This window comes from Vibrio sp. 1401, from assembly GCF_033340295.1.
The window spans coordinates 173,015-218,023 of sequence record NZ_JAWOWF010000003.1; the positions used below are offsets into that span (position 1 = coordinate 173,015).

39 protein-coding genes (1 of these 39 running past the window's edge) are annotated in these 45,009 nt (G+C 45.1%); 22 read left to right on the forward strand and 17 right to left on the reverse strand.

The features are described from left to right. Positions 1-118, forward strand: partial view of an ROK family protein gene (locus tag R7Z77_RS03075; RefSeq protein WP_005385828.1) — the end only. The gene continues 1,100 nt to the left of window position 1, outside the view; only the last 118 of its 1,218 coding nucleotides appear in the window; the start codon falls outside the window, past its left edge; it ends in the stop codon at positions 116-118. 363 nt (positions 119-481) lie between these two features. Beyond that, the gene (locus tag R7Z77_RS03080; RefSeq protein ID WP_005372976.1) at positions 482-1,435 is read left to right on the forward strand and encodes a chemotaxis protein CheV; all 954 of its coding nucleotides are present in this window, start codon (positions 482-484) and stop codon (positions 1,433-1,435) included. 72 nt (positions 1,436-1,507) lie between these two features. Here the strand turns inward: R7Z77_RS03080 and R7Z77_RS03085 are convergent, their stop codons facing one another. From R7Z77_RS03085 to R7Z77_RS03100, 4 genes are all read right to left on the reverse strand, one after another. Then, a complete protein-coding gene (locus tag R7Z77_RS03085; RefSeq protein ID WP_064354175.1) occupies positions 1,508-4,582 on the reverse strand; it encodes an error-prone DNA polymerase in 3,075 nt (1,024 codons plus the stop codon). Between the two features lie 27 nt (positions 4,583-4,609). Beyond that, positions 4,610-6,013, reverse strand: coding sequence for a Y-family DNA polymerase (locus R7Z77_RS03090; RefSeq protein WP_064354174.1), 1,404 nt, complete (start codon positions 6,011-6,013; stop codon positions 4,610-4,612). A gap of 4 nt (positions 6,014-6,017) precedes the next feature. After that, the gene (imuA, locus tag R7Z77_RS03095) at positions 6,018-6,710 is read right to left on the reverse strand and encodes a translesion DNA synthesis-associated protein ImuA (RefSeq protein WP_053306608.1); all 693 of its coding nucleotides are present in this window, start codon (positions 6,708-6,710) and stop codon (positions 6,018-6,020) included. Between the two features lie 129 nt (positions 6,711-6,839). Next, the gene (locus tag R7Z77_RS03100; RefSeq protein ID WP_005372980.1) at positions 6,840-7,586 is read right to left on the reverse strand and encodes a YciK family oxidoreductase; all 747 of its coding nucleotides are present in this window, start codon (positions 7,584-7,586) and stop codon (positions 6,840-6,842) included. A gap of 254 nt (positions 7,587-7,840) precedes the next feature. Here R7Z77_RS03100 and sohB point away from each other — a divergent pair, with 254 nt between their 5' ends. The 8 genes from sohB (at position 7,841) to R7Z77_RS03140 (ending at position 16,963) form a co-directional block, all read left to right on the forward strand. Beyond that, positions 7,841-8,902: a protease SohB gene (gene sohB / locus R7Z77_RS03105; protein WP_005385819.1), complete on the forward strand. Its 1,062-nt coding sequence runs from the start codon at positions 7,841-7,843 to the stop codon at positions 8,900-8,902. Between the two features lie 208 nt (positions 8,903-9,110). Further along, a complete protein-coding gene (cmk, locus tag R7Z77_RS03110) occupies positions 9,111-9,791 on the forward strand; it encodes a (d)CMP kinase (protein ID WP_021033981.1) in 681 nt (226 codons plus the stop codon). 110 nt (positions 9,792-9,901) lie between these two features. Then, positions 9,902-11,572, forward strand: a complete 1,671-nt coding sequence (gene rpsA, locus R7Z77_RS03115; RefSeq protein ID WP_005385817.1) for a 30S ribosomal protein S1 — start codon at positions 9,902-9,904, stop codon at positions 11,570-11,572. 213 nt (positions 11,573-11,785) lie between these two features. After that, complete coding sequence (gene ihfB, locus R7Z77_RS03120; protein WP_005385816.1) at positions 11,786-12,067, forward strand: integration host factor subunit beta; 282 nt, start codon at positions 11,786-11,788, stop codon at positions 12,065-12,067. Positions 12,068-12,348: 281 nt separating this feature from the next. Next, entirely contained in the window at positions 12,349-12,645 is a 297-nt protein-coding gene (locus tag R7Z77_RS03125; RefSeq protein ID WP_005376663.1) for a LapA family protein, read from the forward strand. Between the two features lie 18 nt (positions 12,646-12,663). Further along, complete coding sequence (gene lapB / locus R7Z77_RS03130; protein ID WP_005376665.1) at positions 12,664-13,839, forward strand: lipopolysaccharide assembly protein LapB; 1,176 nt, start codon at positions 12,664-12,666, stop codon at positions 13,837-13,839. 84 nt (positions 13,840-13,923) lie between these two features. Then, on the forward strand, positions 13,924-14,625 hold the full coding sequence (gene pyrF, locus R7Z77_RS03135; RefSeq protein WP_017821659.1) for an orotidine-5'-phosphate decarboxylase: 702 nt from the start codon (positions 13,924-13,926) through the stop codon (positions 14,623-14,625). A 499-nt stretch (positions 14,626-15,124) separates the two neighbouring features. After that, the gene (locus R7Z77_RS03140) at positions 15,125-16,963 is read left to right on the forward strand and encodes an extracellular solute-binding protein (RefSeq protein WP_005376669.1); all 1,839 of its coding nucleotides are present in this window, start codon (positions 15,125-15,127) and stop codon (positions 16,961-16,963) included. A 60-nt stretch (positions 16,964-17,023) separates the two neighbouring features. On the opposite strand, the gene R7Z77_RS03145 is transcribed toward R7Z77_RS03140, so the two are convergent. The 10 genes from R7Z77_RS03145 to dsrO all read right to left on the reverse strand — a co-directional run bounded on the left by R7Z77_RS03145 (position 17,024) and on the right by dsrO (position 29,039). Then, positions 17,024-17,263 (reverse strand): hypothetical protein, encoded by a 240-nt coding sequence (locus tag R7Z77_RS03145; RefSeq protein WP_005376679.1) that lies wholly within the window; start codon positions 17,261-17,263, stop codon positions 17,024-17,026. Between the two features lie 206 nt (positions 17,264-17,469). Continuing rightward, positions 17,470-18,243: a hypothetical protein gene (locus R7Z77_RS03150; protein WP_031778929.1), complete on the reverse strand. Its 774-nt coding sequence runs from the start codon at positions 18,241-18,243 to the stop codon at positions 17,470-17,472. Positions 18,244-18,345: 102 nt separating this feature from the next. Further along, positions 18,346-18,924 carry a membrane integrity-associated transporter subunit PqiC gene (locus R7Z77_RS03155; protein ID WP_158156711.1) on the reverse strand — a complete coding sequence of 193 codons (579 nt, stop codon included), beginning with the start codon at positions 18,922-18,924 and terminating at the stop codon, positions 18,346-18,348. Beyond that, positions 18,924-20,570 (reverse strand): intermembrane transport protein PqiB, encoded by a 1,647-nt coding sequence (gene pqiB / locus R7Z77_RS03160; protein ID WP_005376682.1) that lies wholly within the window; start codon positions 20,568-20,570, stop codon positions 18,924-18,926. The genes R7Z77_RS03155 and pqiB overlap by 1 nt, the downstream gene beginning before the upstream one ends. After that, a complete protein-coding gene (locus tag R7Z77_RS03165) occupies positions 20,563-21,894 on the reverse strand; it encodes a paraquat-inducible protein A (protein WP_005376683.1) in 1,332 nt (443 codons plus the stop codon). The genes pqiB and R7Z77_RS03165 overlap by 8 nt, the downstream gene beginning before the upstream one ends. Before the next feature lie 303 nt (positions 21,895-22,197). Then, on the reverse strand, positions 22,198-23,250 hold the full coding sequence (locus tag R7Z77_RS03170) for a c-type cytochrome (protein WP_213967574.1): 1,053 nt from the start codon (positions 23,248-23,250) through the stop codon (positions 22,198-22,200). A gap of 8 nt (positions 23,251-23,258) precedes the next feature. Next, positions 23,259-23,822, reverse strand: a complete 564-nt coding sequence (locus tag R7Z77_RS03175; protein WP_373921435.1) for a c-type cytochrome — start codon at positions 23,820-23,822, stop codon at positions 23,259-23,261. Between the two features lie 209 nt (positions 23,823-24,031). Beyond that, complete coding sequence (locus tag R7Z77_RS03180) at positions 24,032-27,127, reverse strand: tetrathionate reductase subunit A (protein WP_213967572.1); 3,096 nt, start codon at positions 27,125-27,127, stop codon at positions 24,032-24,034. A gap of 17 nt (positions 27,128-27,144) precedes the next feature. Beyond that, positions 27,145-28,275: an NrfD/PsrC family molybdoenzyme membrane anchor subunit gene (gene nrfD, locus R7Z77_RS03185; protein ID WP_104979539.1), complete on the reverse strand. Its 1,131-nt coding sequence runs from the start codon at positions 28,273-28,275 to the stop codon at positions 27,145-27,147. Beyond that, a complete protein-coding gene (dsrO, locus tag R7Z77_RS03190) occupies positions 28,272-29,039 on the reverse strand; it encodes a sulfate reduction electron transfer complex DsrMKJOP subunit DsrO (protein WP_064354168.1) in 768 nt (255 codons plus the stop codon). Before dsrO ends, nrfD begins: the two co-directional genes overlap by 4 nt. Before the next feature lie 178 nt (positions 29,040-29,217). On the opposite strand from dsrO, the gene R7Z77_RS03195 reads away from it, so the two are divergent. From R7Z77_RS03195 to R7Z77_RS03215, 5 genes are all read left to right on the forward strand, one after another. Beyond that, complete coding sequence (locus R7Z77_RS03195) at positions 29,218-31,050, forward strand: sensor histidine kinase (RefSeq protein WP_064354167.1); 1,833 nt, start codon at positions 29,218-29,220, stop codon at positions 31,048-31,050. A 25-nt stretch (positions 31,051-31,075) separates the two neighbouring features. Continuing rightward, positions 31,076-31,678 (forward strand): response regulator transcription factor, encoded by a 603-nt coding sequence (locus R7Z77_RS03200; RefSeq protein WP_064354166.1) that lies wholly within the window; start codon positions 31,076-31,078, stop codon positions 31,676-31,678. A 102-nt stretch (positions 31,679-31,780) separates the two neighbouring features. After that, positions 31,781-32,179, forward strand: coding sequence for a hypothetical protein (locus R7Z77_RS03205; RefSeq protein WP_005376702.1), 399 nt, complete (start codon positions 31,781-31,783; stop codon positions 32,177-32,179). 65 nt (positions 32,180-32,244) lie between these two features. Beyond that, a complete protein-coding gene (locus R7Z77_RS03210; protein WP_064354165.1) occupies positions 32,245-34,356 on the forward strand; it encodes a protein-disulfide reductase DsbD family protein in 2,112 nt (703 codons plus the stop codon). Then, positions 34,353-34,868: a protein disulfide oxidoreductase gene (locus tag R7Z77_RS03215; protein WP_064354164.1), complete on the forward strand. Its 516-nt coding sequence runs from the start codon at positions 34,353-34,355 to the stop codon at positions 34,866-34,868. The genes R7Z77_RS03210 and R7Z77_RS03215 overlap by 4 nt, the downstream gene beginning before the upstream one ends. Positions 34,869-34,917: 49 nt before the next feature. Here R7Z77_RS03215 and R7Z77_RS03220 read toward each other — a convergent pair whose 3' ends face one another. Beyond that, positions 34,918-35,139 (reverse strand): hypothetical protein, encoded by a 222-nt coding sequence (locus tag R7Z77_RS03220; RefSeq protein ID WP_064354163.1) that lies wholly within the window; start codon positions 35,137-35,139, stop codon positions 34,918-34,920. Between the two features lie 423 nt (positions 35,140-35,562). On the opposite strand from R7Z77_RS03220, the gene R7Z77_RS03225 reads away from it, so the two are divergent. The 7 genes from R7Z77_RS03225 to R7Z77_RS03255 all read left to right on the forward strand — a co-directional run bounded on the left by R7Z77_RS03225 (position 35,563) and on the right by R7Z77_RS03255 (position 42,648). Beyond that, entirely contained in the window at positions 35,563-36,375 is an 813-nt protein-coding gene (locus R7Z77_RS03225; RefSeq protein WP_064354162.1) for a TIGR02594 family protein, read from the forward strand. 2 nt (positions 36,376-36,377) lie between these two features. Beyond that, entirely contained in the window at positions 36,378-36,812 is a 435-nt protein-coding gene (locus R7Z77_RS03230) for a hypothetical protein (RefSeq protein ID WP_017821643.1), read from the forward strand. A gap of 217 nt (positions 36,813-37,029) precedes the next feature. Then, entirely contained in the window at positions 37,030-38,163 is a 1,134-nt protein-coding gene (locus R7Z77_RS03235) for an efflux RND transporter periplasmic adaptor subunit (RefSeq protein ID WP_064354161.1), read from the forward strand. After that, positions 38,156-39,427, forward strand: coding sequence for a TolC family protein (locus tag R7Z77_RS03240; protein ID WP_064354160.1), 1,272 nt, complete (start codon positions 38,156-38,158; stop codon positions 39,425-39,427). The genes R7Z77_RS03235 and R7Z77_RS03240 overlap by 8 nt, the downstream gene beginning before the upstream one ends. Then, positions 39,424-40,638 carry an ABC transporter permease gene (locus R7Z77_RS03245; protein WP_064354159.1) on the forward strand — a complete coding sequence of 405 codons (1,215 nt, stop codon included), beginning with the start codon at positions 39,424-39,426 and terminating at the stop codon, positions 40,636-40,638. The genes R7Z77_RS03240 and R7Z77_RS03245 overlap by 4 nt, the downstream gene beginning before the upstream one ends. A gap of 2 nt (positions 40,639-40,640) precedes the next feature. Beyond that, positions 40,641-41,924 carry an ABC transporter permease gene (locus R7Z77_RS03250; RefSeq protein WP_064354158.1) on the forward strand — a complete coding sequence of 428 codons (1,284 nt, stop codon included), beginning with the start codon at positions 40,641-40,643 and terminating at the stop codon, positions 41,922-41,924. Between the two features lie 22 nt (positions 41,925-41,946). Further along, positions 41,947-42,648, forward strand: coding sequence for an ABC transporter ATP-binding protein (locus R7Z77_RS03255; RefSeq protein WP_141135643.1), 702 nt, complete (start codon positions 41,947-41,949; stop codon positions 42,646-42,648). 65 nt (positions 42,649-42,713) lie between these two features. On the opposite strand, the gene R7Z77_RS03260 is transcribed toward R7Z77_RS03255, so the two are convergent. Together R7Z77_RS03260 and R7Z77_RS03265 are read right to left on the reverse strand one after the other, a co-directional pair. Next, positions 42,714-43,397 carry a hypothetical protein gene (locus tag R7Z77_RS03260; protein WP_064354156.1) on the reverse strand — a complete coding sequence of 228 codons (684 nt, stop codon included), beginning with the start codon at positions 43,395-43,397 and terminating at the stop codon, positions 42,714-42,716. A 75-nt stretch (positions 43,398-43,472) separates the two neighbouring features. Next, positions 43,473-44,390 carry a leukocidin family pore-forming toxin gene (locus tag R7Z77_RS03265; RefSeq protein WP_005376731.1) on the reverse strand — a complete coding sequence of 306 codons (918 nt, stop codon included), beginning with the start codon at positions 44,388-44,390 and terminating at the stop codon, positions 43,473-43,475. Positions 44,391-45,009 lie beyond the last annotated feature (619 nt).

Consider the following 45,009-nt stretch of genomic DNA (forward strand, 5'->3'; position numbering starts at 1 on the left):
CCAAGATCTTGAGCTGGTGGAGTCTCGTTTCTATAAGCAAGCCACAATGCCTGGTGCCGCGTTGATTAAGCAAGCGTTGTACGATGGTCAACTATTGATGAAGGTTGTGGAAGGTTAAGTACTTTTTAACATGATGATGTGCCTGGCTGTTGAGACTGCATTTGTAGGTGATTTAGGGTGAGACTTAACGGCTCACCCTTTTTGATCGCCTATTACTAGAAAGGGAATTTGAGTTATGTTGCATTGCTATATCTGCGCCATTCATGTAATTTCCTAAAAAGCTCAAGTAAATAAACAAAATGGCTTTCAATGTGCTGCGTGACTTTGCGTCTGATGCAAAGAGAAGTAATACGCTAAAACTGTTGTACTTTAAAGCTGTGCTCGAAAAGCCAAATATTTTAAGGTTATTTGGTTATATAACCTTGCTGTGTCTGTACTGATTTCGAGTAAAATAAGAATTATCCATAATTTAGGTAGTAGTATGTCCGGAGTGTTAAATACGGTTGACCAGCGTACAAACTTGGTTGGTGAAAATCGACTAGAGCTTCTGCTGTTCACTTTAAATAGTCGCCAATTATTTGCGATTAATGTGTTCAAAGTGAAAGAGGTCATCAAGCTTCCACCGTTAACCAAGCTCCCTGGATCGCACTACAATATTCGTGGGGTTGCTTCTCTACGAGGTGAAGCGGTACCAGTGATTGATTTACGAGGCGCAATTGGTTTTCCTGCTTTACGTGGTGAAGCGGAAGAAGAAAATTTGATCGTGACAGAGTACAACCGCACGGTGCAGGGCTTCTTAGTCGGTCCGGTTAAAAACATTATTAATACGGCATGGACTGAAATTCAGCCGCCTCCTTCCACGTCTGGTCGCTCGAATTACCTCACGGCTATCACGCAAATCAAAGAGGGGGATGCCTCTCAAATTGTCGAAATTATTGACGTTGAAAAAGTTTTAGCAGAGATCGTGCATTACGACGTGACTATTTCGGAGGACATTCTCGATCAAGAACTGGCCCAAGCAATGGTCGGGCGTAATGTTCTGATTGTGGATGATTCCTCTACAGCTCGTAATCAAGTTCGCGATACGCTTTCTCAATTGGGTATGAATATCATCGAGTGTCGTGACGGGCTAGAAGCGTTAACGGTTTTAAAACGTTGGTGTGATGAAGGTAAAGATGTAGAAAAAGAGCTGTTGATGATGATTACGGATGCTGAAATGCCTGAAATGGACGGTTATAAACTGACCCATGAAGTGCGCCAAGATCCACGTATGTCTAAGTTGTTTATCACATTGAACACTTCTCTGAGCGGTAGTTTTAATGAAGCCATGGTACAAAAAGTAGGCTGTGATCGCTTTATATCTAAATTCCAACCGGATCTGCTGGTAGAAGTTGCTCAAGACCGATTACGCCAGATGCTTTCTAAAAGTGCATGATTAGATCTAGTGAAATCAGAGGGAGCGCACCTCTCTCTGATTTTTAACATCTCTCTCCTTAATTCCTCTGTACTAATGGAAATCCCGAGATTTACTTTGTAGATTGTTCAAGTAGTGCGTGCAATCAATCAACTTGCCAGCAATAACGTGCGTGACTTCTCCCTCTCTTTCAAGAATGCCTTTCACCATTAATACTTTAGCGCCTAAATACGCTTGCTTTTGGGCTCGTGCTGTCGCTTGCCAAACGACCACATTAATGTTGCCCGTGTCATCTTCTAGCGTAAAAAATGTCACGCCAGCGGCGGTGCCTGGAGATTGTCTTCCTGTTACCACGCCTACCACTGTGACCAGTGACTTATGCGGCTTCTCTGCCAGTTGCATCATGCGAGTAAAGTGAGGGAGTTTGCCCGTTTCTTCTAATAATTTAATTGGATGGCGGCTAAGAGATAGTCCCGTGCTTGCGTAATCCTCAATTAAATTTTCATATTCAGAGGGTTGAGTCTGGTAGCTAACATTGGGTTCTTCGACCTTGTGAAACAATGGTAGGTCAGATAAGGAATCCATTGCTGCCCAGCGAGCGTTATAACGATTCCCCGATAAGGCCTGAAATGCATTGGCTGAAGCCAATAATTCAATGTCACTTCGGCTTCTTAATATCTGCTTTACTTCTTGAATCGTTCGGTAACCATTAAGTGGTTTGCGCTCAATAAGCCTTTGTGCGCTTTCTGCGTTAAAGCCTTTCACCAAGCGAAAACCAAGTTGCACGCCGAGCCTGCCATTCGGACGTGAGACGAGATGATGCTGATATTTTGAATGATTGACGCACACCGGCAATACTTCGATGCCATGTCGGCGAGCATCTTGTACTAATTGCGATGGGCTATAAAATCCCATTGGTTGGCTGTTCAATAATGCAGTGTAAAATTCGGCTGGGTAATAATATTTTAACCATGCAGAACAATATGCCAGCACTGCGAAAGACGCTGAATGACTTTCAGGGAAGCCGTACTCACCAAAGCCGCAAATCTGATCGAAAATGCGCTCAGCAAACGCTAAGTCATAACCTCTCTCTTGCATACCATTGATCAGTTTTGGTCTGAATTTAGCGAGATCGCCATTCTTTTTCCATGATGCCATCGCTCGACGGAGTTGATCGGCCTCGCCGCCGCTAAACCCTGCGGCTACCATGGCTAGCTTGATGACTTGCTCTTGGAAAATAGGGACGCCCATAGTCCGCTCCAGAACGCTTTTTACTTCTTCCGATGGATAACTGACAGGCTCTTTGTGATCTCGTCGTTTTAAAAAAGGATGCACCATATCACCCTGAATAGGGCCTGGACGAACAATTGCAATTTGAATCACTAAGTCGTAATAACAAGCAGGCTTTAGGCGAGGAAGCATGCTCATTTGTGCACGAGATTCAATTTGGAATACGCCTATCGTGTCAGCTTTTTGGATCATGCGGTACACGTGTGGATCATCTTGTCGGCGAGTGATCTCGGAAATCGAGAGGGATCGCTGGTGATGTTTCTCGACCAGTTGAAAGCACTTTTTGATGGCGTTTAACATGCCGAGTGCGAGTACATCGACTTTTAGTAGCTTCAAGCTTTCTAAATCGTCTTTATCCCATTGAATGATAGTGCGATCTTCCATCGAGGCATTTTCAACAGGTACCAACTCATATAAAGGGCCAGATGAAATTACAAAGCCACCTACGTGCTGAGATAAATGGCGTGGGAAGCCAATGATCTCGTTGACCAATTGGATAAACTGCTGCCCTTTGAGAGATTCTGGTTGTAAGCCAAGTTCAATAATTTGAGCTTGCCAGCCTTGGCTGCGATCTCGGCGATTAACGTTCTTAATGAAAAAATCTAATTGGGTCTCTTCAATCCCTAGTGCTTTACCGACTTCACGCACGGCACTTTTAAAGCGATAGCTGATCACTGTTGCAGCAAGTGCTGCACGCTCACGACCATATTTTTTGTAAATATACTGGATAACTTCTTCACGGCGCTCGTGTTCAAAGTCCACATCAATATCCGGCGGTTCCTTACGTTCTTTACTGATAAATCGTTCGAATAAGACAGCGATTTGTCGAGGATCGACGGCGGTAATTTCCAGGCAATAACACACTACAGAGTTTGCAGCGGAACCTCGCCCTTGGTAAAGAATACCTTGCTGTTTCGCAAACATTACGATGTCGTGAATAGTAAGGAAGTAGTAGTGGTATTTAAGCTCTTGAATAAGCGCCAGTTCATTCTCGATGGTTTGATTGACTTCTGCTGGCACGCCTTCAGGAAAACGCAGCTTTTTACCACGTTCGACCAACATACGTAAGTAAGAGTCGGGTGTATAACCATCTGGGATCAGCTCGGTAGGATATTCGTATTTTAAATCGGAGAGCTTAAACTCGCATAAATCGGCGATGTAAGTACTTTCTTCCAGCCATTCTGGTTTGTAAATCCGAATCAACTTTTTAAAAGGACGAAGCGCTCGCTCAGTATTCGAAATACGGTCAAAACCGAGTTTATCGACGCTACACCCATGTTTTATAGCAGTAAGTACATGCTGTAATGGCAAGCGTTCAACGTCATGCATGAGAACGCCTCCGCAGGCAGTTATAGGTAATTGAAATTCATGTGCTAACTGCTCGCAGTGCGCAATGTACTCAGTATCGTTGTTACTCAAATGGCGCTGAATCGCTACCCACAAACGATTAGCGTGGTGTTGATTGAGCCAGCGCCCCCAATAGTGATCACTCTCTTGATGTGTGGGCAGCCACAATACCAAACAATGTCGAACCGACATCAAATCCCATTCGAACAGTTGATAGTTGCCTTTTTCACTGCGTCTTCTTGCGTTTGTGATGATACGACACAACTCGGCATAAGCCTTGCGACAAGGGCAAAGCAGTACGATTTGGCATTCATCATTTAACCAAAACATACTTCCAACGATTTGTTTGATATCGAGTTTATGTTGTTCGATGGTCGCATGGGCTTTGACAACGCCCGCGACTGAACATTCATCCGTTATAGCTAGAGCTTGATAGCGATAGAAAGCAGCTTGGAGTACCAGCTCTTCTGCATGAGAAGCTCCAGTCAAAAAAGAGAAGTTAGACTGACAAAATAGTTCCGCGTAACTCATAATGACCCAACAAAAATAACTGTCGATTTAACAAAAATAGCCATGAAGAAACCAGTGCTTGTGCTGATCACGAAATATCCATAACCAGCGGCCTTGCTTGGTGTGTGCAATGTAGTAATCACGCATGATCTCATCACCATCCCACCACCCAGAAACTATTCGCTCAGGTCCGTGGACCAAAGAAACTTGCTCTTGCAATACAATGGGAGTCGGTAATTGCATTGCTGGGCGTAGTATGGATGGTATGGCGTGCCCCTTTTCATCCGTAGCATCAGCAGGGCGATACTGACTGGCCTTTTCTGGTCTAGGATCGCAAGCAATATTGGGTTTTAAAACGGCACTTTTTCCCAATTTAGCTTGCAGTAAAGAAAGCAACTCTAAAGCATTCATGTTTCCTTTCTGCCCAGCAAAGAGATCGCGTGATGCACTAAGAGGCTCACCTTGACGGATGACTTTTAACGTTAGCCCTGTGACTGGGCCATTAAGCGAGAGTGACTCTAAGCTCAAACTCGCTAACTGTTGCCAACGCTGACATAGGTAATCACCTTGCGCAGAAGTGAGTTGAAGGTGTTGCTCTTGTTTCTCACGCTGGTGGAGTGTTAAACACAGTTCAAAAGCGACCTTATCTCTTAATTTAAGAAAGATTTCGAGTTGACGAAGTAATTTGGCCAACGGCTTTTCAATCCACTGAACGTTTTCGATCTCAAACAACAGCTCTAAATAAACTTGGAAGGATTCGGTAGGGTGATAAAAGTCGACAGGGTGTTTAAACTGCCCAGTCAGTCGACCAACGTAGTTCACCAAATCGATATCAAAGCGTCGTGCGATGTCTTGCAATGGCAGTTCAAGCAGGTTTTGCAATGTGGTGACACCTACACGTTGTAACTTCTCTACGGTAGCGTTTGATAAATCTGTCAGTGTTAACGGTATTGGTGATAAGGCTTTTTGTATGGCAGATTTGTCTTCGCTGATGACGTTCGCTCCTGATAATGCCATCAATTTGGCAGCAAAAGGCGAAAAACCACATCCGAATTGAAAACTCAGTTTCAGCTCCGATAAGTGAGCTCTGACTTTGTTCCAATAGTTTTCAAACCCTTCATACAGAGCGAGCATTGGAGTAGCACGCAGCAAAATACCTTGGTTTGGCATCAACACAACGTCAGATGTGATCAAATACAGCCATTGAGCAATTTCTTGTAACTTGCTCCATTCGGTGTGCGGATGATAAGGATGCACTTGTAAATCTCGACACAAGGACGCAGCACTGCCTAGTCCCATACCTGGCTTAATGCCTTGTTGTTCGGCAATCTCGTTGTATTGAAGAATCTGGCAACGTTGGCTTTCGACAATCACCACGGGTTGTTCTTGGTTATCACCAAAGAGTGCGTCTAGCTGTAGGCGAGGGAAGTGCAAGTAAATCCACAGAGCCATATCACTAACCTTGGTTCGCCAGTGGGAAATTGACCACAGTCGAGTGCACAGTTTCAGATGATGGTTTCACCAGTTGCGGGTAATGGTGTTGGAAGCCGATACTAACGCTACCTCTATTCCAGCCTCCTTTCCTTTTCAGCACTTCAACATGAATCCCTTGCTCGTCGCCTTTCAGTTTTAAACTGAGTGACACAGGTAAAGACAAGCGGTTGATAGTATCTGTTTTAAGCATAAAGAGAGGGCAAGTACCTTGTTCACTCGCTACCTGTAAGCGTTTCACTTGATGTATTTCAAGCTCTTCTTGCCATAACAAAACATTACTGCATACCCCACTTTTCAGACATTGCTCTGCAGCCCAAAGAGCGTCTTTGGGGTGAGTTGGAGTAACGACCCACACTTGGTTTATATCCAACCCGATGTAGTGTAAAAACAGAGAATTCACTAGCGCAGGTGGTTGAATAAATGCGGTCACACCATTGGTCTGAGTGGCTTTTAAATAGGGAGCGAGCAAACGCAATTCACCAATACTACCAATAGATTCCATCTCCACTACGCCATGAGGTGGAAAGCCTCCGCCGAGCAAATCATCTAATTCAGAAAAACCGGAACTAGTCTGCAACTGCTGAGGATCTGCTTTCGTTAAATTTGCTTGCCAAACAAGGTGTTGGCTTTTTAAGTTCTGAATAATATCTTGCATAATAAATACCTGTATATATGTACAGTATATTTCTGTGGGAGAAAGTCGCAAGATTTTTATGAAGAGAGAAATGAAAAAAGGCAGCGTTTGCTGCCTTTTCAATCGATTATGTGAGGTAACCTGAATGAGTTATTTACGCTTCGGTTGAGCGTCGATGCACTGACCGTTCACATCGGTAACCGCAGGATCCATTAAGTGCAAATATAGCGGCATGATATCCAGTGGCGTTTTGAGAGTATTCGCATCTTCACCCGGATATGCTTTTTCACGCATGCGAGTACGAGTGGCACCAGGGTTAATTGCGTTAACGCGGATCGGTGTATCACTCAGCTCGTCAGCTAAAACTTGCATCATGCCTTCTACGGCAAATTTAGAGATAGCGTATGGCCCCCAGAATGCGCGGCCAGAGTGGCCGACGGTTGAAGAGGTAAAGATAATACGCCCAGCTTCTGATTTACGCATCACAGGCAGTAATGCTTGAGTCATTAGCACTTCGGCTTTCACGTTGATCTGCATGATATCGTCGAAGTCTTCCTCTTTGATTTGATCAAATGGACACAGCGAACTCAAGACACCTGCGTTGTGTAATAGACCATCCAAGCGACCAAACTGTCCTTCGATTGTCTCTGCCATATCAATGTAATTCTGCTGAGTTGCACCCTTGAGATCCAATGGAATGATAGCAGCTTGTGGATAGCCAGCAGCTTCAATCTCATCATAGATAGATTCAAGGTTTTGCACATTTCTACCCAAGAGAATAACAGTTGCACCGTGCTCGGCATAAGAAAGCGCGGCTTGACGGCCGATGCCATTACCAGCGCCAGTAACAAGAATGACTTTACCTTTTAGAGCATCAGCTGAAACGGAGTAGTTCACGGCGATAAATCCTTATTATTGTAAGAGGGTCCATGATAGTTAATTGACGCTAAAAAACGCCTGTTTCTCAATGGAAAATCTTGGTAATCGTGACAAGATGGTTACAATACACCAATTCATGTGTTATACCAATTCCAGAACTTTCGTTAGGTATGCTATCAATCAGAACAAGTGGTTACAAACCGCGCTGCCTTCTCGCTGATGTTTCTGCGTAACATACTAACGTCATCTGAAATGAGATAAAGGAGCTCTCGTTGGAATTTTTATTAGATTATGGTCTGTTTCTGGCCAAAATTATCACGGTGGTTGCTGCGATAATTGTTCTGCTCATTATTGCAAAATCGGCTGGTGGCAAATCGGGTGCGGCGAAAGGGGAGTTAGAGATTACCAACCTTTCAGAGCAACACAAACAATCTGTTGAGCAGTTAGAGCATCATTTGCATGACGATGCTTTCATCAAGGCTCGAGATAAAGCCGTCAAGAAAGAAGAAAAAGAGAAGAACAAATCTCGCGAGAAAGAAATCAAACAAGCGAGCAAAGACGGTTCATTAGATAGCAAGCGTGAACCACACCTATTTGTTCTTGATTTCAACGGTAGCATAGACGCAAAAGAAGTCGCGTCTCTACGTGAAGAAATCACCGCTATTTTGGCTGTCGCACGTGAAGGTGATGAAGTGTTACTTCGCTTAGAGTCTGGCGGTGGTATGGTTCATGGTTACGGCCTTGCCTCTTCTCAACTGGACCGAATCAAAGCTGCGGGTCTTCCTCTGACCATCTCTGTTGACAAAGTTGCGGCAAGTGGTGGTTACATGATGGCATGTGTAGCAGATAAGATTGTTTCTGCACCATTTGCAATTGTGGGGTCTATTGGCGTTATCGCACAAATTCCTAACTTCAACAAACTGTTGAAGAAACATGACATTGAGTACGAACAACTAACAGCGGGTGAATATAAACGCACGCTAACGATGTTCGGTGAGAATACCGATAAAGCGCGCGATAAGTTTAAGCAAGAACTTGAAGAAACACATGTCTTGTTTAAAGACTTCATCCGTGAGCGTCGTCCTAGTTTGGACCTAGACAAAGTAGCCACTGGTGAGCACTGGTTCGGTACACAAGCGAAAGAGCTTGGTTTGGTGGATGACATTAGTACATCTGATGATATCGTTGTTGCGGCATGCAAAGATAAAACTGTACTTTCTGTGCATTATGTACAAAAGAAAAAACTGGCCGACAAGCTAGCAGGTGTGGCGGGTAAAGTCGCTGATAGTGTGATTTTAAAGTTAGCTGAGCGTGGTCAAAAGCCGATTGTTTAATCGAGCTTAAGTTCATGACATTTAAAACGGCGAGGGCGGAAGCTCTCGCCGTTTTTGTTGAACTTTATGTTTATTGATGAATCCAATTACGCATTAGGTGTAATGCTTTACACGACATTTTTCCTCGCTCCAAAGACTGATTACCCGTATAATGTGCGCCTCGAAAACCGAGCAAATTGCTGAAAAGAAACTATTGGTGGAGAAGAACATGTCCTCTCAAACTCCGGTTGTAACCGTAGATGGACCTAGTGGTGCAGGTAAAGGCACTTTATGTATGTTGCTGGCGAAAAAGTTGGGTTTCCAACTCTTAGATTCTGGCGCAATTTATCGTGTACTTGCACTCGCTGCGATTCACCACGGTGTCGACACCGAGTCAGAAGATGCTCTTGTCCCACTAGCAACCCACCTAGACGTTCAATTTATCGCGGAAGGTGACTTAGTTAAGGTCATTCTAGAAGGCGAAGACGTGTCAGGGGAGCTTCGTAAAGAAGAAACGGGTATGGCAGCATCTAAAGTTGCGGCTTTGCCACGTGTTCGTGAAGCATTACTACGTCGTCAGCGTGCATTTGAGACCGCTCCGGGTCTGGTTGCTGATGGTCGTGATATGGGCACAATTGTATTCCCGAGTGCGCAAGCAAAAATCTTCCTTGATGCGAGTGCTGAAGAGCGTGCAAATCGACGCCTTAAACAGTTGCAAGAGAAAGGGTTAGATGTTAGATTTGCTGACCTTTTAAGCGAGATCCAAGAGCGTGACGACCGAGATCGTAACCGCCCAGTGGCGCCATTACGCCCTGCTGAGGATGCGCTTGTGCTAGATTCTACGTCGATGACTATCGACGAAGTAGTAGAAAAGGCACTACAATATATCGAATCGAAGCTAGCTGAGTAATAATACTCGACTAGGCTAAGAGCGTTGGTCGCAAGGATGATGACTGGCGAATTTAATAACCCCATGCGGTAGGATACCCGTGGAAGTTTAATTTATTGAAGATTAATTAAATGACTGAATCTTTTGCTCAACTCTTTGAAGAGTTTCTAAACGAAACAGAATTCCAACAAGGCAGCATCGTTAAAGGTACTGTAGTAGCTATCGAGAACGGTTTCGTTCTTGTTGACGCTGGTCTTAAGTCTGAATCTGCTATCCCTGCTGAACAGTTCAAGAACGCTGCTGGCGAACTTGAAGTTGAAGTTGGCGCTGAAGTAGACGTAGCTCTAGACGCTGTTGAAGATGGTTTCGGTGAAACTCAACTTTCTCGTGAGAAAGCTAAGCGTCACGAAGCTTGGATCGTACTTGAGAAAGCTTACGAAGAAGCTGAAACTGTTGTTGGTATCATCAACGGTAAAGTTAAAGGCGGTTTCACTGTTGAACTAAACGGTATCCGTGCTTTCCTTCCTGGCTCTCTAGTAGACGTACGTCCAATCCGCGACACTGCTCACCTAGAAAACAAAGAGCTAGAGTTCAAAGTTATCAAACTTGACCAAAAACGTAACAACGTAGTTGTTTCACGTCGTGCAGTTATCGAATCAGAGAACAGCGTTGAGCGTGACGAGCTTCTAGAAACTCTACAAGAAGGTTCTGAAGTTAAAGGTATCGTTAAGAACCTTACTGACTACGGTGCGTTCGTTGACCTAGGTGGCGTTGACGGTCTTCTACATATCACTGATATGGCTTGGAAGCGCGTTAAGCACCCATCTGAAATCGTTAACGTTGGTGACGAGATCCAAGTTAAAGTTCTTAAGTTCGACCGTGAGCGTACTCGCGTATCACTAGGTCTTAAGCAACTAGGCGAAGATCCATGGGTAGCAATCGCTAAGCGTTACCCAGAAGGTCACAAACTAACTGGTCGCGTAACTAACCTAACTGACTACGGCTGCTTCGTTGAAATCGAAGAAGGCGTTGAAGGTCTAGTTCACGTTTCAGAAATGGATTGGACTAACAAGAACATCCACCCTTCTAAAGTTGTTAATGTTGGCGACGAAGTTGAGGTTATGGTTCTTGAAATCGACGAAGAACGTCGTCGTATCTCTCTAGGTCTGAAACAGTGTAAAGCTAACCCATGGCAGTCATTCGCTGAAGCACAAGCTAAAGGCGACAAAGTTACTGGTAAGATCAAGTCTATCACTGACTTCGGTATCTTCATCGGTCTAGAAGGCGGCATCGACGGTCTAGTTCACCTATCTGACATTTCTTGGAATGTTGCTGGCGAAGAAGCTGTACGTGAGTACAAGAAAGGCGACGAGATCTCTGCAGTTGTTCTAGCAGTAGACGCTGAGCGTGAGCGCATCTCTCTAGGCATCAAGCAAATGGAAAATGACCCATTCAATGCTTACGTTGCTGACAACAAGAAAGGTGTTCTAGTTAACGCTACTGTAACTGCTGTTGACGCTAAAGGCGCTACTGTTGAAATCGCAGAAGGCGTTGAAGGTTACATCCGTGCTTCTGAAGTATCACGCGATCGCGTAGAAGATGCTTCTCTAATCCTAAGCGCTGGTGATGTTGTTGAAGCGAAGTTCACAGGTGTAGACCGTAAGAACCGCGTAATCAACCTATCTATCAAAGCTAAAGACGAAGCTGACGAGCAAGAAGCAATGGCATCTATCAACAAGCAAGATGACAATGCATTCGGTAACGCAATGGCTGACGCTTTCAAAGCTGCTAAAGGCGAATAATATACTCGCTTAAGCAAAAAAGGAGCCGCAAGGCTCCTTTTTTATATTTGGTCATATTTAAGTAGTAATACTAATGACAGTAAACTATCTTAATAAAAGGCATTTCTTCATTGCGCATTTTGCATAAAATTTGTCTAGAATTGTCAGCAAGTGTTTGTTGGAATTAGTATTACTTACTATAATAAGTGATAAAGATACTCAAAGAGGGCAACTATGACTAAGTCTGAACTGATTGAAAGACTCTGCGCTGAGCAAACACACTTATCAGCGAAAGAGGTAGAGGATGCTGTAAAAGATATTTTAGAGCACATGGCCTCTACACTAGAGAGCGGTGACCGTATCGAGATCCGTGGCTTTGGTAGTTTTTCTCTTCATTACCGCGAGCCTCGCGTAGGTCGTAACCCTAAAACGGGCGATAAAGTGGAATTGGAAGGTAAATACGTTCCACATTTCAAACCTGGTAAAGAACTTCGTGAGCGTGTAAATATTGGTTAATGCACTCTTATTAGTTTGAAAAAAGCGGCATACGTTTGTGTATGCCGCTTTTTTGTAATGTATCCAAGTTAGTCATACATCCAAGATCGTTTACTAATCTAATTGTGGATTCAGCCGTTTTCCTTGCTGCTTTCTATACCCAAATAACTTTAACTTCTAAGCATGTCTACAAACTAAGCATCTTGAGGTTACTTGGGTATAGATTATTGCTAATATACGTAGTCTGAAGAAGCATTTTCCTGCATAATCTTACCGACTTACTCCTAGAAGGGTGATGTAACATGAAAATTATAAAAATCGTTGCTGTTTTAGCTCTCTTTTTAATTGCATTGGCGTTAGGTTCCCAAAACCAAGAGCTCGTGACTTTTAACTATCTTCTAGCAAAAGGAGAGTTCCACTTATCTACGCTATTAGGTGTAGTATTTGTGGTTGGCTTTGCTTTAGCGTGGGTTATCTTTGGTAGCATCCAACTGAAAACTCAGCTACAGGTCCGTCGTTTAAAGAAAAAACTGAAAAAGTACGAACCAACGGAATCAAACAACGCTGCTGATAAGCCAGCCATTGAAAAACAGGCATAAGGATAAGGCTTAACTTTAATGCTTGAACTACTCTTCTTGTTGTTGCCTATAGCTGCTGCGTATGGCTGGTATATGGGGCATCGCAGCGCTCAGCAAGACAAGCAGAAGCAATCTCATCAAATCTCTCGTCAGTATATGACGGGTCTTAATCTGCTGCTCTCTGACCAATCAGATAAGGCTGTCGATCACTTTATTGAATTGCTCCAAGTTGATAACGAGACCATCGATACTCACCTTGCGTTGGGTAACCTGTTCCGGTCTCGTGGTGAAGTCGACCGCGCAATCAGAATTCACCAAAATCTTATTTCTCGTTCAGGCTTAACACTGGACCAAAAGAACCTCGCCCTTCAACAGTTAGCGAAAGACTACATGGTCTCTGGTTTTCTTGATCGTGCAGAGAAAATCTTTGAACAGTTAGTCGAAGAGCCAGATTACAAAGAGGCGGCTCTTCAACAATTAGTGACCATTTATCAGCAAACACGAGAATGGGAAAAGGCGATTTATTACGCGAACCAATTGGCTAAGTTAGGTAATAAACGCTCAAGGATGCGTGCAAATATTGCCCATTTTTGGTGTGAAATAGCCATGCTCGACCAAGCTGATGGGAATACTAATAAGGCAATACAGCATTTTAAAAAAGCGTTAGCGGAAGACCCGAAGTGTGTTCGAGCAAGTATTGCTTTGGGACGAATTTACCTAGAGTCTGAAGACTATAAGCACACCATCAAATATCTGACGGGGGTACTTGAGCAAGATAAAGACTTTATCAGTGATGTCTTGCCAACTATTGCAGAATGCTATCATCATCTGGGTCAGGAAGATGAACTTGTCGAGTTTCTGAGAGCTTGTATTGATAAGAAAGCAGGCGTATCAGCCGAGTTGATGTTGGCTCAATTAGTTGCTCATCACGAGAACGTTGGGGCTGCTCAAGAGTTACTGACGAAACAATTGCTGAAAAACCCAACCATGAAGGGCTTCTACCGTTTAATTGACTACCACATTGCAGAAGCAGAAGATGGTCGAGCGAAAGACAGCCTATCAACACTACAAGCGATGGTGGGTGAACAGTTAAAAGTGAAACCGCATTACCGATGCCGGAAGTGTGGATTTTCTACCCATTCCCTTTATTGGCATTGTCCGTCCTGTAAAGGATGGGGGACGATCAAGCCAATCCGCGGATTGGATGGTGAATAATTCTTAATGCAGCTGGCAGAGTTTCTGTCCGCTGCATTTTTTTAACTTTTTATTTAATAAGAACCAAAACAGTTAGGAGATGAAATGATCGACCAAAAAGTTATTGTCGCACTGGATTATGATAACCAAGCAGATGCACTTGCGTTTGTAGATAGAATTGATCCTGCGTCATGCCGACTAAAAGTTGGCAAGGAGATGTTTACGCTATTTGGTCCTGATTTTGTACGTGAACTCCATAAACGTGGTTTCTCGGTATTCCTAGATTTAAAATTTCACGATATTCCAAACACCTGTTCGAAAGCAGTTCGCGCTGCGGCTGAAATGGGTGTATGGATGGTGAACGTACACGCGAGCGGTGGTGAGCGTATGATGACGGCATCACGTGAAATTCTTGAGCCATATGGTAAAGATCGTCCACTTCTTATCGGTGTAACGGTACTAACCAGTATGGAACAAAGTGATTTAGCTGGTATTGGTTTGAATGTTGCGCCTCAGGAGCAAGTGATTCGTCTAGCAACCTTGACCAAAAACGCGGGCTTAGATGGTGTCGTATGTTCAGCGCAAGAGTCCTCACTACTGAAGAGCGAACTAGGCCAAGAATTTAAATTAGTGACCCCTGGTATTCGACCTGCTGGTTCAGAACAAGGTGACCAACGCCGTATCATGACGCCAGTAGACGCTATCCAATCAGGTTCAGATTATCTTGTGATTGGTCGCCCTATCACTCAAGCGTCAAATCCTGCAGAAGTGCTGAAGTCGATCAATGAGAGCTTATCTAAAATGTAAGCACTGTCTCGATTGTATGGAGAAAAGTGAGGCTAAGATGCCTCACTTTTTATATCGAGTGAAAATACTGATCGCGGTAAACAACCATTCCTTTTAACCAGCTATGTCTGATCATTTACTCGCTGTAACTGGTATATCGGGGCCAATTGAGATAAAGGTTCTGCGGTTTATTCTGAGTAAAGTAGGGCTTGGTACTATGCTGATCACACTTTTGTAACATAACTCACTGTGATGCCTCGAAAATGCAATCATGTGTTATTGATGGCTTGCGTTACAAATATCTAAAGAATACTATGGCGAAGATGCATTCACTGCGTTGTAAGGTCTAGGATGACCTAGTGAAACTCTTTGAAATTAATATAGAAGCTGGCAGGACGTCACTTCATATTACGTTCCTATTATTTCCTATCTGCGTATTTTAAATCGCAGCTTTCTGTGAGCTTTCACACGCTGTCTTCCTTGTTACGACCTTAGTGCGCAAACACAACAAGGAAGAAACATGACTAAAAAACTGCCATTTTCAGTACTAGCAACACTGACCGCTGCCAGTTTTCAACTGAGTGCGGCAGAATTGCCAGCTGATATCGAATGGATTTCAAACAACAACGAACCTCTATTTGCCTCTGAAGAGGCGGTACGAGGTGGCACCTATCGCACTTACATTCAGAGCTTTCCGCAAACATTACGAAGTGTTGGTCCAGATGCGAACTCAGGTTTGCGCCAATACTTAATGGATGGTTCACCAAAACTGGCTCAGCGTCATCCAAATACTGGCAAATGGATCCCTCAACTTGCTAAGTCATGGGCATTTGGAGAAGACAACAAAACCGTATTCTTTAAACTCGACGAAACGGCCGAGTGGTCAGATGGTGAAAAAATTACAGCAGATGATTACGTCTTTATGATGAAGTACTACACGTCAAAAGACATTATCGACCCGTGGTATAACGACTTCTTCACAAACAGTATTGTGAGTGTTGAAAAAATTGATGACTACACGATCAAAGTCAATCTTGCTGTAGCTCAAAGTCATGACTCACTTATGGTTATGATTAACATGCCAAGTAATGGTTTTCAGCCTCGTCCTGAACACTTCTTTGAAGGAGAAAAGGACGCAAATAACGATGGCATGCCTGATAACTTCGTCAGAAAGTTTAACTTTAAATCTGAGCCAACCGCAGCGCCTTACTACATTGATCAAGTGAAGAAAGGTAAGAGCGTGACATTCAAACATGTCGGTGAAGATTGGTGGGGATACAACAACCGCTACTATAAAAACCGTTATAACGTTGAAAAGGTTCGCATTAAGGTGATTCGCGATCCTGATATTGCCATGAAGCACTTTGAGAAAGGCAACTTAGACTACTTTGAGATGGTGCTACCAAGCTTTTGGCATGACAAAACCAATAGTGATGTGTACAAAAAAGGCTATATCCAAAAGTACTGGGGCTTTAACGAAGCACCGCAAGGAGCTGGTGGTCTTTGGATGAACACAGCGATGCCGATGTTGGATAACCTAGAAGTGCGTAAAGGTGTTATGGCAGCCACTGACTATGACGGCATGATTGAAAACATCATGCGTGGAGATTATTCACGTAAACCGCATGGACTCGGCTTTGGTCATGGCGAATACGATGATCCTAACAATACACCGCCAAAGTTTGATGCTGATGCGGCGGTTAAACACTTCGAAAAAGCGGGCTTTGACAAAGTGGGCGCAGATGGTATTCGTATTAACGACAAGGGCCAACGCTTGAGCTTTGCTATCACCTATGGATACAACTCTTGGACACCGCGTATTGCATACCTGAAAGAGCAAGCGAAACTTGCTGGTCTTGAGTTCACGTTAAATTTGGTGGATGGCTCATCTGCGTTTAAATACATTCTTGAGAAAAAGCATCAGCTAGCGTTTTTGAATATGGGCTCTGGTGAGATCCCTGCGTATTGGGAATACCTACACTCGGATAATGCAAATCGACCACAAACGAATGCTCACACCAACTACAGCAGCCCTGAGCTAGACAAGTTAATTGAAGCGTATGATTCTGAGTTTGATCAGGAGAAGCGTTACGACTTGTCGCATCAAATCCAAAACTATGTCAGCAAAGCGAACATCATCGTTCCTGGCTACATGGTGCCTTATTCTCGAGTTGCTCATTGGCGCTGGGTTAAAATTCCTAAAAACGGCATGACAAAAGCGACAGAATGGGTGCTTCATCCAATGGATATCGGTAATTTCTGGATTGATAACCAAGTAAAAGAAGAGACAGAAGAAGCGATGGACGAGGGTAAAACTTTCCCAGAATTAACGGTAATTGATGATCGTTACAAATTGTAAATCAGTAGTTTAGATAGAAAATGATAGCCCCGGTAATGAATTTTATCGGGGCTTTCTTTTTTACTTAATAAGGTAAGACGCTTCTAAAAGGTAGGTTTTTGCATCACCAAGCAAAGAGAACGCTTTATCGATGGTTTTAAATCGATCATCAAGCGAGTCGCTTGATATCAGCTGGCTGAATGTTTGCAACGAGAAAGCTTCGTTTGCTTTGAAGAACTGATGTACGTTTTCAAGCTGCACTTTATGAATATGCTCCACCTTATTTAGGGCGGTGGTTAAATCGGAAATGTTAATCGACATTGCTATTCGGGAACCTTATCAACAAGACCTATATGAGGTCATAGAGTGGGGTTTTATATTTTGTGACAGAGAGTAGCACCGAAGAGCAATTTATAGTCTGATGAAGATCAATTTGCCTTATTTAAGCATCTGTAACGTGGCACTAGACGTGTACCTAGAGTTGGTACAAGTTACAACGCTTGAATATAGGCTAGGGTTCAACCTAATCAAAAGTAAAAGCCAAGTCCGACTAAAAGCCCTTGAGAAGCCGTATCATATTCAAATACCTCTTCATTTTTGTAATCGACCCAGGTCGACTTGTAAGCTAAGTTGAGATCAGACCATTCGTTAAAGCTATAACGAACACCAGTTTGAATGGCATAAGTGAAGTGAGTATCGTTGCCAAGTCCGGCGTCGATGCTGGCATGAAATCGCCAGTTTTCGCTCAATTCATCAATGAGTCGCAAGCCAACTAAAAAATCGACCCAATCTTCTTGTAATGACAGTCTATCTTCTAGTACCCGGTTGTCATTACGATACAGCTTGCCGGTGATGTCATTGTCCCACCAACGTAATCCAAACATATAATCCAGTTTACCAAATGAATATTGTTCGCGTTGGAATGCCTTTGCTTCTAGAACACCTTGCCGTATTTCGATGTCCGCACGATAACGAGCGTTAGGCAGAGCGCCCTTGATATTATTAACATCACCACTTAAGTTCATGAAACTATAATCTATGTAGTAGCCCCACTTACTTTGGTAAATACTCTCGAATCGCAACATCGCCCCAATATCGAGGTGGTCTACGATGAACTTAGGATCGACATCCACCTCTGATGAAAAGCGACCAATACTGGTATCCCCGTGGATATTCAGTCCTAGCATGTACACTTCTATGCTATTTCGCCAACGAGATTCTTGTGTCTCGGCTGAGAGCGCTACTGATGTAGGTAATACAAGAATGAGTGAGGAGAGTGATAGCAGGTTACATGGTTTCATCCAATTTCCTTTTCGGCTTTTCGTCAGCTTTCAGCTTAGTAGAAGTCGCTACACTCTGCATAAAAAAGGGAAGCAACTTGCTTCCCTGTAATTAACATTGACTTAGAGTTGTTTGGCAATGTCTGAGGTTAGGCTTTCTAAGCCTATGGATAAAGCGTTGACGAGCGCTTCATAGCCCTCATCTTGAAGCGGCTGAGAGATTTGTATTGGCGCGCTGTTTTCTACCTTACCTTCGGCATTAATGAGTAACCATTCCCCCTCAATTTCGATATTACCTTTGTAGCTGCCATTAAATTTATTTAACGTAAGCTGGAGTTTGGCTTCACCGCTTTGATCCAACAGATTATTCATTTCAGCCGGCCAGTAATGACTTTGCTTGTGACGCAGCTCCGCGACGACTCTCTGAGTGATTTGCTCAGAAATACTGTGCGCCCATTGATTGTGTTTCGCCTGAATAACTTGGGTCTCAGAGGTTCGATAAACAATGCCACTATCATTCAAATAACTCGCCAATGTCACTGGACGAACAACTAAAGTTGGGCGCTGAGCGATATCAGAAGAGCTCAGCGTCACTGGTTCCACCTTAGGTAGAAGGTACATAGCTCCTTTAGTTTGCGGAGCGCTACTGCAACCCGTTAGACCGACAAATAGCGCGATAGACAGAAAGAATACTCGTTTCATTAGTTTTGGCCTTTAACTGGTATTGGGTCACTGATTTCATCTTCTCCAAACACAAGAGAGTTTGGCTTTTCGTTTAGCTGTTTAAGTACGGGTTTAAACTCTGTCATCACGCTTTCTAATTCTTTTAGCGTGGCTTCCATTTCGCTGTACATGGTTGAGTTGGGCCCATAACCATCGAGTGTTTTTTGTAATTGCTGTAAGCTTTGGCGAATATCTGTTGGGATCTCTTGCGTCTCTTTTTGATTCAAAAGTTTATCAATACTGTCCGCCACGCGTTCTGCTGAAGCTAACGTTTTTTCAGACGTTTTTAACGTTGAATTGAGAGAATCTAGCGTTTCTTCCATCGGTAAGTTATTAATCTTATTTAGGAAGTCGTTCACTTGGCGCTGAACCTGCGCAAAACCACCACGCATGGTTGGGAAAACATCTAAATCAGCAAACTTACTCGGTACGTAAGGCTCGTCATTTGGATAGAAGTCGGCGTCAACATACAGTGCGCCTGTTAATAAGTTACCTGTTTTTAAAGTACCACGTAGGCCTTTAGCAAACTCACTCTTCAATTTATCTTTTAACATTGGTAAAGATTGGGATTGGAAATCGCCATAAACACGGCCGAGCTCGATACGTACCAATACAGGGATTTTTTTCGCAGAAAAGTTCTCTTCTGGGGTTGGAAGTCGCATTGGTACACGCATCACAGTACCAATTCTCAAGCCTCGATATTCGACAGGTGCCTTACGTTTAAGTCCTCGTACCGATTCATCAAAAAGCATAACGAATTCAATATAATCATCGTACATGCCTTCTCGAAGTTGTTTAATATCATCGTACAAGCGGAAGTTGACCATATTTTCAGTGAGCTGTTCACCGGATTCAAGACCTGGAACGGTATCGAAGGTAACACCACCCGTTAGCATGCTCTCTAATGAGCCAAACTTGACTTCGAACCCTTCAGCGTTGAGCTGTAAATCTACGCCAGAATTCAGCCAGAACTTGGTACGAGTGCGCACTAAGCTGTCATAAGGCTTGAAAATAAAGAGTTGGTATAACGCTTTGCGAGTGTCAACATCAAAGCTGGTTTTCTCTACACGACCAACCGTAAAGCCTTTATAAATGACGGGGTCACCAACGCCTAGCTTACCAGCCTCGCGGTGTGTTAACACAAGGCGTAACCCCTCTGCATCAGGAGAGGCGACTGGGGGAACATCTAAGACCGTAAAGCGCTCTTTCTCTATCTTAGATTTACCCGGCTGAAGTTGGATATAAGCGCCAGAGAGCAAGGTCTCTAAACCTGAAACGCCATCACGGCCAATACGAGGCTTCACAACCCAAAACATGGTGTCATCTCGCAGCATGCGTTCTGCATCCTTGTTCATTTGTGCCTTAGCGATGATGTGATCGTAATTTTCACTGAGAGTGACTTCAGTAATCAGTCCGACTTTTACATTCAATGCTCGGATTTCGGTTTTGCCAACCTCAATCCCATCTGCGGTTGGCAGTTGGAGAGTAATTTGTGGGCCTGTACTGTTGATATATTGGAACAGCATCCACGCTCCCATGGCTAGCGCAAGGATCGGGACAATCCATATCGCAGAAATCTGCTTTTGCGGTTTTATTTGAGCGGTTACGTTGTTCTCATCACTCATATTTGGCTTTCTCGTTTAAGTTGTCAGAAATCGGCTCCTGCACTTCGTTTTGTGGCAATTGCCACAACAAACGTGAGTCAAATATCATTGCAGAAAGCATAGTAAAAATGACCACTGCCGCGAAAGAGAGCGCAGCAGGACCTGGATAAATCGCCATTAAGTTTTGCAGCTGAACCAGTGCAACTAAGATCGCGACGACGAAGATATCGATCATGGACCAACGGCCAATAAACTCAGTTATGCGGTAGATCTTTAAGCGTGAAATACTCTCTTCGTGCGGAAGATATCGCGCTTTTTGCGCATTGTAATACAGCCACGCGAGTGCCAGCATTTTCGCCATTGGAATAAATACGCTAGCAAAGAAAATTACCATCGCAATAGGGTAAGAACCTAAATGCCAAAGCAATATTACCCCCTCCATGATAGTCGAACCTTCTGCATGTCCAAGGCTTACGGTGTACATCATAGGGTAGAGGTTCGCAGGGATATAGAAAATGATTGAAGCAAACAAAAGCGCCCAAGCTTTTTGTAAATTGTCTGCGGGGTTGTATTTGTGAATAGGGCTTTTACAACGAATGCAGTGTTGGTGTTTTTTAGCTTCAATAGGGTTGAGCTGGTGGCACGTATGACAACCAATATGGTTGTGGTTATGGTGCGTATCACCCTCTTTTACATCAGGTAGCTCGATAGCTGGAATAAAGTGCCCCCAGAGCCAGCTTTTGTCGACCATTGATATGCATTTGACTACCAGAACGGTATATACACAAAACGCCCAGAATGAAGTGCCCATTCCTATGTCTGCGAGGGAAGCGATTTTAATTAAGCTGACCAACACGCCAATCAAAAATACATCCACCATTAACCAAGGTTCGACTCGAAACAGAAGACGGCATAAAACTTTTGCCATTCGTTGCTGCTTTTTAGAGGGGGTATGTTTACGTGCTTTTAATGCTTCAAGGTGAAGAAAGAGAATGAGACCAACATAGATTGCAGGCAAAACGATAACTGTTGCGAGTAGCAGCACACCCAAAAGCACATTTTGAAACTCAGCCAGCATTTTGGCAGCGTGCAACAAGGTGATTTCTTGCGACAACCCTTGCACGCTGAACGACATAAAAGGGAAAGAAATGCTTAGCACTAACATGATCAAACATGCCGATGATATGGCGATCACGCTTTGGTAAGGCTTGGCATTCACTTTAGTCAGCGAATGCGAACATCGAGGACATTGTGCTTTTTGCCCCTGTTCGATATCGGGAATGCGAACAACAAGGCCGCACTCTTCGCATGAAATTAACTGACGGGAATTAGGTTGAATACTCATCGGGTAGGTTTTAGATTCATTTGCTTTAAGAATACTCTTTTTTCACTAGGCACGCTTGTTTTGATTCAGGAGTTTACGAGTTTCTTACTTTTGGCATTAGAGGATATGGGAGATCTAAGACATAAACGAAGTCGCGTTTGGTACAAGATTTTACGGCGAAGATGAGTATGTTGGAAGTCGAAAATAATGTGATATTGCTTGTCTGTGGAGGGGGGTAATTACTTGTTTTTAAGGGTAAGTAACCCTGCCCAGATAATCAGAGCAGGGAAAAAGAGCATTTTATTTAAGGTACTTAGTTGTACTTTACTTGACCGTTCCGCTCTTAAAGGCATTGGAGCCGACTTGCGTACCGTTGAGCGTTTTGCCGTAATAGCCTTGGTGCTGGTGATATTTCTCCGCGTTTGCGGTGACATTGCCTTTGAATCGAGGATCTTGTGGACGCTCATGGCTGTTGACGTATGCTGCGACATCCCAAGCTTCTTGCTCTGTCAGCTGCACACTTTTCCCAAGCGGCATGTTTTCGTAAATAAAATAGGCCGCTGTGTTAATCCGGTGCATACCTGCGCCCCAGTTATACGCATATTCGCCCCAAAGTGGTGGAATGTATGAATGGTCGTTGGTGTCTTTGATGCCTGAACCGTCGGCGCGATGGCAAGTTTCACAGTTCTTTTCGTAGACCAATGCGCCTCGCTCTATTGATGGTTCTTGCTCAGGGGCGGCGATTTTTGGGTAGCCACGCCCAGAGAGATTACCCCGCTTTTCAATTGGTAATGCTTGTGCGATGGCTTCGGGCAACGGGAAGTCTTTTGCTTTTCCACCAATTTGCAACGTTTTTGCGTCTAGTTCTGGAATGGGTTCATCCGCCATACCATGTTTGTCAAGCAAGCCGCCCATCGCTAACCAGTAGGCGTAAGCACTAAGGGCAACAATTTCTGTCGAATCGTAAGCGGGCGCTTTACCGTTCATGGAATACTCGAAACAACCTTGGATACGGTCAGCATAGCTGTTTACGCGATCGTTTTTCTTACGATATGCCGGGTATGCCATGTAAGCTGCCCACAGTGGCGCAGCGTTTGCTTTTCGTCCTGCCTCCATATGGCAGTTCACACAGTTTTGTTCGTTGCCAACGTATTTTCCGCGCATTTGTTGTGAGTTAACAAAGAGCGAGTAACCGCGTTTTACTTGCTCACCAAATGCGGTGTTTGGGATTGTGCTGAGATCACGCGGTTTTAAGTATTCACCGTGATTTTCTTTTTCTATCGCAGGTAGCTCTTTCTGGCGGTCCGGTAACAGATCGTTAGCTAGTACGAGCGTAGAAATGAAAGGCAGTGCGAACAAAGAATAGAAACGTTTCATGACTGCTCCTAGTAACGTAATGAGGCAAAGTAGTAAGCAAGATTTTCGATCTCTTTGTCAGTGAGATTTTTTGCGATGGTCCCCATCATATTGAGCGGGTCGCCACTGCGAGTGCCGTTTTTCCATGCCATCAATTGCGTTTTTAAGTAATCAGCATGTTGGCTTGCGAGGCGAGGGAACTTGTCGACGCCCATACCGCTGGCTCCATGACAAGTTGCGCAAGCTGGAATGTTTCTATCCCAATCGCCTTGGAAAATTAATTTACGATACGGGTTACGAATATCAGCTTGGTCGCCGCGTTGTTCTGGATTCGTGAACTCATAGCTCGGGAGGTTAGCAAAGTACTCCATCACTTCCTTCCGATCTGCGGGATCGCTGAGTTCCTTCGCCATGCCTTGCATGACCACATTTTGGCGTTCGCCACTAAGGAATAGTTCGATTTGAGTGTTGAGATAATTCATGTTTAAACTTGCGATCATCGGCGCGATATTTGGCTGTCCCATGCCATCTTGGCCGTGACAACCGCTGCACACGCTGGCTTTTTCAGGAATAGACGAGGCGCTTGCGCCCATTGTGGTTGCCAGCAAACAGGCCGTCACCACAGGTAGTATTTTTGACATGCTGACTCACTTTAATTGTTATTAATATCTCCAAGTGTCTACTGTGATAGTGACTTGGATGCTGTATTGTCGGCTTTGTCAATAACTAAAGGTATTGTGGATTTCCACATATTTAGAGGGTGTGAAGAGCTGCTAAATGGCAGCTCTTCAGGTTTGGTTGTCTACCAAGCTTTGCGGATTTTGGCTGGTAATGATTGGCGAGCCGCGGCTCCTACCACCCAATCCAACAACACGCCTTTCCCTTCTCGAGTTGGGTCAATTAATCCGATGTCGTTAATGTTGACGCCATCTTGGCTGCGCGTTTTTACTGGTTGCTGTTTATCGCCGATCCAGTGCGAGCGTTGTCCTAGCTCGGTATGACCAAACCCATGTTCAAATCCGAGTGTGCCAGGGCGAATTCCACTGACTATCATCGCAAGTGCTTTGGTGCTTGCAGATGGTGTCTCGATAACAAACTCATCACCCGTTTTAATGCCTGCGCGCTCGGCATCGATTGGATGGATGTACACTGGGTTTACGCCTTTAATCGAGTTCAACCTTGGCGATAGGTTGGATACCGCACTGTGAATGTTGGATTTAAAGTTCGTTAGGCTGAAAGGCCATTCTGAGCTTGGGAACTGGTCTTCCATTGGTGTGCCATCGGCCAGTTTTTGTGGATGCCATGTTGGGCAACCCGTGTAGAAATCACCGGTCATGGTGTTTCTTGCGCTGCCGACACGTTCATTCCATATCGCGACAGGTCGTGTCCATTTGTGCTTCATTTGCTCACCTTGATACGCTTCGGTTGCATTTTCAAAACGTCCACCGCGAGCAAAAATAAACGCCACACGTTTCATCTCATCCGCTGTCAGCGTCTTCTGCATGGCTGGCATTAAACGCTCTAGGCCGGACCACGCAATGTCTTCTGCCGAAACTTCAGGCACCCCGCCTTTCACATAAGCCAAGTTTGCCGCGGAACGTAAGTAGAAATCTTCAGCGCTGTGGAGAGCGAGCCAATTCCCTTGCGCATCTTGAATCGCGTTGTCACCAAAGCCGCCTAGTTGCATTTTCTTGGCGACATCAATCAAAAAGTTTTCTAAGCAAATCGAGCGACCGTCGGCGGTTTTCTCTGTTCGTGCTTCCACTATCGGCCAACGAGCGGTGACGGTTTTCACCGGAACGTCGTGCCAAGGCGTTGCCATACCCCAGCTTTCGTAGGTGACCGTGTCCGGCACAATATAGTCCGACAATGCGGTGGTTTCGTTAATGAACGCATCAACAGACACAATCAAACCGAGCTGCTTTGGATCTTTAAGCTTGTCTTCCAGCAGCGCTTTCAAACCGGGTACACCATACATTGGGTTCGCCATGTGATTGATCCACGCTTTAACGCGGTATGGATAACCATCAATAGCCGCAGATAGGTGCTCTGTCAGCAGTGGCGCGGCAAACGGATACCAAGGCGCGCGAGTTGGATAAGGGGATTCACCAGCCTCAACGCGACGTTTGTATTCGCTTGTTTTGTGGTAGGGGAATTTACTGCGCGACAAAAAGACGCCTTTCGGGCCGACTTTGCCAGCAAATTTGGTGAAGTCGTAACGAGGACCCGCAGCGGAAGTTGGGTAGCCACCCGCTTTGGCCATCGCGCCGCCTTTCATATTTATGTTACCAATCAACGCATTGAGCATCATGATGGTAAACGAGTTATAGAACCCATTGGTGTGCATGTTGCCACCGTGGGTATCGACCACCGCTTTTGTTCCGTGACTGGTGAAGCGCTTTGCTAGTTCAACAATTTGTTCGACAGGGATTTCACATTGTTGGCTGTAGAACGCAAGGCTGTATTTGAACGCCTCTTCTTTGAGTCTTTGTAGAGACGATTTTACGCGCACTTCGCCCGATGCAAGCGAAACCGTTTTATCGACAAACAGTGCCGCTTCCTCTTCTTGGGTATGAACACCAAATTCGCCGCTTTGCTCATCCACGATGACGTATGGGTCGGAGTCAGACAACGCTTCGCCCTCGAATGGCAGATTCAAGTCCGACGCGCGTAAAAACGTGCCGTTTCTCGGGTGCTGATTATCGCTTATCACGAGATGCGTAGCATTACACCAGTGCGCGGTGCCGGCTCGCTTCATCGCGTTTGCCCCCGGCTGCGCCAAGAAGGTTTTGTTGTAGCGTTGGTTTTCGATGATCCACTGGATCATGCCAAGCACGAGGGCAGAGTCGGTGCCTGGTTTGATTGGTACCCAGCGGTTGTTGTCACCGGCAGCCAAGCTCGATGAACCAGCAGGCAAACTTGGTGTGATGATGGTGTATTCCAAGCTACCTTCTGTTCGCGCATTGGCGAGTTGGCGCGCCTGACGCTTAAAAGGGTTACCCGCTTGAGCTGGTGACATACCGATGAAGATGATGTATTCCGCGTTATCAAAGTCTGGCTTCAAGTGCGCGTTCTTATCTAAATCGTTCATGAATGCGCCGCTGCCAGCACGAAATGCGTAGCCGCAGTAAGAGCCATGATGCCCAAAGTTACGCGTACCATAGCTGTTGAACGCGAAGCGTTTGAATATGTCGTCTCGGCCTTCGTTACCGGCGTTGGTCATTAACAGTTGGTTGGCTTTCGGTCCATATTCTGGGTTTTCAGGATCAACGGGCGTTGTTAAATCGCGAATGTCGCGTAAGCCATCCACATGACCTTCACCAAATAAATCACCGCCCTCGACGACTTCTTCTATCAGTTGTTCGTAACTGATCGGAATCCATTTTCCTTCGCCGCGTTTTCCAACTCGTTTCAGTGGCTGAGTAATGCGGTACGGGCTGTTGCGAATTTCTAGCATCCCATTGCCACGTGCGCATGCTGTTGAACGACCGTCAAGGCCCGCTTCTCCTGCCAAACTTAAATAAGCACCTTTGACTGGCGTTTCGAACGGAATGTGTTGCTGATGAGAGAGTGGGTGATATGGGTTGCCAGTAATACGCAAAATCTCGTCGTTGCGGTTATCAATGCGTACACGCAATCCGCACAGTGACCAACAACCAAAGCACATCGATGGTGCAACGCGCTGATTTGGATTAGGGATTAGGTTGCCTTTGCTGTTGACCGTGTACTCTGGTTCAAGCGAGTTACCGTGGTGAATATCACGCGTTTTTTCTCCCGCAGTGCCTTCGAGCGCACCCTCGACCATGTGTTTGGTGGTGGTGGCGTAACCCGCAGCGAATGCGCCAAGCCCACCCACTGCAATGCCTGATTTCAAAAACTGACGGCGTTTGTTATCCATGATGAAATCCCCTTTGATTAGCGTTCAGTTAAGGTGGGTGATGAGGCTTTTACTTCGATCTTTTGTTTTGGCTGAACCAGCTCCGAACCGAGCAGTGCCAGTGCAAGCCATAATCCGAGCATGCCGATAATGCCTATCCAGCCATTTCCATCCATAGTGAGTTGGTATGGATACAGCCCTGCATCGAACTTGGCGATGGTTTGCACTTCCATGATGGTAAACCAGCGAATCAGCCATGCACTTTCCAGTGCGGCAGCAGACACAAAACTGAGCCCTATGACGTGACGAAATCTGGCTGATGCGGACTTTTTGGTATCGCGCAAGAAGATGAAAGCGAGCAAAACACAACCTAAAACGACAAAAGTGAGCAGGGCAATGTTGTGCATCCATTGTTCGCTAGAATAGAGCGAAAATGCGGAATTGTTGGATGCCCAAATCGGTAGCAGTATCAGCGTTAATACACCGCTGGTAACCACTGATTTTTTCAGTAAATTAGTATCGCCAGATGTCAGCGTCTTTGGCTGACTAGGCAGCAGTAACCAAATCAGCAGAGAAAACCCGACCGCGCCCATAAATGCAGTAACAAACCAAAGAACCGGCGACGCGGGTTGGTGCCATAAAGATCGCGATTTAACGACCGCAATTTCAGCGCCTGTGTAGACTGCAATGGTGAGGCCTGATAGCACCGTGATGGCGGACACCATAAGCATGGCTCTACGAGAGAGCGCCCAGTCACCCAGTGACAGCTTTGAAATTAGAGGCAGTACTTTTCCTGGCTGATTACGTAAGTTGATCAGATCCTGGCGGAGATACAGCCATGCGGTTACTACCGCTAAACCTGAGAAAACAGGCAAGAAAAGCGACCCTAAAGACATCCATGACCACGGAGTGATGTGGGCGTAAAAATGCCATGCGCGTCCCGGCTGGTGAAGGTCGCCAGTTAACGCTAATGGCCCCACGATGGCGCCGATGGCCAGCGTCAGAACAAGCGCAGCGCGCAGTCTGTGACTGGTGTGTCTTTCAAATAATAGGGCGATTAGGAATAAAACAGCAGCCGCATAAGCCGAACCGATGTAGAAGAAATACTGCACCGCCCACGGGAGCCAAGCCATCGCTTGAGGTTGGACTAACACTTCGGTGATGTTCATGCGCGATCTCCTTGTGGGTCGTAAATAGCAGGTTGTCCGTCGATGTGGCTGGTGAAGCGTTCATCCATGCCGATGTAAAACACGTGAGGCTTGGTGCCTTCATTGGGTTTTAGCACTTTGATATCGTCTTGGTGCTTCGCAATTAAGCGGCGGACTTCACTTGATGGATCATTCAAATCACCAATTACACGTGCTCCGCCAACACAGGTTTCCACGCAGGCAGGCAATAGACCTTTTTCTAGACGGTGAGCACAGAAGGTACATTTATCTGCGGTGAGGGTGTCTTCATTGATAAAGCGAGCATCGTAAGGGCAAGCTTGTACACAATACGCACACGCTACGCAGCGACTGTTATCCACCATGACAATGCCATCTTCGCGCTGAAAGGTTGCTTGAACCGGACACACTGCCACGCAAGGTGGGTTGTCGCAGTGGTTACAAAGGCGCGGTAGCATAAAGGCTTTTGCTTCTCGCGTGGCTGTAGAGCCATCATCTAACGTAACTTCGTATTGCTTTACGGTGGTTCGGAATTGACCGATTGGCGCTTGGTTCTCGATGCTGCAACCCACAGTGCACGCTTGGCATCCGACACATTTACGCAAATCTATCACCATGGCATAACGCTTGCCGACTTGTCCTTTTCGGTCAGCGGACTGGTTATTTCGAATAATGTTTCCCGCAGTTGCCGTGCCAATGCCTGCGACTGGAATTAACGCGGCTCCGGCTGTGACCGCGCTGAGAAAGCGACGTTTGGTGGAATCCATAACTCACCTGCTTTTTTGTTGTATTTGAATTGACTGATTCCATTGTGAGAAATGCACTGCGAGGCTTATATTGTGGATTTCCACATACCCAGATCAAACTTGATCTAAAACAAATGTGGTTTAGGGAAGGTAGCTGTTATTCTTGTCGCACTCTCTTGACGGAACGATTCGACTCATCATGAAAAAAGCACTGTGGCTTCAGCTTTGGATTCTTTGCTTAGTTGCCTTTGCATCTTTGGCTCAGGGCTCAGTTTCTGAACAAGCAGATCTGCAAGGAATGCAAGAGCAAAAAGCAGAGCAGCCACAGGTCAAGCAAAAAGTCGAAGTGGGCGTGTTAGCGATACGCGGCCATCTTTATGCTGAGCAGAGATGGCAACCGACCATTGATTGGCTCAATCAGCAAATTTCCGATGTGCATTTTGTTCTTCATCCCCTTAACTTGGATGAAATGGGCGAAGCGGTGAAGTTTCAGACCATGGATTTCATCTTAACCAACCCAGGTCAAGCAGTGCGGTTGGGCAGGCAATACGCGCTGTCGTGGATGGCAACGCTAACCAGCAGAGCACCACAAAACTCGAATTACGGAATTGGTTCGGCGCTTGTGGTTCGAGCCAATTCAAGTTATCAAACGGTGCAAGATGTCTCAGGACGTCCCGTTGCGGCGGTATCAGAAAAAGCCTTTGGTGGTTATCTAACGATGCGCTATCAAATAGTCAAAATGGGGCTTAATCCAAACGATTTCTTTTCCGATGTCCGCTATCTTGGTTTTCCTATTGATGCCAACCTGTATCAATTACGTGATGGCAATGTGGAAGCGGCCGTCGTCCCTGCTTGTTTATTGGAACAGATGTTAAGTGAAGGGCTTTTACAACCGGGTAATTACCGAGTTTTAAATCAACAGCCGAACGAGCGCTCGTTATGCGCTGTTTCCACACCGCTTTATCCTAACTGGTCATTTGCCAAAACAGAGCGCGGCTCAGCTCAGATTGCCAAACAGATTGCGCAAGTATTGTTAGCGATGCCACCTGAACACCCTGCGGTTATTGCGGCAGGCGCGTCAGGTTGGACGTCCCCCGTCAGCTTGCTGAGCATCGACAAACTTTATCAGGCGTTGGATCTCCATCCGTTGCAACAACCTTGGTGGAGTGAGGCTCTACGCTGGCTGCGTAGTCATCAAGAATGGGCATGGGCGCTGTTCATGTTTGTGATTGTGTTGAACGCGTACCACTTTTGGCTTGAGTATCGATTTAGCAAGAGTAAGCAAGCGTTGGAGCAGACATCGTTACGATTAAAAGAGAAAAGTGAACAGTTAGAACATTCACAAAGGGTCGCGATTGTCGGAGAAATCGGCACTAGTCTTGCTCATGAACTCAATCAGCCACTGGCAGCCATTCGCAACTATAGTGAAGGCGGTTTACTTCGCTTGGCCAAAAAGCGCCCTCATGAAGATATTGTCCCTGTACTTGAGAAAATACAGGGCCAAGTTGAAAGAGCCGATGCAATTATTCAGCGATTAAGAACGTTGATTCGTAAGCGCAGTGTCGACAAAACGTCGTGCGATCTTCAAGTACTCATTGATGACACGATTGAGTTACTCCATTTTCGGATGCAGAAGCAAAACATTTCTATTGTGGCCAGTACAGAAGGGAACATTCGTCCGTTACTTGTCGATGCAGTTGGCGTACAACAGGTTTTAGTTAATGTGATCAGCAACGCGATTGATGCGTGTACTTTGTTCCAAGAGAAATATCACTCATCAGGTTATCAAGGTAAAATTGCCCTGCATTGCGATTACCAAGTCAATCAACTTTCCATTCGAGTGTTAGACAATGGTACAGGGTTGCAGCAAGAGAATCCGACTCAAGCATTTGTGAGTAGCAAAGAAGAAGGGCTTGGGCTAGGGTTAGCCATTTGTCGCGATGTGATGGAAATGCATGGTGGCGAGTTTGTCATCAGCTCGACAGCACCACATGGTTGTTTGGTTGAGCTTGTGTTTCCATATCAAAACTAATCTGAACTAGGCATAGGAGCATTCAATGAGCAGCGGTGAAAAGCAGCTACCTGTTTTTGTAGTCGATGATGATGAATCGGTGCGTGACTCGCTCGCTTTTATGCTGGAAGAGCATGATTTCAACGTGACGACTTTTGCTGATGGGCAATCTTTTCTCGATAAAGTGGACATTCATCAAGCCGGATGCGTGATCCTTGATAGCCGAATGCCCAACCTTCGTGGTCAGCAAGTGCACCAAGTTTTAAATAAAGCCAACAGCCCGTTGGCCGTTATTTATCTGACAGGGCATGGTGATGTTCCGATGGCGGTCGATGCATTGCAAGCTGGGGCGGTCAATTTCTTCCAAAAGCCAGTCAAAGGCGATGAACTGGCACGAGCCATTTTACAGGGACAGGCGCAGTCTGCCACAAACCTCGATATGGCAGCAGCAAAATCGGCTTATGAATCGCTCACACCTAGAGAAAAAGACATTTTGCGTTTGATCATTGAAGGAAAACGCAACATTCGTATTGCTGACGAACTTTGCATAGCAATGCGAACGGTTGAAGTACACCGAGCCAATCTATTGAAGAAGTTCTCGGCAAAAACCGTCGCAGAGTTGGCATATATTTATGGCAGGCTAGATTAAAGCTTAGCGAGTGAAGCCTCTTAAGGTTATTTAGAGGATACAACTTGAGCTTTATGACGACTCGCGTATTATCTTCTTCGTTCTTACTTTATCTGAATTCTTATGAGTTTGTTGACTAAACGACATCACACGCCACATAAGCGGGCAAAATGGCTACTGGCGATTATTGGCTGGGTGGTCGTTGTGTGTCTGATGCAAAATTCAGGCTTTGCATCGTCATGCTCTATGAAATATGAGACGGAATCGCCTGCGGTTTCACTTGCTGATGAGCGTTCGAGCGTCAAGTCGATTGATACTAAAGAAACTAGCAAGTGCGAATTGTCTGAAAAGTTAATTCAGTTTTCTCAACATCAACTCGATGTATTTATTGTTGTTCTGTTTGTCGGTCTTTTTGCTTCGGCAATTTGGTTGTGCAGTGCCTATATTGGTGCGCAACATTGGACGGAACCGATAGGCCGTAAGTATCGAGTCCATCTGACTTTCTGTGTGTTCCGAGAATAAAAGCGTGCTTTCTGACCACTAGCGTCAGTTATTTAGCACCTTTGTCTTTATAACTAGGAATCACTATGAATCAAATTACTAAACTGACTCAGTTTGCGTCCATGTTTTTTATGACGCTTGCTTTGAGTTTGCTCTCTCTGAGTATTTCAGCTCAAACTACTGATACAGGTTGGCTAACCAACCCACAACATCCTCCAGTGCAAACGCGCTTTGTGCTCACTGGTCAACAAGATCCGCAAGCCAAAACAATCACTGGTTATCTGGACGTCAAGTTGGCTGGGGACTGGAAAACTTACTGGCGTTCACCTGGTGAGGGCGGCGTAGCACCATCTATTGATTGGCAAAATTCACAAAATTTATCCAAAGTGGATTGGCAATGGCCGCATCCACAAAAATTCGAATTATTAGGTATCGAGACTCTTGGGTATAAAGGCGACACTTTGTTCCCCATGACGCTGCACGTCGAAGACATGTCCAAACCTGTCACGATTGATGCGGTACTGACACTTTCTTCTTGTACGACGATTTGTGTGCTGACCGACTATCAAATTCAATTGACGTTCTTGCCTTCTGATCTAAAAGTCGATGAAGACGTGATGTTCAGTTACGCTCAAGCAGTGAGTAACGTGCCGCAGCCATCGCCGTTTATTGATGTTACTCAGGCGAGTTGGGATGCGAACCAATCGAAACTACAAATCAAGCTAAAGAACAGTCAGGGTTGGCAACAACCACAAGTGCTGGTGGATGGTGTCGATGAAGCAACGCGAGACTATAGCTTCAAGTTTGAAGGAATGCTTCAAGAAGGAAACATCGTCACCGCGAGCTATATCGTTGATACTTGGCTAGGCGATGTGGAGTTAGATGGTCAGTCGCTGTTTGTGACCATCAAAGACACCAATTTACTAGCAGAAGAAACCACTCAAGCAACTGCTGAGGCAATAGTTGAACCGTTGCCGAGCACGTCTCTAACGAGTGTTTTTCTATTCGCGTTGCTCGGCGGTTTAATTCTTAACATCATGCCTTGCGTTCTTCCGGTTTTGGGGATGAAGCTAAGTAGTATTGTTGCCGCTCAAGGTATCGAGCGTCGTCAAATTCGCGCTCAGTTTGTTGCGTCTTCACTTGGCATCTTAACGTCGTTTTGGATTCTCGCTGGTTTTATTTTGGTGCTCAAGCTAACAGGTAATGCCATTGGTTGGGGCGTGCAATTTCAAAGCCCTTGGTTCTTAGGTTTGATGGTGTTGGTCACCACTTTGTTTGGGGCCAATATGCTGGGGCTGTTTGAAGTCCGTCTATCATCGGGTACCAATACATGGCTAGCCTCGAAAGGTGATAACTCCCTAGTTGGTCACTATGTTCAAGGTATGTTTGCCACATTGCTTGCGACGCCTTGCTCCGCGCCTTTTCTAGGAACGGCCGTGGCGTTTGCTTTGGGTGCCGATGTGGTTACGCTGTTTGCTATTTTCACCGCCTTAGCGTTGGGGATGGCGTTGCCTTGGATTATGGTGGCAATTTTCCCAAGTATTGCGCTTAAATTGCCGAAGCCGGGTCAGTGGATGAACGTGGTCAAAAACGTATTTGGTGTGATGATGTTGGCCACCAGCGTTTGGCTACTGTCTTTGATGGCCAATCACCTCCCAGTGTTTTGGGTCATTTTCGCCGGTTTAGTCGCGTTTATTGTTCTGATGATTCGCGTTAAACGCGTTCATGGCGATAAAGCACTCGTGCTATCCGGCTCTGCATCGCTTATCTTAATTGCTGGCGGGCTGCTACTTGGTAGTATCACTGCCGACCAATGGGCGACACCGCTTCCTGAGGACTTAGCGTGGCAGAAGCTTTCTAACTCGGCGATTGAAGATCACGTCAATAATGGGCGAGTGGTGTTTGTGGATGTCACTGCGAATTGGTGTGTCACGTGTAAAGCGAACAAGATCGGTGTGATCTGGCAAGATCCTGTCTACTCATTGCTGCAAAGCCCTAATGTAGCGACGTTAAAAGGGGATTGGACACATCCGGACGGCTCGGTAACTGACTTTTTACGAGCTCATGGGCGTTACGGTGTGCCGTTTAACATCGTCTATGGCCCGGCAGCGCCACAAGGTATCCCGTTACCTGTGATTCTGACTGATGATGTTGTTTTAAGTGCGGTGAAGCAAGCGAGTGGGGGAGCTATTCAATGAGTTCGACAAAGCAGCGTAGAACATTCCGATATTGGCTCATTCAAATCGTACAGATGGTGCTCATTGTCACCGCGATTTCTATCGCGATGGATTGGTATCGCACTAAAGATATTCCTAAACAGGAGTCACCACCATTGAGCTCCGTATTGAGCGATGGTGAATACTTCGATGCAATCGCGCAAAGTTATGAACAACCTGTCGTTGTTTATTTTTGGGCGACTTGGTGTCCCGCTTGTAAATTTGTAAGCCCAAGCGTGAGTTGGCTGAGTGATGACTACACCGTAGTTGGCGTTTCTGGATCGTCGGGACCGAATGAGCGTGTGGCGCAGTTTATGAGGGCAAAAGAATATCGTTTCGAAAACATAAACGATCCTTCAAGCGATATTATGCGCGAATGGAAAATTAGCGTGACCCCAACCATTTATGTTTTAAGAAATGGTGAAATTTCCTCCGTCACAACTGGCGTTACTACTCCGATAGGAATATTAGCGAGAATTTGGTTAGCTCGATAACGCAATAACAATCCGATATTCAAAATATTGAGTATCGGATTTTTTCTTTTTATTTTCTCGCTCTAACGGGAATAATAATGTGTGCGTATGGCATACCATTCCACATCTCGTATGGGCCATCATAACTTGAACCGGTTGGTCGAGAATCGAGCAACACTTGGTCTAGGGTAATAATCATCATGTGTGGTTCTTCCACAATCCATTGGTTATCGTCCGTTATTCCTTCTGAAAATGGGTCGGTGTTATTGGCGCCGCCATCACCCGCTAACATGCCAAAAAGTACAATTAACTGAAATGAAATTAGTTAAATAGTCAGATTAATAAATCAAAGCTCAATTTAATAAAAAATTAAAGTTTAATAAATTTAATTATAGATTGACCTTAAAAAGGAATTTTATTTAAATTTAAAATAGTAATTGATAGTTTCACTATGTTAATTTAAGTGTTCTCTTATAAACATTTTTCGTCTATTAATACGCATGGTTTAAAACATCTGGCTGTCCTGTTTTGAAGCGTGACCAAAAGATGCTAAATAGATGTTTTTAGTGATATGAGCTGAGTTTATTTGTAATCTATATTTTCAACACCTAATTTCCCTCGTATGGCTAATCGTATAAAACAACATTTTATCTTTATTGTTGTCACGCTAAAGCGTACTTTCTTAATTATATGATTAGTTATAAAGGTAACGAGAATGGGATTAAAAATCCGGGGCTCTGTTGGTATAAATGGCACTAATTCGAAAAATGATGTTAAAGCAGTTCAACAATTTTTAAATGATAACCAAAAGAGAATAGGTTTTACCCGACTGTTGGTTGTTGATGGCTCGTTAGGGCGGAGTCCTCATTTGTCGAAAACAGTAGAGGCAATAAAAGTGTGTCAGCGTAAGCTACTTTATATGGTAAAGCCAGATGGTCGGATCGATGTAAATGGTAGAACTCATCGTAAGCTCAATGGATTACCATCCTATAGCTCAGTGAAAAATGATCCTCATGATGCTCAAAAACTAGTAACCAAAGTACCTTGGATGAAAACAGCGTTGGGAGAAATTGGACAAAAAGAAGTTTCAGGCACTAAGGCCAATCCAAGGATTTTAGAGTATTTTACAGCATCTAAGTTCTGGGGCACTGATGACTCTGGAGGTCAAAATGCTTGGTGTGGTTCGTTTGCCGCTTGGGTTTTTAAACAACACGGAATCACTCCAGTAAAAGAAGCTTATCGAGCAAAGGAGTGGAAGGGTTTTGGTAAAAACATCTCAGAACCTATACATGGAGCTCTAGGGATTAAATCGAGAAAAGGTGGTGGGCATGTTGCTTTTGTCGTGGGAATGAGCCCTGATGGTAGGCATTTGTACATGTTAGGAGGAAACCAAAGCAACCAAGTCAATATAGCAAAGTACTCTATTGATGTCTGGGACAAGTTCGTAGTACCGAGTAACTACGATGAAACAAAAGGTACTTTACCTGTATATACAAAAGGCTCTGTCTTAGCAGGAACGGAAAGTTAAATATGAAGAAATTTATAAGTTTGCTAGGCTGTGTGAGCTTATCAGCTTGTGCTTCACAGGGAGTGTACTCTCAGAATGAGGTACTCAAAGATGCGATATTTCAAACGCCCTATTCTGCAGTGGTGAAAATTACAGGTTTTGAAAAGTTTGCTGAACACGAGGAAGATGTTCTCTTTAAAGTTCAAGCAGAAGTGATTCAGAAACTTCGTGGAGACGTTGGGTCTGAGATTACTTTCAGTATGTATGGCGAGCTAGGAGATGAGCCCAATATACACAATGATCCTGTCATTCTCACACTATGTCGTGATAAAGATACATATTATTGGCCTGGAACGGGGGCTGAGTTTGGGGCTAATCAAGAGAACATATTAAACGCTCAAGAAACAGCTGCTCACTTGGATACAGATCAGCGCCATTTTGCACATTGTTCAGAATGAAAAGGGTGGCGGTTGAAACGAGCGGTTACAGAGCTTGTTAGTCGCCATCGTAGACAACGTCTTTGCTGAATGATTCTTTAGTTTTTGATTGTCAGAGCCGACTGACAAAACCATACCAACTGTGACAACCAAACCGCTATTAAAGCAGGATATTATTCCTTCAACTTTGTGTTTTAGGAGTAGTCATTAGACTACCCAATAATTGTTGGAATAAATAATGACGAAACGTTGGTTTGTCTCCGCTGTGAGCTTCGCGCTGCTCGGCGGTGGTACGTATTTCTATCTCCAATCTGCTGCTCAACCAGAATTGCTGCCTACATTGATTGTGGAAAAAGGCACGATTGAAAAACAAGCGGTGGCTGTTGGTAAAATTGTCCCTGCACACTCCGTGTCTATCAAGTCACAAATCGACGGTATCGTCGGTGAAATTTACGCGAAAGTTGGTGAAAAGGTGAAGCAAGGCCAACCGCTGATCAAAGTGCGTCCAAACCCAACCCCCCAAGCATTAACGGATGCATCGGCAGAACTCATGCGTAGCGAAGCCGATCTGGAATCCGCCAAACAAAAAATGTCCAACTTAGAAAGCTTGGTCAAGCAGGATATTATTCCAAGTAACTACGACGAATACGTAAGTGCGCGCTCGGCAGTCAAATCTGCGCAAGCGGACGTATTGCAAAAGCGCCAGAATCTCGAACTCATCCGCAGTGGTGAGGCGTCGATCGGCGATGCGCGTTTAACGTCGACGATCTACGCGCCAATTGATGGCACGGTACTCAACCAGAAAGTTGAGGTCGGAGAGCCGATCATTTCGACTCAATCAAGCCAAGCCGCGACTGAAATGATGTCATTGGCCGACATGAACAGTCTGATTTTTAAAGGTAGCGTCAGTGAGCATGATGCTGCGCAGTTGTCTCCGGGAATGCCCGTTATGTTGACGGTTGCGCCTTATCCTGATGTGGCGATTTCTGGTGTGCTAACCAAAGTGGCGATTCAATCTGAGAACCTCAACTCACCAGAGGGCAATACCTCGGCAAAAAGTTTTGATAACGGTTTTGAGGTTGAGGTGGGAGAACTCAAGATCCCACAAGATGTGTTGCTTCGTTCTGGTTTTTCATCGACGGCTCAAATCATTCTGAAGACTTCTGAAAACGTGCTCACGCTACCGGAGCGCGCTCTGCAATTTGATGGTGACGCACCGAATGTTCTGATCCCCGATAGCTCAGAACAAGGGTTTCATAAACAACCTGTGAAACTCGGTCTGTCAGATGGCATCAATGTCGAAGTGCTTGACGGCGTGGAGCTTGATGAAGAGGTTATCGACAACAGTATGATGGGAGCGGTGCATGGTTAAGCTGCAACGATCAACAATCGCCTTTGCATTGTTGGCTGCCACGCTCAGTTTGCCGACCTACGCAATTTCTATTGAACAAGCTTGGCAACAAGCAAAGCAGAACGATCCAAATTACGAAAAAGCGAAAATCGGCGTCCAGCTTGGCGAGGTTGGCGTACAGAGTAGCCGCAGTGCGTTATTACCGGGTTTAAGTGCTAGTGCGTCAGCGGATTGGAATGAGTCCTCAAGCCATTCCAACAGTTACGGTGCTACCTTATCTCAAACTATTTGGGATAGCAGTTTGTGGTCGGAACTGGATCAAGCGAATGCCAATTATCTCAAAGCACAGTTAGAGCTATCTCAATCGCATAACGAGCTTGCGCAGAAGTTGCTCACCGCTTACCTAGATGTGGCAAGCGCACAGGGCGACCTCAAATTGGCGCAGTCCAAGCTGGAGGAGGGGAAGGAACTTCTCAACATCATTGAGAAACGCTATCGAGCAGGCAAAGTGAAGTCGGTTGATGTTGAAGAGATGCGAGCGAATCAAGTCTCTGAGCAAGCAAGTATCCTCAATGCAAAAGCCGATCTCGAAGTGAAAAAAGCAGAGCTTGCGGCGTTAATCAATCAAATGCCGGAGAGTGTCGACCAAATTCGAACGGATTCTTTGATTCAGCCGCCGATGCTGGTGGACTCTCAGGAGCAATGGCTAAAACTGGCGAAAGACAGCAGTCCAGAGCTGTTGGTGGCGGCGCAGATGGTGAAAGCGAGCGAGTTCGCGAAAGATTCAGCTAAAGGTGGATACTACCCGACCGTCAAAGGCAGTGTGGGCTACAGCGATGGTGACAATCGTTCAAACGGCGAGTTTAACGCTGGGATTAGTTTGAGTTTGCCGATTGACCTCAATGGTGCAGTGCGAGCGAAAGTGGACGAAGCATCGTTGAACATTTTAAGCGCCAAGCAAGATATGCGTAGAGTGGAAATTGATATTCAGAAACGAGTTATTCAGCAGTTTACTCAGGTCGATATCAACTGGAATCAAGTTTTGATAGCGAACGAGCTGGTTGAGTCGCGCGCCAGAGTGTTGCAAAGCAAAGAGAAACTTTACGACGCTGGTCTGCTTGAAGTGTCGGAAGTTATCAGTGCACACAACAGCTTGTTTGAGGCGAAAAACAGTCTGCAAACCAACTTGTACAGCTACTGGCGTAAGAGAATCGGCTTACTGGAAACCGCAGGGAAACTCGATGACGATACCATGGCGTTGATCTCTCGAGCTTTTCATTCATGAGCAGTCTATTGCAACAAACTTGGCAAACGTTGATGGCGCACCGCATGAAGAGCGTGCTGGCCATTATCGCGATTGCTTGGGGCGTGATCTCTGTGGTGGTGTTAATCGCACTTGGCGAAGGCTTTTATCGCCATCAGACCCAGTCGTTTTCCTTTATGATCAACAATGTGCAAGTGGTGTTTCCGTCGAGTACCAGTAAACCGTGGCAAGGGTTACCTTCAAGACGACAAATTGATATTCCACAAGAAAAAGTCGACATGATCAAACAGTCGGGCTTCGTGCAACAGGCGTCGAGCGTTTACGCCAAATGGGATGCGAATATCACCAATCTCAAAGGACAGAACTTATCGAGTACGGTCAGCGGTATTGATACGTCTTACTTTCCTTTAATGCAACGCAAGCTGCAATCCGGTTCGAGAAACCTGTCACCAAGTGATATGGAAAACCACACTCGCGTGGCAGTGTTAGGCGATCAAATTGCGCAAATGGGCGGAATCCAAATCGGGGATAGGCTCAAAGTCAACGGCATTCCGTTTTTGGTGATTGGGATAACCGTTGGTGAGGACACTGGCATTTCATTCGGCGATAGCCGCACGGTTTTCATTCCTCAAACAACGTACCGCGATTTGTGGGATGCGAAACCTTGGATGGTATTGATGAAGCCGAGAGAAGGGATGGATGCATCGTCATTTCGACAAAATATCGTGAACTTTTTCGCCAAGCAGCTTCATTTTGACCCAAGTGATAAAGATGCGGTCGAATTACCCGATTTTAGTGAAGGTGCGGCGGTCATCAGTGGAATTTTGCGTGGCATTCAGATTTTTCTCGGAGCGAGTGGCGCGATGACCATGGCGGTCGGTGCGCTTGGCGTTGCCAACATCATGTTTTTATCTGTCACGGAGCGCACGCGTGAAATCGGTGTGCGTTTGGCGATCGGGGCGACTCAAAAATCCATACTCAGTCAGTTTATTCTTGAGGGGCTTATTTTGGTAGCCGTGGGCACGGCATTAGGTCTGATGTTTTCGTATGCCGTGGTATCTGTCTTAAGCAGCATGGCATTACCGGAATGGATTGGTTTGCCTGTGATCACGCCAGATTCCATTGCTTGGTCTTTACTTGTGACGCTTATCTTGGCATTGATGGCATCGTATTTCCCAGCAAGGCGAGCATCGCGTCTCACGCCAGTCATTGCTTTGAGTGCGAGGGCCTAGTCATGTTGTTACCGATGAGACAAATTTTCCAAGAAATGGCTGCAGAAAAGCTGAGATTGGGTTTGACCATTCTGGCTGTAGCGTGGGCGACCCTCTGTATCGCTGCTATGTTGGCGGTAGGTGAGGGTATTCGTCAGGGCGTATTGAAAACCGCACAAAATGGTAACGGCAACTTGATTTATTTGACCGGAGGGATGGCCACCGTCGACCACGGTGCTTTTCACCAAGGTAAATTTCTGACATTAAAAATGGACGATTCAGAGGTCGTTCGAGCGTTACCCGATGTAAAAAGTGTTGCGCCAACTGCGAAGTGGAAAGAGCGCATCACCGTTGGTGATAGAAACTCATGGCAAGAGCCGTTAGCGGTCACGAGCGAGTTTCAATCCATGACCAATTTGGTGCCGATGGCGGGGGGGCGATGGTTAAATCCACTCGATCAAAAAGAGACGCGCAAAGTCGTTGTACTGGGTTATGAACTGGCAGCCGACTTATTCAACCCGAATGAGGACTTTAGTTGGTTTGCGACAGTCACATTGCAAGTCAACCCTGTGGGGAAAAAGGTAAAAATCGGCAATGAGGAGTTCACCGTTGTGGGCGTATTGGAGAAAAACAGCGCTCAAATAGAGCTGGGGGATCTTATCAACTATTCCAGCTTTGTGCCGTTAGCGACGTGGAAGCGATTTCATGTCAACGGTGAAATTGGTGGCATCAATGTGCAGCCACAAGCGAATGTAGACCGAGAAGCCTTAGCAAAGACGATAAGGCAAGTGATTGCCCGTAAGCACGGGGCAAGTGTCAGCGATGAGCAGATCGTCCAAGTCGATGATATGTTCCTTAAGCAAAAGAGTATGCAGCAGTTCCTGATAGGTTTGCAGAGTTTTCTTGGCATTATCGGCTTCGTGACGTTAGCTGTTGCTGGCGTTGGCATCGCCAATGTGATGTATGCCACCGTAAAGCGATCTACGCGTGATATCGGCGTGCGCATGGCAGTCGGTGCAACCCCAACGGCCATTCGCATGCACTATTTAGTGCAGTCTTTATTGACAATGTTGATGGGGGGCGCGCTTGGGTTAGCCGTGACGTACGCGCTGGTGTCTGCCATCAGCTCCATTCCTTTAGAGGGCAATGCCTTTTATGAACAATTGGGTAAACCTGTCCCTGAGTTGTCGTGGGTCGTTGTCGCGATTGTCATCCTCACCTTAATGATCATTGGTGTGGCCTCGGCATGGTTACCTGCAAACCGAGCCGCAAAAGTCAGCCCGTTGGAGGCGCTACAAAGTGAATAACAACAATAACTCTGGAGAGAACATGTCGAAGCCGCTTGTTGAGCTGACCAACATCTGCAAATATTACTCAAGCGGGGAGGCGGAAGTTCGCGCGCTAGACGGCGTTGACTTAACCATTAATCAAGGCGAGTTTCTTTCGATTCTTGGCCCGTCCGGTTCAGGCAAATCAACGTTGATGAACATGCTCGGTTGTTTAGATAAGCCCACCGATGGCGAGTACCAACTTGGCGGCCAAAACGTCGCAAGTTTAAGTGCGAATGACCTAGCTGGCATTCGTAACCAAAAGATCGGGTTTGTCTTCCAAAGCTTTAACTTATTGGAATACGCGACGGCGCTCGATAACGTGGCGCTGCCGTTGGTTTACTCTGGCATCAAAGGCAAAGAACGTCGCCAGCGCGCCGCCAAATTGCTAGAGCAAGTCGGGCTAGGGGATCGTTTAGACCATAAACCAACCCAGCTTTCTGGTGGTCAAAAGCAGAGAGTTGCGATTGCAAGAGCCTTGGTCAACGACCCTCAAATCATCCTAGCTGACGAGCCAACCGGCGCGCTCGATTCAAAATCTGGTGCTGAGATCGAAGCTCTGTTCAACCAACTCCACGCCGAAGGCAGAACATTGATCATCGTGACGCACGATAACGCCCTCGCAGAACGCACCAAACGCATCATCACGATCAAAGATGGCAAGGTGATTTCGGATAGAGCGCCGGTAAGTAGGGAGAGATGAGCTTTTCTTAATTGAGAACTGAGTTTTAAGGGAAATAGCGATACAGAGGCTATCTCCCTTTACTTTTATTCGCGATGTTCGCTTTGTCTCTCTTTTATCAAGTCATGCTTTTGTTCTTTAAGTAGAGTGATTGCGAGCTTAGTGTCCTCAATCAATTTACTGTTATCGTTGAGATCTTTGCTCTTCAAAGGCAAAACTAGATAATGAATGCTGCCATCTGCATTCTGTACTCCGGTAGCGATGATGACATCACCTTCAGACGCCGTACCAAAATACTCTGATACGACTTTGGTTTCGCTGACACCGTAGCTATCCAAATAGGATGACTCCGTATTGTCAAACAAGATAGGACCCCCTTGCTTAGCTAATGTTCGCAATTGTTTTTGCTTTTTCTCGTCGAATGGATAGTCGGTCGTACTGATGTAACTTACCTGTTCAGCTTCAATAAAATCGTACAGTTCATTGCTCAGTTCATTTAATGGGGCAGATATCCAAGGTGTAGCTGGAATGACGTCGGAAGTATCATCATTGCGACTTAGTGGTGTTGGAGCGGTAACAACCTCTTGAGCAGCATCGCTCTCAGGAGGCGTTACACTTATTGTCGCAGCGTCTTCTGTCTTGATTTGCTCATCAAGGCTTGCAACAGGTTCGGTCTGGGCATTCTTGTTATTTGAATTAATTAGAAATATGGCGAGTACTGCACCAAGTGCTAGCGCCGATCCAGTCAAGAGTTTTTTGTTACTTGTCATGTGTCATGTCTTACCGTTTATTTCATTAGTAAATATAGCGGCCACTTATTTATTCCGTGGCCGCAGGCTAATAAGTTAGTGGTAGAGATCGTCATTCCAAGAGATAGTTACGGCTCGGCTAGTCTCTGTCCATTGACTGCTATCACGATTTTTCTTCCAGGTATTTTCTGGAGTGGTATACCAGCTACACCAGTCGCGACCAAAGTAGTAATTGGTTTTTCGCCAACCAGCAACCAGCTTGACCTCTGATGTATCTAGGCCATCTTGAATGTCATTTTTTCTATATACGACGCCGACTTGTGGTTTAAAGTCTGAACGCATAACGACAGGTAACTCATTGTAATCAATCAAATTACCCATGTCACAACTGGTCCAACGATACAATAACCAGTCTTTAGCTGGCGTATTATGGCGGATAGTCTTGTTTTCAATTAACCAATTAATGCTTTCGTTAGCTTGGTTAAAATCGGCAACCGTTTGAAACTCTGGCTGGTCGTACGTTACACGGTTGCTCCAGGAGATTCCCCCACTAATATTTGGAGAAGTAGAAGCACTGAATCCAAGGTTAAAATCTAGCGACTCACTGACAGATGCCGTTGCAATGGTGTTTTCTGGAGCATGGCTCATGTGGCGTAAAGGGGCGCCATTTAAATAGCTCAGTGCCAGCTTAAAAGCCGTTGGAACGGTGTAACGGTAATCTCCCCCAGTAGCAAAACCATAGATTTGTTCTTTGTTTGGAACATTAGTCATGTCGAAGCCAGAACCGCCATTTAGGATCAACTTGGCTTCTTTAGCGCCATTTGGTAGCAAAGATTGGTTCCAGACATTTTCTAAAGAATAAATTAAGCGGATTTTTTTCGAGCGAGCATCACCATCATCAAGCTGAAGCAACGTCGAAGTGTAAGATTTCAATGTATCTTCAGCATGTGCTGGTGCTAAAGAACCAAGTAAAGCGAGTGCGATAATACTCGCAGAAAGATGCTGTTTTTCCATTATTTTTTCCTATTAGTCAGCCCATAAAGACTTTTGTTTTAAACCATCTTGATGGGCACTTTATAATTATGGACAGGTTATAAATTCAAGCTCAATAAATGAGCGGTGAAATAGTGCATCTTGTTTTTTATTAAAAAAAGAAAAAGGATAGATTCGTGGGATTAATGTCTCATAGTTTTTAAATTCACCACTCAACTATAATAAATAAGAATTTGGTTATTAAGTCTTGTCTTTTTAAGTTATTGCTTAATTTTAATTTTCTAATGTTGTGTTGAGGTTTTCTATTGATAAAAGTGAATTTTATAAATGTTAGCCATGTTATTTTTAGGGTTTTTGTTATACCAAATTAAGTAAAGTATCGTTATGTGGTTATCTCGGGTTTATGGATTTAATTCAAATTAAAACAGTGGTTTATGTTTTTTGTTATTATTTTTTTAGAGCTTAATGTAATAGTTGAGTGATAAAGTCCGTCAATGAAGTTGCCATGTTCGTGTATGAAGTTATATGTGCTTTTACAGCAGGAAATTAAACTTTACGTTTAAGATGGTAAAGATAGAAAAAGAAATAAATAAGATTATTAAATAATCATGTTTCGAGAATATAAAATGTAACGTACTTC

What these genes read in the sequence shown, in the direction of transcription:
- R7Z77_RS03215 (WP_064354164.1), top strand. Translation starts at nt 34,353, where the DNA reads ATGAGTTCGACAAAGCAGCGTAGAACATTCCGATATTGGCTCATTCAA.
- R7Z77_RS03225 (WP_064354162.1), top strand. Translation starts at nt 35,563, where the DNA reads ATGGGATTAAAAATCCGGGGCTCTGTTGGTATAAATGGCACTAATTCG.
- R7Z77_RS03080 (WP_005372976.1), top strand. Translation starts at nt 482, where the DNA reads ATGTCCGGAGTGTTAAATACGGTTGACCAGCGTACAAACTTGGTTGGT.
- R7Z77_RS03150 (WP_031778929.1), bottom strand. Translation starts at nt 18,243, where the DNA reads ATGAAACCATGTAACCTGCTATCACTCTCCTCACTCATTCTTGTATTA.
- ihfB (WP_005385816.1), top strand. Translation starts at nt 11,786, where the DNA reads ATGACTAAGTCTGAACTGATTGAAAGACTCTGCGCTGAGCAAACACAC.
- R7Z77_RS03245 (WP_064354159.1), top strand. Translation starts at nt 39,424, where the DNA reads ATGAGCAGTCTATTGCAACAAACTTGGCAAACGTTGATGGCGCACCGC.
- R7Z77_RS03155 (WP_158156711.1), bottom strand. Translation starts at nt 18,924, where the DNA reads ATGAAACGAGTATTCTTTCTGTCTATCGCGCTATTTGTCGGTCTAACG.
- R7Z77_RS03265 (WP_005376731.1), bottom strand. Translation starts at nt 44,390, where the DNA reads ATGGAAAAACAGCATCTTTCTGCGAGTATTATCGCACTCGCTTTACTT.
- pyrF (WP_017821659.1), top strand. Translation starts at nt 13,924, where the DNA reads ATGATCGACCAAAAAGTTATTGTCGCACTGGATTATGATAACCAAGCA.
- cmk (WP_021033981.1), top strand. Translation starts at nt 9,111, where the DNA reads ATGTCCTCTCAAACTCCGGTTGTAACCGTAGATGGACCTAGTGGTGCA.
- R7Z77_RS03145 (WP_005376679.1), bottom strand. Translation starts at nt 17,263, where the DNA reads ATGTCGATTAACATTTCCGATTTAACCACCGCCCTAAATAAGGTGGAG.
- R7Z77_RS03180 (WP_213967572.1), bottom strand. Translation starts at nt 27,127, where the DNA reads ATGGATAACAAACGCCGTCAGTTTTTGAAATCAGGCATTGCAGTGGGT.
- R7Z77_RS03240 (WP_064354160.1), top strand. Translation starts at nt 38,156, where the DNA reads ATGGTTAAGCTGCAACGATCAACAATCGCCTTTGCATTGTTGGCTGCC.
- R7Z77_RS03085 (WP_064354175.1), bottom strand. Translation starts at nt 4,582, where the DNA reads ATGAGTTACGCGGAACTATTTTGTCAGTCTAACTTCTCTTTTTTGACT.
- R7Z77_RS03210 (WP_064354165.1), top strand. Translation starts at nt 32,245, where the DNA reads ATGAATCAAATTACTAAACTGACTCAGTTTGCGTCCATGTTTTTTATG.
- nrfD (WP_104979539.1), bottom strand. Translation starts at nt 28,275, where the DNA reads ATGAACATCACCGAAGTGTTAGTCCAACCTCAAGCGATGGCTTGGCTC.
- R7Z77_RS03230 (WP_017821643.1), top strand. Translation starts at nt 36,378, where the DNA reads ATGAAGAAATTTATAAGTTTGCTAGGCTGTGTGAGCTTATCAGCTTGT.
- R7Z77_RS03125 (WP_005376663.1), top strand. Translation starts at nt 12,349, where the DNA reads ATGAAAATTATAAAAATCGTTGCTGTTTTAGCTCTCTTTTTAATTGCA.
- R7Z77_RS03250 (WP_064354158.1), top strand. Translation starts at nt 40,641, where the DNA reads ATGTTGTTACCGATGAGACAAATTTTCCAAGAAATGGCTGCAGAAAAG.
- R7Z77_RS03090 (WP_064354174.1), bottom strand. Translation starts at nt 6,013, where the DNA reads ATGGCTCTGTGGATTTACTTGCACTTCCCTCGCCTACAGCTAGACGCA.
- imuA (WP_053306608.1), bottom strand. Translation starts at nt 6,710, where the DNA reads ATGCAAGATATTATTCAGAACTTAAAAAGCCAACACCTTGTTTGGCAA.
- rpsA (WP_005385817.1), top strand. Translation starts at nt 9,902, where the DNA reads ATGACTGAATCTTTTGCTCAACTCTTTGAAGAGTTTCTAAACGAAACA.
- R7Z77_RS03165 (WP_005376683.1), bottom strand. Translation starts at nt 21,894, where the DNA reads ATGAGTATTCAACCTAATTCCCGTCAGTTAATTTCATGCGAAGAGTGC.
- R7Z77_RS03255 (WP_141135643.1), top strand. Translation starts at nt 41,947, where the DNA reads ATGTCGAAGCCGCTTGTTGAGCTGACCAACATCTGCAAATATTACTCA.
- R7Z77_RS03205 (WP_005376702.1), top strand. Translation starts at nt 31,781, where the DNA reads ATGAGTTTGTTGACTAAACGACATCACACGCCACATAAGCGGGCAAAA.
- pqiB (WP_005376682.1), bottom strand. Translation starts at nt 20,570, where the DNA reads ATGAGTGATGAGAACAACGTAACCGCTCAAATAAAACCGCAAAAGCAG.
- R7Z77_RS03195 (WP_064354167.1), top strand. Translation starts at nt 29,218, where the DNA reads ATGAAAAAAGCACTGTGGCTTCAGCTTTGGATTCTTTGCTTAGTTGCC.
- lapB (WP_005376665.1), top strand. Translation starts at nt 12,664, where the DNA reads ATGCTTGAACTACTCTTCTTGTTGTTGCCTATAGCTGCTGCGTATGGC.
- dsrO (WP_064354168.1), bottom strand. Translation starts at nt 29,039, where the DNA reads ATGGATTCCACCAAACGTCGCTTTCTCAGCGCGGTCACAGCCGGAGCC.
- R7Z77_RS03140 (WP_005376669.1), top strand. Translation starts at nt 15,125, where the DNA reads ATGACTAAAAAACTGCCATTTTCAGTACTAGCAACACTGACCGCTGCC.
- R7Z77_RS03200 (WP_064354166.1), top strand. Translation starts at nt 31,076, where the DNA reads ATGAGCAGCGGTGAAAAGCAGCTACCTGTTTTTGTAGTCGATGATGAT.
- R7Z77_RS03260 (WP_064354156.1), bottom strand. Translation starts at nt 43,397, where the DNA reads ATGACAAGTAACAAAAAACTCTTGACTGGATCGGCGCTAGCACTTGGT.
- R7Z77_RS03235 (WP_064354161.1), top strand. Translation starts at nt 37,030, where the DNA reads ATGACGAAACGTTGGTTTGTCTCCGCTGTGAGCTTCGCGCTGCTCGGC.
- R7Z77_RS03170 (WP_213967574.1), bottom strand. Translation starts at nt 23,250, where the DNA reads ATGAAACGTTTCTATTCTTTGTTCGCACTGCCTTTCATTTCTACGCTC.
- R7Z77_RS03175 (WP_373921435.1), bottom strand. Translation starts at nt 23,822, where the DNA reads ATGGGCGCAAGCGCCTCGTCTATTCCTGAAAAAGCCAGCGTGTGCAGC.
- R7Z77_RS03220 (WP_064354163.1), bottom strand. Translation starts at nt 35,139, where the DNA reads ATGTTAGCGGGTGATGGCGGCGCCAATAACACCGACCCATTTTCAGAA.